We start from the raw sequence: 53638 nt of genomic DNA on the forward strand, positions 1-53638 counted from the left end.
ATTCCGCGTCCGACCGTGGCCGGGATCGAGGGCCGGACCGCATTCCGCGTCCGACCGTGGGCGGGATCGAGGGCCGGGCCGCATTCCGCGTCCGACCGTGGGCGGGATCGAGGGCCGGGCCGCATTTCGCGTCCGACCGTGGGTGGGCGCCTGGTGGAGGTGAGCTAGGTGGTGGAGCCGGTTAGGCCTCGGGATTTTAGGACGGAGTTTTCGAGGGGGCGGAAGATGGCTAGTTCTATGCCGACGCCGACGATGAAGATGAGTAGGACGCCGGTGAAGACGAGGGAGATGTCGGAGAGGGACATCGCGTTGTGCAGGTATTGGCCGAGTCCTTCACCCAATTCCGGTGAGGTCGCGATCAGTTCGGCCGCCATCAGCGAGCGCCACGAGAACGCCCAGCCCTGTTTGAGTCCACCTAGGAATCCCGGTAGGGCCGCGGGCAGCAGGATGTGCCGGATGCCGCTGATCCGACCAGCGCCGAGGACTTTGCCGACGCGCGGCAGGATCGGGGGTACTTGGTCCAGCCCGGAGACCAGGCCGTTGGCGATTGACGGGACCGCGCCGAGTAGCACCACCCAGTAGATGGCCCGGTCGTTCAGGCCGAACCACAGCACCGCGGCCGGGACCCACGCCACCGACGGCAGGCTTTGCAGGCCCGAGACGAGCGGTCCGACTCCGCGTCGTACCAGTTGGATGTTGGCGATGGCCAGGCCGAGCGGGATCGCGATCAGCAGGGAGATCGCGAAGCCGATGACCGCTCGATGCACCGATACCCAGAACAGCCCGAGGATCTCCCCCGAGGTGATCAGCTGCCAGATCTCGGCGCCAACCGCCGACGGCGCCGGCAGTTTGAACTCGGGCCAGAACGCGGCCGCCCAAAGTCCCTGCCAAACGAGGATCAGCAGCACGATCACCAGCACCGGCGGCAACACCTTGCCGGCGATGCGGACCCAGCGGTCGCGCGCCGACTGGTCCTGCTCGCCGGTCGGCGCATCGAGCGCGTCCAGCCCCGCCTCAACCGCTGCAGAGTCCGAATATGCGGAGGAATACGCGGAATCCAGTGTGAGGTCAGGCCGCGGCATGGCTGCTGATCACCTTTCGCAGGGCGGTGTTGATCTCGTCGACCGCGGCGGCCTCGCCCGGCCCCGACAGGCCATCGACGAACCACTCCCGTACGACGCGACCAGGCCGGGACGAGAGCAGTACGACCCGCTGGCCGAGCCGTACTGCCTCGCGCACGTCATGCGTCACGAACAAGATCGCCGTACCCGTGGCCTGCCAGATCCGCAGCAACTCGGACTGCAGTACGTCGCGAGTGATCGCGTCCAGCGCAGAAAACGGCTCATCCATCAGCAACAGCGAAGGTCGTTCCAGCGCAGAACCGAGGTTGTCCGCGGTCGAGGCCAGCGCCCGCGCGAGAGCCACCCGTTGCCGCATGCCACCTGACAGTTCGTGCGGCCGCTTATCGCCCACCCCCGTCAGGCGAACCAGCTCCAGCAGTTCGAGCGCCTTCGCCCGGCGATCCGCCCTGGACTGGCCGGCCAGCCGCAACGGCAGTTCGACGTTGCCCGCGGCGGTCAGCCACGGCATCAGCGCGGGCTCCTGGAACACCACCGCCGGACGCGACGAGTTGAGCTCGATCGTGCCACTTGTCGGCTCGTCGAGGCCCGCGACCAGGTTCAGCAAGGTGGTCTTGCCGCAGCCGGAAGCCCCGAGCAGGCAGACGAACTCCCCCGCCGATACTTCCAGATCCACCTGGTCCAGCGCTGTCACCGCCCGGCGCCCCCGCCCGAACACCTTGCCCACCCGGTGAAACCGCACCGGGCTCCCCACCACATTCCGAACGACCGTCGTGGTCATCGCTCTCGCCTGCCTCTGTGTCGACGTACCGAACTGCGGAAACCGAAGGAGCTACTTCTTGTCCAGGCCCGCCGCGTCGACGGTGGGCTTACCTGCCTTGGTCAGTACGTCGTTGAGCGGGCCGAGATCCGCGAACCCGGCAACAACCGGCGCCTCCTTGGCGATCTCGGCCGTCACCTGGTCCTTGGCCAGCTGCGGGAACTGCGCGGCGACCGGATCGGCCGTCACGGTGATGTTGCCGAAGGCCCGGTCGATCACGGGCGTCTTGAGCGCCTTACCGGTGAGGTCCTTCAGCTGCTTGTTGACCGAGGTTTTCGCGGCGGCCTGATCGGCGTTGATCGCGTCGATCGAACCGACCAGCCCGGCCAGCAACGCCCGGACCGTCTGCGGGTGTTCCTGCAGGAACTGCGTGCGCACGATCAGCACGGTTGTCGGGAACTTGCCTTCCGGCCACAGGGTCTTCTCGTCCAGCAACACCTTCGCCCCGGCGTCCAGGACCAGCCGCGACGACCACGGCTCGGGCAGCCAGGCGGCGTCGACCTCACCCTTCTTGAAGGCGTCGAGCGTTTGGGCGTTCTCCAGGTTGGTGACCTTGACCTTGCCGGTCAGGCCCTTCTCGGCCAGCCACTTCTTCAACGAGACGTCCTGCGTGTTGCCGAGCTGCGGCGTCACCACGGTCTTGCCGGTCAGGTCCTCGGGCTTCGTGATGCCTTCGCGTACGACGAGTTGCGCGCCGCCGGAGGTGGCACCGGCGATCAGACGTACGGCCTCACCCTTGGACTTCGCGTAGGCGTTGATCGCCGGGCCGGAACCGATGAACGTCGCGTCGAGCGAACCACCGAGCAAGGCGCCAACCGCCTCGGGCCCGGCGTTGAACTTGGTCGGCACCAGCTTGGTATCGCCCAGTGCCTTGCTGAACAGGCCCTTGTCGAGGCCGACCAGAGCCGCGGCGTGCGTGACGTTCGGGAAATAGCCGAGGCGGAGTTCGGCGGCCGGACCTTGGTCGGACGCGGCGGCGGGCGCGTCACCGGCGTCCGCGCGGGAGCAGCCGACGGCGAGCAGGGAGACGGCGGCCAAGGCTGCGGTCAGGCGGAGTTTGCTGCGCATGAGGATCTACCTTCAGGTGAACAAAGACGTGAAATTCAGGGGATTTACTGCTATTTGAGGCCGAAAACCACACCAGGTGGCAGAACCACCTGGTGTGTGAGGTCAGCGCGGAGTCGCGGTCTCCAGTTCCTTGGCCACCGGCGTTTCGACGGCGACCGGCTCGGCCACCCGCCCGGTCCGGAAGCCACGCACGACCACTGCCGTCCAGGCCGCCAGCACTCCGGCGTACACGAGGTAGCGGAAGCCGTCGGGCGCCTCGATGCCGCTGAGCACCGTGCGGCTGTTGGTGAGGATCAGCACGCCCGCGACGCCAACGCCGAGCCAGCGCGTGGGCAGCCGCGACACCAGCCAGGCCGCCAGCGGCGCGGCGATCACGCCACCGATCAGCAAGGCGCCGACGATGCCGAAGGGAATGCTCTGATTCCGCAGGCCGATCAGGAAGCCGGCACTGGCCGCGATCGCCACCACGAACTCGGCCGCGCTGACCGAACCGACCGTCTTCCGCGGCTCGAGCTTGCCGCTACCCAGCAGGGACGACGTCGCGACCGGACCCCAGCCGCCGCCACCGGTAGCGTCGATGAACCCGGCGAACAGGCCGAGCGGACCGAGGAAGCGCCCACCGACCTTGCCTGGTACGACGGCTCGCACCTTGCCGGTCGCGAACCGGACCAGCAGGTAGACGCCGAGCAACGCGAGCAGGCACGCCACCCAGACTGAGGCCGATTCGGTGGAGAGCCCGGACAGGAAGGTGGCGCCGGCGAAGGCGCCCACGCCGCCGGGCAGGCCGATCAGCGCGACCACCCGCCAGTCGATGTTGCCGAAGCGCCAGTGCGACAGGCCGGAGGCGAGCGTGGTGCCGACCTCGGCCAGGTGCACCGAGGCGGAGGCGACGGCCGGCGTGATGCCGGTGATCAGCAAGGCGGTGGTGGCGGTGACGCCGTAGGCCATGCCGAGGGTGCCGTCGACGAGTTGGGCGATGGAGCCGAGCAAAGTGATCAGGACGAGACGACGCACGGAAGTGATCCTTCGGGCGGAGGGACGACTGGGGTCCGAGGTAAGGCGCCGAAGGTCAACAGCCTGCGGAATTGACGCGCAACAGGTCCACGTGCCGACGGCGCGTGAGCGCGTCGGCGGGACGGTTGGCGGCGATTCGCATGAGTCCATGAAAACCGACAAAGTCCACTCAGATGCTCAGGTATCGCCATCTGAGACAGAAATTCGTCATCCGAGACAGATTGACCCGAATCGGCAAGTCGGAACCACGCGCTTGTCTGCAATCTTCGCCGAAAGCTATGCGCACCCAGGGTCAACCGGGCAGCAAATGCCGAAGCCACACTGGACGGCGCTTTCCAGTGGTCGAACTGTCCGGTTGAGGCCACATTTGTTGCCCCGCGGCAGACCCCTGCGTAGCGTCGCCGGAATCACGATGACAACGTGGTCAATTCGCTGTTACCGCGCCTGCTGAGGAGTTCCAGATGACCGATGACGCCCGCCCGAGCCGCAGGCTGGTCCTGGGTTCGGTAGCCGCCACGGCCGCCTCCGCGTCGGTGGTGAGCGCGCCGGTCGAAGCCGCCGACGAGTCCGCCCAGTGGCCCGCAGGCGGCCCATTGTCGGTTGAACGGCTCACCGTCGAGTACGCCGACGAGCCGCTCGGCATCGACGTCGAGCGGCCACGCCTGGCCTGGATCGCGACGGCGCCCGGCTACGGCGCCACCCAGTCGGCGTACCAGGTCATCGTCGCGTCGAGGCCCGAGCTGCTCAAGCCGGGTCAGGCCGACGTATGGGACTCGGGCAAGGTCGAGACCTCACGGTCGATCGGCGTCCAGTACGGCGGTCCCGCACTGACGGCCCGCACGCGGTACCACTGGCGCGTGCGTCTCTGGGACGGCCGCGGCAGGGTTGGCGCCTGGAGCAAGCCCGCGTGGTTCGAAACCGGTTTGCTCGACGAGGGGTTCGGCAGCGCCTCCTGGATCGGAGCCACGCCCGCCGAGGTCTGGGACCTTGCCGGGGCATCCTGGATCTGGACCGCCACGGCGCCGGCCGGATCACGCTGGTTCCGGCATCGCGCGAGCGTGCCTGCCGGAGTGACGAGTGCGCGCCTGGTCGCGACGGCCGATGACGACTTCACCCTCTGGCTGAACGGCGAGCAGGTGTTGTCCGCGCCCCAGCGAACCGACGGCTGGCGCGTGGCCCAAACGGCCGATGTGACCCACTTGATCGGTACGGCGATCACCTTCGCGGCGGCGGCTACGAATCACCCGGGCCCATCGGTCAATCCCGCGGGGCTGTTGGTCAAGCTGGTGCTCGACACCCCCGACGGCCCGATGGTGGTTACCACGGACAACAACTGGCGTGTGTTCGAGACCGAGGTGCCAGGTTGGACCGCAGCGGACTTCGACGATTCCGGTTGGCCCGCGGCGACAGCCATCGCTCCGTACGGCCAGGGACCGTGGGGCTCAGATGTCGCCGTGAACCGGGAGCAGCCCGCGCCTTTGTTGCGCAGGGCATTCACTTTGGCGAAGCCGGTGACCCGGGCCCGGTTGTACGCCTGCGGACTCGCCTACCAGGACCTGCGGATCAACGGGAAGCGGGTGGGCAACGCCGTACTCGATCCGGGCTTCACCGACTACGACCACACCTTGCTGTACGTGACGCACGACGTGACAGGCCTGCTGCGCAAGGGCGAGAACGCGCTCGGCGCCGAACTCGGCCGCGGGTTCTTCGGCCTCACCACGCCGAACGTCTGGCGCTGGCACCAAGCGCCCTGGAACGGCGAGCCCCGGCTGATCGCACGGCTGGTGGTTGACCACCCGGACGGGACCACCACCGAGATCCGGTCCGACCAGCAATGGCGGGTGACAAACGGCCCGACCGTCTCGAACTCCCTGTTCTCCGGCGAGACGTACGACGCGAGGTTGTTGCCGAAGGCATGGGATACGGCGGGCTTCGACGATGCGGCCTGGACGACGGTGGCGTCACTGCCGGCTCCGCGAGGCACGTTGACCGCCCAGCAGCACGAGCCGATTCGCGTGATCGAGACTGTTGCCCAGAGCAAGATTTCGGCCTTGCGACCGGGTGTGTGGGTGGTCGACTTCGGGCGGACCACGGCCGGTTGGACCCGGCTGCGGGTCGCCGTACCGGCTGGAACGAAGGTAAGCCTGCGGTATGGCGAAACCCTGCGCGAAGACGGCACCGTCGCGGCCGAGAACCCGCACGTGCAGGTGGCACGATTCCAGCTCGACGAGTTCATTGCCGCGGGCAACGGCGTCGAGGAGTGGGAGCCGCGCTTCTCCTACAAGGGATTCCGGTATGTCCAGGTCGAGGGCGTGACCGAACAACCCGGCCTGGTGATGCGAGTGGCGCACTCGGATGTTCGGGAGGTGACGTCGTTCAGCGCGAGCCGGCCGCGGTACGAGCTGCTCGAGAAGACGATGCGCCGGACCGTGCTGAACAACCTGCACGGCATTCCGACCGACACCCCGACGTACGAGAAGAACGGCTGGACCGGCGATGCCCAGGTTGGTGCGCCGACGATGGCAGCCACGCTCGACATGGCCCGGTTCTTCACCAAATGGCTGAGCGATCTACGCGACAGCCAGGTGGAATCCGGCCAGCTGCCGGTGATCGTGCCGAGCGGCGGCTGGGGCTATCGCGAACTCGCCCCGGCCACCGAGTGGACCACCGTGTATCCGTTCGTGCTGCGCGAGATGCACCGCTGGTACGGCGACGAGCGGTTGCTCGCGGAGCACTGGGAGCCGGTCCTGCGGTACCTCGACTGGGAACTGGGCCGGGTCACGGACGGGTTGTCCCCGACCGTGCTCGGCGACTGGATTCCGCCCGGCTCCGACGGTCCGCCGCCGGAGGACCCGCGGATCACGGCCACGTCGTACCTGCATCGCGCGTTGATCGCGATCGCCGAGGTGGGCGAGCTGACTGGGCGCGGAGATGACGCCTCGCGCCTTCGGCAGGCCGCCGCGGGGTTGAAGGCCGGACTCAACGCGGCCTTCCTCGACACCACGCGCGGGTTGTACCGGACCGCTCGGGATCCCGGCTACCGGCAGACCTCGAACGCCGTACCGCTCGCCTTTGGGTTGGTGCCGGACGAGTTCGTACCGCGAGTGGTGGAGAACCTGGTCGCCGACATCACCGCGCGCGGTGACCACCTGAACACCGGGTGCCTCGGCGTCGTGACCTTGCTGCCGGTGCTGACGCGGTACGGGCATGCGGACGTGGCGGCGAAGCTCGCGCTGCAGCGGACGTACCCGAGCTGGGGGTACTGGCTGGACAGCGGCGCCGACACGATGTGGGAGATGTGGGAGACCACCACCCGGTCGCGGAACCACTACTTCCACGGCACGGTCGCGCAGTGGCTGCTGGAGAACGTCGCGGGCGTGCGGAACGCCGCAGGCGGTTGGCAACGCCTGGTGATCCGGCCGGACGCGCGGAGCCAGGTGACCTGGGCCGCGCTCAAGACGGACACGGTTCGCGGGCGGGTGGCGGCGTCGTGGCGTCAGACCGGACGGGTCTTGCACCTGGAGGCGCAGATCCCGGTTGGCGCGACGGCCGAAATCCACGTCCCGGCCGCGCGGGCCGCCGACGTCTCGGTGGTCCCAGCGCCGTACGCGGGTCCGCCGCGCTACGAGGCCGGTTACGCCATCTACACGGTTGGCTCGGGCCACTGGCATTTCGTCACCCGCTCAGCCTGATACCAAGGTGCCGTCGGGCGGTACTTTCGTCGGTACCTTGCGCGCGAAGCCAGCCCTAGGCTCGGGGACATGCTTGACGTCAGGGGTATCTCGTACGTGCTGTGCGACGAACCGGCCGACGTCGTCCGGCGCGACCTGCGGGCCATTTCCGGCGACCTGCACTGTACGACGGTGATGCTGCTCGGCGCGGACGCCAACCGGCTGGCGGAAGCGGCCGAGGTGGCACTGGGGATCGGCCTCGACGTGTACGTGCGGCCATACCTGGAGAACGCGCGGGCCTCGGAGGTGCTGGCGCATCTTGGTGGGGTGGCCTTGGTGGCGGAGCGCCTCCGGGTGGCGTATCCGGGTCAGGTCACTCTGCTGGTGGGTAGCGAGTTCTCCCTTACCAGCAAGGGGATGCTTCCCGGGCCGGCGTTGTTCCTGCGCTTGCAGGTGCTGATCCGGCCGCGGCTGCGGCGGCTGTACGACCGGCGGATCACGCGCAAGCTCAATCGCCTGCTGGGTGCGGCTCTGACCGTGGCGAGGCAGCACTTCACCGGGCCGATCACCTACGCGTCGGGGTACTGGGAGAACGTGGATTGGTCGGGGTTCGACCTGGTCGGCGTGAACCTCTACCGGATGGGTGACGACCACACGGCGTACGAGGATCGTCTGCGCCGGTTGGTCAAGGAGTCGGAGCGGCCTGTCGTGGTGACCGAGTTCGGTTGTGGGGCCTTTGTGGGGGCGGATCGCCGTGGGCCGGGGTCGTTCCTGATCGTGAACTGGTTCAGCGATCCGCCGCGGATCAAGGACGGCTTTGTCCGGGACGAGCAGACCCAGGCCGGCTACCTGGGCGAGCTGATCGAGTTGTACGCGCGCTCCGGCGTGCACGGGTGCTTCGTTTACACCTTCGCCTCGCCGGGATTCCCGCATCGCGTCAATCCGGCCGTCGACCTGGACATGGCGGGATTCGGCGTGGTCAAGACTTCTCCGGACGATCCGGGCCAGTGGCAGCCCAAGGCCGCCTTCCACGAAGTCGCCAACCGCTACGCCCGTCCCCTCACCCGCCAACTGCCTGGACCGGCCTCGGCGCGGGCGGATTCGGAGGGAGGGCGGAGTACGAAATACGCTGGGGTGGTGGAGACGAAGGAGCGGCGGCGGCTTGACGTCGTGAGTCATGTCCAGCGCAGCACCCGGATGACCGCTGGGCAGCAACGGGCGTGGACCGAGATCTGGCCGCGCATCGGCCGCCGGCTGACCGATATCCCGCCCGGTCCGGTGGACTTCGACTCCTGGTTCGGCCGTTCCGCGCCGGTTGTGCTGGAGATCGGCTCGGGCATGGGCGATTCCACCGCCAAGCTCGCGGCCGCGGCGCCGGAGCTCAACCACCTCGCGGCCGAGGTCTACCAGGCGGGCCACGGTCAGCTGATGCTCTGGGCCGAACGAGCCGAGATCTCCAACCTGCGCCTGCTGCTCGGTGACGCCGTCATCTTCTTGATGGACCACGTCCCGGCCGGCACGTTGCACGGCGTGCGCATCTACTTCCCCGACCCGTGGCCGAAAAAGCGCCACCACAAGCGCAGGCTGATCCAGCCCGACTTCGTGGCGCTGGTGGCGTCGAAGCTCGCGCCGGGTGGCACGTTGCACCTGGCCACCGACTGGGCCGAGTACGCCGACCAGATGCTCGCCGTCTGCACGGCCGAACCGCTGCTCGAGAACCAGTACGACACCTGGGCCCCGCGGCCGAAATGGCGCCCGATCACCAAGTTCGAAACTCGCGCCCACCGCGAATCCCGCCCCACCCAGGACCTCATCTTCACCCGCCGGGCCTAGGGTCGTATTGCCTTCCCGCGGGTCACCAGGCCGCCGCGGGTAAGCGGACTGGGAGTGAGGTGGTCTCGGCGATCACCTGGGTGAGGCGGCGGGCGGCTCGTACATGGCCGACTACCAGCGGGTGGGTGCCGTCTTCGAAGTCGGTTGGCTCAAGCCAGTCGGTGGTGTCGACGTACACCGTGCGGTCGTGTTCCTTCGCCGCGGCCTCGATCTCATCCGCGAGGTATCCGCCGAACGGACGCATCGCGAACAACCAGGCCTCCGGATACGCCTCCCGGACCTGGGCGAGATACGTGCGGTACGCCGGGCGGAAGGCCTCGGCGCCGAAGCGGTTGTCGTTCGTACCGAGGTTGATGACGATGACGTGCGGGTCCTCGCGACGCGCCTCGGAGCCGTGGAAGTTCCAGCCGAAGGTCTCCCCTGCGGGGGGTACGCCGCCTGACCCCGGGCGAATCACGCCCTGGCTGCCAAAACCGAGCTGGTCCGCGTCGGCGCCGAAGGCCCGGGCGGTCAGCGCCGCGAAGGTCATCCGGCCGTCCGCGCCGTACGGGCCCATGGCGAGGTTCAACGCGCGTACGCCCTGGGTGATCGAGTCGCCGAAGAACATCATCCGGACGTCACTCGGCGCCGGGCCCTCGACAACCTGACCTCCTCGCGCCAACTCGAACCCGCTGAGGATGATGGCGGACTCCAGCGGCGGCGTCCATCGGTTGGCGTATTCGTGCACGTCCTTCACGGTGAGCTCGACCGTATGCGGACCGGGCCCGAGCCGCCGGGGAGCCAGCCGAACGCGCGTCCGGTCCACGGTGCGCAGAACCGGCCGGGCGCCGTCGACCGACACCCAGATCTGCCCGGGCCGGCTGATCGTGCTGACGTCGAAGCAGCCGGTCAACGTCCGCCCAGTGAAGCGAAACACCACCCGGCTGCCGGAGTTCACAGTCGCTCGGGCGTTGCCCTTGGCCGTGGAGTAGTCGCCCCAGGAGCCGACGTACCGGATCCGTTCGTCCGCCGCCGCCACCCACACCGCACCCGATCGTGCCCGCACTCGCCGCACGCCATCCCCTCCCAGAAGTCCCCCGGCAGTCTCCCCCCTTCTAACGCTGAGCGCCCACCACATGACCGCCTTCGGCCACCCAGGCCCAAAAGGAGAGAGAACTCAGTCGTCCCAGAAGAGGCGGTTGACGACGGCGCGGGCGCGGCGGGTTCGGCGGCGGTAGTCGTCGGAGAAGCGGCTCGACTCCCCCGGCGGATAACCACAGATCTGCGCGACCGCCGCCAGATCGCGCGGATCCTGCGGCAGCGAATCCCCCGGCCGGGCCCGAACCAGCATGTTGGCGTTGCGAACCCGCGTCGCCAGACACCACGCCGTCCGAAGCACATCCGCATCACGCCGTACGACGAGACCGGCGTCGACCGCGGCCTCGAGCGCCCCCAGCGTGCGGGTAGTGCGCAGCCCCGGAACCTCCCGGGCCTCCCGCAACTGCAGGAGTTGCACGGTCCACTCGATATCGGCCAATCCCCCCGGCCCGAGCTTGGTATGGGTCGCGGGATCGGCACCACGCGGCAACCGTTCGGCATCCACCCGGGCCTTGATCCGGCGGATCTCCACCACATCGCTTTCCGGTATGCGTTCGGCCGGATAGCGTAGGCCGTCGATCAACTCGCGGAAGGCCTTGCGCAGTTCGGCATCACCCACGAGCGGATCCGCCCGGAGCAAGGCCTGGGCCTCCCACACGGCCGACCAGCGCGCGTAGTACGACGCGTAGGAGGCGAGCGTCCGGACCAACGGACCCTGGCGCCCCTCCGGGCGGAGATCCGCGTCGATGGCGACGGCCGGATCCGACCCGGGAATCGCGAGCAGGCGCCGGAGCTCGGTCGCCACCTGGGTCGCGAAATCGGTCGCGCGCCTTTCGTCGGCTCCCGGCAGCGGGTCGTGCACGAACATCACGTCGGCGTCGCTGCCGTAACCGAGCTCGTGTCCGCCGAACCGGCCCATCGCGACTATCGCCATCCGGGTCGGCTCATCCCCGTTGAAGACCGGGCCGGACGCTACTGCCCGGCGCGCGATCTCCAAGGCCGCACTAAGCGTCGCGGCGGTAATGACAGTCAAGGCCTCGCCAACCGCCTCAACCTCGATCAACCCGGATAAATCGGCCGCAGCCACCCGGAACAACTCCCGACGCCGTACGGCGCGCACGGCCGCCGCAGCCATCTCGGGAGCCTCGTGGCGGCGACCAGCCGCAAGCATCTCGTTGAGCAGAGCATCCGCCGTACGTGGCATTAGCTCCCGCTCGTCCGCAAGCATCGCCGTAGCCTCGGGAGCGCGCTTAAGCAGGTCGACGGCGTACCGCCCGCTCGCGAGCAGGTGGGCTAGGCGCTCGGCCGAAGCACCTTCATCCCGGAGCTGGCGCAGGTACCACGGGGTGGAGCCGAGCGAGTCGGAGATCGTCCGGAAGGCAAGCAGACCCGCGTCAGGGTCAGGCGACTCCGCGAACCACCCGAGCATCGCCGGCAACAGCGCCCGCTGGATCGACGCCCGCCGCGAAACGCCGTCCGACAAGGCCTGGATATGCCGCAACGCCGAGGCCGGGTCGTTGTACCCAAGAGCACCTAGACGTTGCTTAGCTGCCTCAGGCGTCAGCCGCACTTCCTCGCCGGGGATACGCGCAACAGCCGCCAGAAGCGGTCGGTAGAACAACTTCTCGTGCAGCCGCCGGACCTCCAGCGCGTGCTTCTTCCAGGCACTAGTCAGATCCGCCACCGGAGCCTTGGTGAACCCTAGTGAGCGTCCGAGGCGGCGCAAGTCGGCTTCGTCGTCTGGAACCTGGTGAGTACGCCGCAGCCGGTAAAGCTGGATCCGGTGCTCCATAGACCGCAAGAACCGGTACGCGTCCGCAAGCACTGCGCCGTCGGTTCGGCCGACATAACCCGAGTTAGTGAGCTGCTCCAGCGCGATCAAGGTAGTGCCGCTCCGGACGGCCGAGTCGCTCCGACCGTGCACAAGCTGCAGCAGCTGTACGGCGAACTCGACGTCGCGTAGGCCACCCGGACCAAGCTTGAGCTGGCGATCCGCGTCCGCCGCGGGGATGTGGTCGACCACGCGGCGGCGCATCGCCTGTACGTCGTCCACAAACCCATCCCGGTCGGCGGCTGACCACACGAACTCGGCCGTCTGGTGGACGTACTGCTGGCCGAGTTCGAGATCGCCTGCTACCGGCCTGGCCTTCAGCAGCGCCTGGAACTCCCAGGTCTTGGCCCAGCGCTTGTAGTACGCGAGGTGGCTGTCCAGCGTCCGCACGAGCGGACCCGCCTTGCCTTCGGGTCGCAGCGCCGCGTCGACCGGCCAGAGCGTGCCTTCGGCGGTGTGGTCGGAGCAGATCCGCATGACCGCCGCCGCGAGTTGGGTCGCGGCCTTGATCGCCGGGGCCTCGGGCTGTCCCTCGACCGGCTCGGCCACGAACAGCACGTCCACGTCGCTCACGTAGTTCAGCTCGCGCCCACCGCATTTGCCCATGGCGATGATCGCCAGCCGGCAATCGGCCGCCTTCGGATGCATGGCCCGGGCGATCTTCAGCGCGGCGTCCAGCGCGCCACCCGCAAGATCCGCGAGTACGACGGCCACCTCGTCGACCAGCAGGCCCTCGGCCAGATCGCGAGCCGCCAACCGCAACAACAACCGCCGATACTCGATCCGCAAAGCGTCGACCGGGTTCTCGGCCTCGACGGCCGTCGCCAGACAGGCGGCAACGTCGTCCGGCGTCGGGTGGTTCGCGGCGAGCGCGGGATCGGCCAGGTCGTACCAATGCCGGGGATGAACCGTGAGATGCCGGCCCAGCGCCTCACTCGCGCCGAGTACGACGGTGAGGCGGTGCCGGAAGTCCGGGTCCACCTCCAGGCAGCGCGCGAACGCGGCGACATCGTGGCCGCCGTCGGCCAACGCCTCGGCCATTCCGGTCAGGCTCTGCAGGGCCAGATCAGGGTCCGCCGTCGCGGCCAAGGCCGCCAGCAGGTCCTCGGTAGCCATCGGACTATGCCGATCGAGCGAGTCCAGCCGGTCGAACAACCGGGCCGCCCGCTCGGGATCCGCGAAGCCGAGCCGGACCAGTCGCCCGGCATTGCTGATGAGCCGCGATTCCGCCACGCCGCTCAGGCTATCCAGTGCCGCACTATCGGGGCATCATTCCCTGCATGGTCGAGTTCACGGGATCGCTTTCGTTGCGCGGGACGATCGTCTGGTTCACGCCCGACCAAGGCGGCCGCGTCTCCGGACCGCCCGTGCCGGACTACGACTACGACTACGTCGCGACCGCCTACGTACCGCCGCGGACCGCGGACGCGAACCAGGCCGGCATCGCGCTGAGCCGGTTCGCCCCGGGCGCCTGGCGCTCCCCCGCCGAAGGCCTGCTCGCCGCCGCCCCCGACGCCCGCGCCCAGCACATCTCGCCCGGCTCGATCGTGGTCATCACCGAGGGGACCCGCCCGGTCGGCCTGTTCACCATCGCCGAGGTCGAGCAGATCACACCAGTCACCGTGTCCGCCGAGGCCCTGTCCGTCTGAATCGACCTTGGGTCAGAAAGCGACGGTCACGGCGCGGTGGAAGGTAGTAAGTTGCCGAGCATGCGCATCTTCCGTCGTACGCAGACCCTGTCCGTCGCCGGCGCTCTGTTGCTCACCGGCCTGATCGCCCCGACCGCCTCCGCCACCTCGGCCGCGCCCGCGCCCGCCGACGCCGCGGCGAAGCGGATCATCCAGCACTGCGTCTACACCCCGACGCCGGAGAACCCGGCGGCCCGGCCGGTCCAGCGCCCATTCCCGTACGCGCTGGCCGTCGGCCACGTGCCCGCCACGATCCGGACCAACCACGGCACGATCAAGCTGCTGCTCGATCGCCGCAATGCGCCCTGCGCCGTGCACAACCTGATCCACCTGGCCCAGAGCCGGTTCTACGACAAGACCGAGTGCTTCCGGCTGACGAACTCGGCCCGGCTCGGCGTACTGCAGTGTGGTGACCTGATCCGCCAGGAGGTCGGTGGACCCGGCTACAAGTTCGACGACGAGGTGACCGGCAAGGAGAAATACCCGCGCGGCACGATTGCCATGGGCAACCAGGGCCCGGGCACCAACGGCAGCGAGTTCTTCATCGTGCACAGCTTCGCCAACATCTCGCCGAACTACACCGTGATGGGCCGCGTCATCACCGGTATGCACGTGCTCGACAAGATCGTTGCCGGCGGCATCATCGACGTGAACGGCCCGAACGACGGCCTGCCGAAGCTGCCCGTGCACATCCTCTCGATCCGCCTCGGCTGATCCTCAAGTAGTCAGCCCTTTTAGACGCCACGCCGCCTCCACCAGCTCGGCGCGGTCCACCGCCTCGGCGAAACTCAGCCGCAGGTACGCCGCGGGTGGTTCCGCCGCGAAGTACCGGCGGCCCGCGCTGACCGCCACACCCTGAGCGCGAGCGGTACCGGCGATCACTTGATCGTCGGTACCGCCCGGCAGGCGGATCCACAGATGCAGCCCACCCACCGGCAGCCGATCGAGCTGCCAGTCGGGCCGTTCGCGCTCGATCGCGCCGGCGAGTTCACGGCATCGCTCGCGCAACGCCACCGACAGCGCCCGCAGGTGCCGGTCCCAGGCCGGCGCCGAGAGCAACTCCAGCGCCGCCTCCTGCAACGGGCGGCTCACGAAGAAGTCATCCACCTGGCGCACCGCGCGCATCCGCTCCAGCACGGGCCCGCGAGCGATCACCGCGCCGATGCGCAGACTGGGCGCGGCCGGTTTGGTCAACGAGGTGACCTGTACGACCGTGCCGTCGCGATCCTCTGCGAGCAAAGACCGCGGCGCCGGACCACCATGGCCGAGATGCCTGGCGAAGTCGTCCTCGACCACGAAGGCGCCCGCGGCCCGGGCCACTTCGACAACCTGACGCCGTCGTTCGGGCGCAAGTACGGCACCGGTCGGGTTGTGGGAATTCGGCTGGCAGTAGAACACCCGCGCACCGGTCATCGCGAACGCCTCGGCGAGCAGTTCTGGCCGTACGCCATCGGCATCCAGCGGTACCGGCACCGGGCTCAACCCGGCCGCCCGAGCCGCCGCGAGGGCTCCTGGATACGTCGGCGACTCCACCAGCACGGGACTACCCGGACCCGCGATCGCCCGGAAGGCCATCGACAACGCGCTCTGACCGCCGGCCGTGATCAGGACGTCGTCCGCTGTGACGTCCGCGCCCGCCGCGGTGGCGAAGACGGCTCGCAACGGCGCAAGTCCGGCCACCGGCGCCCGGTCCCACGCATCTGGCCGGCGAGCAGCTCGAGCCAGCGCGGCGCTCAACGCCCGTACGGGCTGTAGCGATCGGTGCAGGTAGCCGCCGTTCAGCAGAATGGTCCCGGGCGCGGGCGGCCCGAACGTGTCGGTGATCGCCCGGACATCAACCATGCGATCGGTCAGCGCCACCGTTTGCCACGCGGTATCCGCGACCTCGTCGGCGCTACGGGACCGGGCGGCAACGAACGTACCGCTACCGGGCCGAGTCAGTACGACGCCCTCGGCGGTCAGCTGGGCGATCGCCCGCGACACCGTGCCCGGGCCAACGCGGTAGCGCTGCATCAACTCCCGGCTGCTGGGAAGCCGGTCGCCCGCGGCCAGCTCCGCGATCAGCTTGCGCAGACCGCTCACCAGCTCCGCCGTAGTGCTACTGTCTGACATGAGAGCCAACAATAGCGCTACTGAGCGTACGACGGCACCGCTACTGGACATCGAGGCACTGCGAGCCGATACCCCGGGCGTCGCCGAGGTCATTCACCTGAACAACTCGGGTTGCGGCCTGCTGGCCACGCCGGTGCTGGAGACGATGCTCGAGCACCTCCGGCTGGAGGCGCGGATCGGTGGTTACGAGGCCTCGGCGGCCCGGAGCGCGGAGGTCCAGGGGTTCTATGCGGAACTGGCCGCGCTGATCAACGCCCAACCCCGCAACATCGCCTTCGCAAGCAGTGCGACGCACGCCTACTCCACCGCCTTGTCGGCGATCGCGTTCGAACCGGGCGACGTCATTCTGACCACCCGGAACGACTTCATCTCCAACCAGATCGCGTTCCTCTCGCTGCGGAAGCGGTTCGGCGTCCGCGTCGTACACGCGCCGGACCTGCCCGAAGGCGGCGTGGACGTCGACGCGATGGCCGCGCTGATGCGGTCGGAGCGGCCACGGCTGGTCGCGGCCACGCATATTCCGACCAACTCGGGACTGGTCCAGCCGATCGCCGAGATCGGACGGCACTGCCGCGAGCTCGACCTGCTCTACCTGGTCGACGCGTGCCAGTCGGTTGGGCTCTACCCGATCGATGTGGAGGAGATCGGCTGCGACCTGCTCACCTCCACCTGCCGCAAGTTCCTCCGCGGACCGCGCGGCTCGGGCTTCCTGTACGTCTCGGACCGGGTACTCGAAGCCGGCCACGAGCCGTTGTTCGTCGACATGCGTGGCGCCCGGTGGACCGGCCCGGACACCTATCAGGCCGTCGAAACCGCCGGCCGCTTCGAGGAATGGGAGTTTCCTTACGCCACGGTCCTCGGTTGCGCCGCCGCCGCGAGGTACGCCCGCCAGGTAGGCGTGGAGGTCGTTGCGCAACGATCCCCCGCGCTAGGCGCCGAACTGCGCGAACTACTCGCGGAAATCCCCGGCGTCGCCGTACTGGATAGAGGCCGAGTCCTCGGTGCCATGGTCACGTTCAGCATTGAAGGCTGGCAGGCCGAACCGTTCAAAGCCGCGATGGACGCCCGCCGGATCAACTCGGCACTCAGCTTCCGCGAATTCGCCCAGTTCGACTTCGCCGACAAAAACGTCACCTGGTGCTTGCGCTTGTCGCCGCATTACTACAACACCTCCGACGAACTCGCGGAAGTCGCCGCAGCCGTCGCGGAATTGGCCCGCGTCAGACCATGACGACTACCACCGACACCTCGCCGGGGCTTTGGCGGAACGGCGATTTCCTGCGGTTCTGGTTCGGTGAGACCTTGTCGTTGCTGGGCAGCCAGGTGACGAATCTGGCTTTGCCGCTCACCGCCATTCACGCCTTCGACGCCAGCGACGAACAGGTGGGCCTACTGCGCTTCCTCCAGTTGGTGCCGTACCTCGGTCTCGCCTTGCTCTTCGGCGTCTGGATCGACCGGGTGCGGCGCCGCCCGGTGATGCTCGGCGCGAATCTGACCCGGATGGTGCTGCTCGCGTTGATCCCGGCGCTGTACTGGCTGGACGCGCTGAACCTGACCACGCTGCTGCTGATCGCCTGCACGGTCGGCATCGCCTCGGTGCTGTTCGACGTGAGCTGGATGTCGTACGTCCCAGCCCTGGTCGGCGATCCCCGCCACTACGTGGAGGCCAGCGCCAAGCTCGGCATCAGCTCCTCGGCGGCCGACGTGGCCGGGCCGGGACTGGCCGGTGCGCTGGTCAGCGCGCTCACCGCGCCAGTTGCTCTGGTGGTAGACGCGTTCTCCTATTTGGTTTCCACGGTGTCGCTGTTGCTCATCCGCGCCCGCGAACCACGCCCTGAACCGGCCGAACGCCATCTGCGGACCGAGTTCCGCGATGGCGTGCGCTGGGTCTTCGGAAACTCCATCCTGCGGGCGCTCGCGCTGATCGGGTTCTGCTGCAACTTCTCGATGGTGACGGTGTGGACGATGTTCCTGCTGTACGGCACGAACGACCTCCAGCTCAGCGCCCGTACCCTCGGCTTCATCTTCGCGGCAGCCTCCCTCGGCGGCCTGATCGGCGCAACCACCTCGCGCCGCATCATCGCGCGCTTCCCACTGGGCCGCGTCTACCTCGTGGCCCAAAGCGCGTTGCTGCTCGGCCCGTCCCTGATCCCGCTGGCCGGTGGACCGCGTCCGGTAATGGTGTCGCTGTTCGTACTCTCGTTCTTCACGACCTACCTGGGCCTCGGCGTGGCCGGGGTCATCATCGTCAGCCTGCGGCAAACGGTCACACCTCAGTCGATGATGGCCCGCATGACCGCAGTGTTCCGCACCCTGCTCTTCGGCGGCGGGGCCCTCGGCGGCCTAACCGCCGGCCTCCTAGCAGGCGCCCTAGGCCCCCACACCGCCCTAACCCTCGCCGCCCTAGCCTCCGCCGCAGTAATCCTCCCCCTAGCCCTCTCCCCCATCCCCCGCCTAACCCGCCTACCGACCCCATAGCGCCTCCTCCGACGAGCTGACTGGCAGCGCCCGCGAGAGACCCCAACGAGACAGTGGCTGGCCACGCGCAAGGTGGGTTACCACCTGGGATTCCGAGGTGGTAACCCACCGGCCCAATGGCCAGCCACGCGCACGACACCCACGACCGAGGTACGAACAGCCGTACTTCGGGTGTCCCGGCCGGCCCGCTACCGCGGTTTGGCACGACTGCCCGGTTTTGGGCTGCCCACTGCCGAGTTGTTTGACGGCTACCCGGTTGCAGCCAGGTACTCGTACAAAAACTCGGCAGCCGACCCAAAAGCCGGTACCCGCCAACGTCAACCACCGTATTCCGCGTCCGACCGTCGGAAAAGATCCACCCGCGCCACCCATCAACGGCGCCACCCACCAACGAACCCGGCCCCCTACCGACCGGCACGACCGGCGCTACGTGCGGACCGCCGGCGCTCCAGCATGCGGAACATCCGGAGCCCGGGCAGACCTCACCCGTCCCCCTGATAGCTGCCGACCTGACAATTCGAAAGACCTCAGGGGGACGGGTGCCAACCGAAGTCCGCCGAGGTCCAGCGGTGTCCACCCGCTTCGACGGATCGAGCCCCACCCCCAACCGCTCGGGCATAAAGCGGCGGGACGGCGGGACGTTGCAAAAAGGCTGGCTAAAGAACAGGAAGGAGCTTGTTGAGTTCGAAAGGGGTGACTTGTTTGCGGTAGTCGGCCCATTCGGCGCGCTTGTTGCGGAGGAAGAAGTCGAAGACGTGCTCGCCCAGCGTCTCCGGGACCAGCTCGGACTCCTCCATCGCGTTGATCGCCTCGGCGAGGCTGCTCGGCAAGGGCTTGATCCCAAGCGCGCGGCGTTCGCGATCGGTGAGGGACCAGACGTCGTCCTCGGCCTCTCGCGGCAGGTCGTAGCCTTCCTCAATACCCTTCAGCCCAGCCGCGAGCATCAACGCGAACGCCAGATACGGATTAGCCGCCGAATCCAGCGAGCGGAACTCCACCCGGCTGGACTGGCCCTTCTGCGGCTTGTACATCGGCACGCGTACGAGGGCCGAGCGGTTGTTGTGCCCCCAGCAGACGTACGACGGGGCCTCGCCGCCACCGGCCAGCCGCTTGTACGAGTTGACCCACTGGTTCGTGACCGCGGTGATCTCGGCCGCGTGCCGGAGCAACCCCGCGATGAACGCGCGCCCCGTCTTCGACAGCTGGTACTGCGCGCCGCCTTCGAAGAACGCGTTCCGGTCGCCCTCGAACAGCGACATGTGCGTGTGCATACCCGAGCCCGGGTGGTCGCTCAGCGGCTTCGGCATGAACGAGGCGTAGATGCCCTGCGACAGCGCGACCTCCTTCACGACGACCCGGAACGTCATGATGTTGTCCGCGGTGGACAGCGCGTCCGCGTAGCGCAGGTCGATCTCCTGCTGACCCGGACCGCCCTCGTGGTGGCTGAACTCGACCGAGATGCCCATCGACTCGAGCATCGTGATCGCCTCGCGGCGGAAGTCGTTGCCGATGCCCTGAGGGGTGTGGTCGAAGTACCCGGACGAGTCGACCGGCTCCGGCGTCGTACCGGGCGCACCCATCAGCGACTTGAACAGGTAGAACTCGATCTCGGGATGCGTGTAGAAGGTGAAGCCCAGATCGGCGGCCTTGGCCAGCGTCCGCTTCAGCACGTACCGGGGATCGGCGTACGACGCGGAGCCGTCCGGCATGTTGATGTCGCAGAACATCCGGGCCGTGCCCATCGTCTCGCCACGCCACGGCAGGATCTGGAACGTCGAGGGGTCCGGCTTGGCCAGCATGTCCGCCTCGGTCACCCGGGCGAATCCCTCGATCGCGGAACCGTCGAACCCGATGCCCTCGGCGAAGGCGCCTTCCAGCTCGGCCGGGGCCACCGCCACCGACTTGAGGAACCCGAGCACGTCGGTGAACCAGAGCCGGACGAACCGTACGTCGCGCTCCTCGAGCGCGCGCAGCACGAATTCCTGCTGCTTGTCCATCGGCGTGGTCCGCCTTCCTGTCCGGTACCGCTGCGAGGTACAACAAAGTGCGTCAGGCGCGATCATGCCATTAGCGCCTCACACAGTCTGCCGCGACCGTGTTAACTCGACGTTACGTCGGCTAAGCACGGCAACGGGGAGCCGTAAACTGGCGACGTGCCCGAGCCCGTGGAGACGAAGAGCCTGCCGATTCTCATCTTCGACGGCGACTGCGGATTCTGTACGACGAGCGCTCGCTGGCTGCAACGCCGGCTCCGGTCCGACGTGGCCGTCGAGCCCTGGCAGTTCACCGACCTCGTGGCGTACGGGACCACGCCGCAGCGAGCGACGTACGAGGTGATCTGGGCGGACGCCGACGGCGAGCTGTACGGCGGCGCGCAGGCCTTCGCGCGCTGGCTGATCCACACCGGCGGGCTCTGGTCGGTCCCGGGTGCCGCGCTGACGTTGCCGCCGATCCGCTGGCTGGCGGCGGGCGTTTACCGGCTGATCGCGAACAACCGCCAGCGCATGCCCGGCGGTACGCCCGCGTGCGCGTTACCACAGCCACCAAAACCCTAGGTTCCCTTGCGGGCAACGGAATTCGACTCCGCCGGGTGTCGTTTCAGAGGGCGCAACGGGTCTGGGGAAGAGATACCGAAGCCTGGCCGGATCGCAACCGCATAGTGACCACTTACCCCTAGTGTCGGCACGTGCAGATGATCTTCCAGACCGCCCTCGGCCTCGCGGCGATGATCTGCGTCTGGCATCTCGCCCGCACGATCAAGCAGTCCAGCCACCATCGGCGAACCGGTCAGCCCGTGGCCGTGCCCGACGCGCTCGGGCGCCGGTGGGTGCCGATCCCGGAACTGGGGTTCGGCATGTTCGCGTTCTGCTTCACCGGGCTGGTGACGCTCGGCCTGCGCGCTGACGGCGGAACCACGCTGCCGATGAAGCAGGTGCTGTTCGCCGCCGTCATCTTCGGGTACGCCGGCGCCGCCCTGTCCCGCGTCGTCCGCACCCCCGGCCCAGCCGGCCGCCGCGTCCCCCTCCGCGCCGGCCTGCTCCTCGGCCTCCCCGCCCTCTTCGGCGTAGTCTTCGGCCTCTCCAGCGTCACCTGACGCAGGTCCGGAAGGCCATCGTGGCGTCGGCTGGGACGCCGGCACCCCGCGCCCTGCTGGCGTCTCGCGAGTGCGGCCGTTTTTGCGCGGCTTGGTTGTTAGGCGGTGGCTGGGGTCTTCGTGGAGCGGCGGCGGGCGGCTAGGCGGCGGCAGTTGGGGACGATGCGCTCCAGCGGGGCGAAGGCGAGCCAGCAGACCACCGTGGGCAGGAAGTGAATCAGCAGGATGGCCGTGTTCGCGAGGTGGAAGCCGATGAAGAAGAGCGCGCCGATCAACTGCCAGCGGCCCTTCAGCCACAGGATCACCGGCGACAGCAGTTCCGCGATGAACCCGATGTGCTGCATCACCGTCAGCATCCACGGGTAGTTCAGCAGCCACTCGCCCACCGGATGCGGCCGCCGCACGATCGCCCAGGTGAGGGTGGCACTGCCCGGCCAGGCGAAGGTCCAGTGCGCGCTGCGCATCTTCGCGACGGCCGAGAGGAAGTACGTCGCGATCACGGAGATCTGCACGAACCGGATCACCCAGCCGGCCGACTCGCTGCGCCGCTGGTCGTCGTACGGCGAACCCGAGCGCCAGCCGCGCACGGCGCCAACCGTCGGCAGCAGCCAGAGCGCCATCACCAGCGCCAGGTGGTCGTGATCGACCTTGCCGTCACTCATCCCGATCAGCACCCACCAGGTGAACGCCGGCGCGATGATCCAGCCGGCGATCCGCGGCAGCACGTTCGCCGCGCCGATCAGGCACGCCACGATCAGTACGACGTACAAGGTGGTGGTGATCGGTACGGACGGCTTCGGCAGTTCGAAGACGCGCGCGAGCCAAAGCGGCTGGTACAGCCCGGGTGATTCACCCTTCAACCGGGTGTCCCGCACAAACGCGTGCATGTCGAGAATGACGAACAAGTAGAGGATCGTGCGCAACCAGGCGATCCGCGCCAACGCGATCGGCGCGGTGAACCAGCCCGCGATCCGGCCCGTGAGTTTCGTCGGGGCAGCGGTCAGGTCGCTCATCGCCGCACCTGCCAGGTCGCGAGAATCTCGGACGTCGGCGGACCGGCCACGCGGCCGCCGACGAGAGTGGTGGTGTCGCGGATCAGCTCGAGCCGAACGTACTTGGGCTTGTCCGGGTGCTTGCGCGCCCATCCGTCGGCGACGGCCTGCAGCAAGGACGGATCGGCCTGGATGTTGCCCGTACGGGCCTCGATCTCGGCTCGCGCGATGCCGGCGCCTTCGATGTTGAGCGGTACGTCGACCGTGGTGCCGGCGTCGGTCACGGCTGAGATGCGGGTGAAGGTGACCGACTCGTCGTCCGCGACGACCATCGCGTACTGCGACATCGGGCCGAACGGCCAAAGATCGTCACTACCGCGCACCGAACCGTGTACCAGCGCCACGATGCCGATCAGCGCGAGCACGACCCGTACCGCCTTGCCCTTGGTCCCCAGCCGGATCGTCTCCGGTTCAGCCCGCTTCTCCACGCCGGTCATTACACACCAGCGAAGGTTTCAGCCGGATCTCGGTAGGGGATTTTCCAATACATGACGCCCTCCGAAAGAAACTTCCGCCTGACTCGTCGCGGCGTGCTCGGCCTTGGCGGCGGACTGATGCTCGGAGCACTCGCCGGCACCGAGGCGTACGCCGCGCCTCGCGTTCACACCCGGGCGGAGTGGTCGGCCCGGCCACCACGTTCGGCCACCCAGGTGATCGCGAAGCCCGATCACATCGTCATCCACCACACCGCCAGCAGCAACGTCACCGACTACTCGCTGGCCGCGGCCTATCGGGTCTCGCACTGGATCCAGGACCTGCACATGGATCGCAACGGCTGGATCGACGCGGGCCAGCAACTCACCATCAGCCGCGGCGGCTATCTACTGGAGGGACGCAGCAAGAGCCTGTCGTCGATCAACAACCGGCAGAACGTGCTCGGCGCGCAAACCGCGAACCACAACAGCCACACCATCGGCATCGAGCACGAGGGCATCTACGTCACCGCGAGCGTGCCGACGGCCTTGTTCGAGAAGTCCGTACTGACCTGCGCGTGGCTGTGTCAGCAATATGGACTGGACCCGCATGCGGCGATCGTCGGGCATCGCGATTACAACGCGACCCAATGTCCCGGCGACGTCTTCTACGCGCGGCTGCCGGAGTTACGTGACCGGGTCGCAACCGCCTTAAACGCCTGACAAGGCTGGTCGTTCGGCCTCATCCCAGTAGGGTGCTGCCGTGCCTCAGTTACGGCTTGCCCTCGCCCAGCTCAATGTCACCGTCGGTGACCTCGACGGCAACACCGAAAAGATCGTCGCGTGGACCCGCAACGCGGTCGATCGGGGAGCCCAGGTGGTCGCCTTTCCGGAGCTTGCGCTGACCGGTTATCCGGTCGAGGACCTGGCGCTGCGCGGCTCGTTCGTGGACGCCTCGCAGGCCAAACTGGCCAAGCTCGCGGGCCGCCTCGCCGATGAGGGCATGGGCGAGATCGTGGTCGTCGTCGGCTATCTCGATCGTGCCGTTGGTACGGCGATGGGCGTCGACCGCCTCGGCCGGCCGAAGGGTTCGCCGACGAACTGCGCGGCGGTTCTGCACGGCGGCAAGATCGTCACCAGCGCGGTGAAACACCACCTGCCGAACTACGGCGTCTTCGACGAGTTCCGGCACTTCGTGCCCGGTGACAGCCTGCAGGTCGTTCGCATCCACGGCATCGACGTCGCGATCGCGATCTGCGAGGACCTCTGGCAGGACGGCGGTCCGGTCGCGGCCACCCGTGACGCCGGCGCGGGTCTGCTGCTGGTCGTGAACAGCTCACCGTACGAGGCGAACAAGGACGACGTCCGCGGCGAGCTCGTCAGTCGCCGGGCCCGTGAGGCCGGTTGCCCGCTCGCGTACGTGAACCTGGTCGGCGGTCAGGACGAACTCGTCTTCGACGGTGACTCGCTGGTCGCCGACGCGAAGGGCTCGGTGATCGCGCGCGCGCCGCAGTTCGCCGAAGGCGCGATGGTCGTCGACCTCGAGCTGGCCGCGCCGTCCGGGACCCCGTCGGGCACGAGCGCGGACGGCATTCGTATCGAGCACCACGTCATCCACGACGAGCCCCTCGCGCCGTACGAGCCGATCGCGGCCGCGCAGGCGCCGCGGCTTTCGGACGAGGCCGAGATGTACCACGCGATCGTCACCGGGTTGCGCGACTACGTGCGCAAGAACGGGTTCAAGAGCGTGCTGCTCGGACTGTCCGGCGGTATCGACTCATCACTGGTCGCCGCCATCGCCTGCGACGCGATCGGCGCCGAGCACGTGCACGGGGTGTCCAACCCGAGCGTCTATTCCAGCGAACACTCCAAGGACGACGCCGCCGATCTGGCCGCGCATACCGGTTTGAACTACCGGGTGGTGCCGATCCAGCCGATGGTGCAGCCGTTCCTGGACACGCTCGGGCTGACCGGCCTGGCCGAGGAGAACCTGCAGGCCCGGGTCCGCGCCGTGATCTGGATGGGCCTGTCGAACGCGGACGGCCACCTGGTACTTGCCTGCGGCAACAAATCGGAACTGGCCGTCGGCTATTCCACCATTTACGGCGACGCGGTCGGTGGTTACGCGCCGCTCAAGGACGTACCGAAGACGGCGGTCTGGCGGCTGGCGAAATGGCGGAATGAGGACGCCATCGCCAAGGGCCAGACGCCGCCGATTCCGGCGAACGCGATCAGCAAGCCGCCGTCGGCGGAGCTGCGCCCCGGCCAGGTGGACACCGACTCGTTGCCGGAATACCACCTGCTCGACGACATGCTCGACGACTATGTCGAGCAGGATCGCGGTTCGGCCGAACTGGTCGCGGCCGGGTTCGATCCGGATCTGGTCAGCAAGGTGATCCAGCTCGTGGACCACGCGGAGTACAAGCGCCGCCAGTATCCGCCGGGCCCGAAGATCACCCGCAAGGCCTTCGGGCGGGACCGCCGTTTGCCGATCACCAGCGCGTGGCGGGAAGACGCCAGGAAGGCGACTGAGACCTGACCTCAGCCTGGCGCCACCGCCGCGCCCCGCAGCGCCCCGTTCCGCCGACGGGTGTTCCGAAAGCACCTCCGGCTCGCCCTGCCGTGCCCAGCCAAGGTGTCATCGCACCGGCGGACAGCGCGCTGCCGGCAGCACCCCAACCAGCCCCACCCCCCGAGACGAAGGAGCCGGCCGTGAGCGATGCCTCACAACCAGGCGGTCTCGATCCTGCCTGGCAACGGTGGGACGATGAACAGATGGTTGACAACTTCCTGTCGGCCGGTACCCAGAGCGAAGAGGACGAACTGCCCTCGCCGTACGGGACCGGACCATCGAACAGGGCTTCCGAGCAACGCCCGGATCCCGTCGCCGATTACGGCAGCGAGTACGGCGGTTCCTACGAGTACTCCGAGCGATCCCGCGAGCCTTCCGGCGATCGGCCGCGCGAGTCTGAGCGGTCGCGGGAGTTGGCGGAGCGGTCCCGGGAGCTGGCCGAACAAGCCCGCGCGCTGTCGGAGCGCCGTCCCGAACCGGAGCACGGCGGAGACAGCGGACGGCCGTCGTACCTGCCGAAGCTGCCGTCACCACCCGGTCCTCCCCCACTGCCACGCTCCGGCGGTCCGTACGGCGAAGGGTCCGCGCTCGGCGACGGCAGCCCGTTCGCCCCGGCCCCGCCGTCGTACGGGCCCCAAGGCGGACCGCCGTACGGCAAGCCCAACGGTCCTTCCGCCCGCATGCAGCCCGCGCCAACCGGCACCCCGAACGGCCCTGGCTCGGCTGGTCCCGGCCCGGCTGGTCCTGCGCCGGGTGGTCCCGGTGCGTCGGGTAACACGTCGCGGGCTGGGGCTGCTGGTCCTGGTGGTGGCGCGCCTGGGCAGGGGCCTGGCGGTGCGGGCGTACCGGGCCAGGGCATGGCTGGTCCGCGTCCGGGTGGCGGGTCCACGGCTCAGGGACCGGCGTTCGCGCCCGCGGCACCAGGCGGTACGCCGTACAACCCGGCGCAGAACGGCTTACGCGAAGGCACACCACCGCCGAACGGCTTGACCGGCCCGGCTGGTGCGAACGGGCCTGGCGCCATACAGCCCGGCGGCGGATCCGGTTCGGCCGGTTCTGCCGGTATGTCGGGTGGCGCGTTTATGTCGGGTGGCGCGTCGGGACCGGCTGTACCGCCAGGCGCCGAGGATGTGCCGGTCGTCAGCCAGGCCCGTCGCGCCGCGGGCCGACGAGCCGCGCCGCAGGCCGTCGGGCCGGAAACACCTTCAGCCAACGAGCCGACCATCGCCGTACCGTCCACAGGTCGTCCGAACTACGGCGGCCACGCGGCTCCGGGTCCGGTCGACCAGGCCTCGCGAATGCCCGAGTCTGCCCCTGCCGCTACACCTTCGGCGCCTGGGCAGGTTTCGGGCGAACCGGCCAGGTCGGGTACGCCTGCCGGATTCCCCGGGCCGGCCGAGGGCGAGTCGCTCCCGGCCGCGCAGGCCGGCGGCCCCGCCCCGGCGACTGCTAGTACCTCCTCGGCTGGTTCGGCAGCGGCCTCGGGCAGTGCGACCGCTGGCAGCGCTTCGGGCACCGCGGCGCCGCGGTCTCGGGCTGCGCGGCGGACGCGGGTACATCACCTGCGCGAGATGAAGCACCGCGGCGAGAAGTGGGCGATGCTCACGGCGTACGACCAGTACACGGCGGAGATCTTCGACCAGGCGGGCATTCCGGTGCTGCTGGTCGGTGACTCCGCGGCGAACAACGTCTACGGCTACGAGTCGACCCTGCGGGTGACCGTGGACGAGCTGATCCCGTTGTCCCGGGCCGTCGCGACCGCGGCACAGCGCGCGCTGGTGGTCGCGGATCTGCCGTTCGGCTCGTACCAGGCGACGCCCGAGCAGGCGTTCCACACCGCCGTACGGTTCATGAAGGAGGCCGGGGTCCACGCGGTCAAACTCGAAGGCGGGCGCAGCGTCGTACCGCAGGTGCAACTGCTGACCCAGTCGGGCATTCCGGTGATGGCGCACATCGGCTTCACCCCGCAGAGCGAACACGGGCTCGGCGGTTACCGGGTACAGGGTCGCGGCGAGCAGGCGGCCGCCCTGATCGAGGACGCGGAGGCGCTGGCCGAGGCCGGGGCGTTCGCGGTGGTACTCGAGATGGTGCCGGGTGATGTCGCGGCGGAGGTGACCAAGCGGATCCCGATTCCCACCATCGGTATCGGAGCGGGCAGGGACTGCGACGCGCAGGTGCTGGTCTGGCAGGACATGGCCGGCTTTCGCTCCGGACCGATGCCCCGATTCGTGAAGCAGTACGCGGATCTGCGCGGGGTGCTGACCGGCGCGGCAGCGGCCTTCGCGGCCGATGTCGCCGCGGGATCGTTCCCCGCCGACGAGCACACCTTTTGACATCATCGCCCGCGCGAACGGCGCGCGGGCGGCGGCCGGGCGTGTCGGCCTGAGACGCCCGGTCTGTTGAGTGAGACGCGCCGCATTGCCGGACGAACAGTGGCCTGGATCAACTAAATTCTCTGTCTGTGAGCGATCCTCGACTGCCTCCGCCCGGCACCTTGATCCGGCGTACGACGGCCCGCGTGCTGCCCGTCCGCCCGGACAACAAGGTGTTGCTGCTGCACGGCTGGGATCCGGTCAAGCCCGAGACGCCGTACTGGTTCACCATCGGCGGTGCGGTCGAGGCGGGTGAAACGTTGCCCGAGGCAGCCAGCCGCGAACTGCGCGAGGAAGTCGGCATCACCCTGCCGCCGGAGTTGCTCGGCGACCCGGTCGCGACCAACGTGATCGAGTTCGAATGGGGTGGCTGCCCGATCATCCAGACCCAGACGTTCTTCGCCGTCGACGTGGACACCGTCGAGGTCAGCTTCGCCAACCAGGAACAACTCGAACTCGAGACCATCAGCGCCCACGGCTGGTGGTACGCCGACGACCTCGAGGCCACCGGCCAAGCCGCCCACGTGACCATCCCCAACCTCCTCCGCACCGCCGTAACCGCCATCACCCACCGCCGCTACCCCACCACCGGCCAAGCCGTATAACCCCCGCCCCCCGGCGCGCCGGTATCCCGCTCATCGGACGCTTGTGACGCGGCGTGTCGGGGTTCATCGGACCCTTCTGACCAAGTTCCGGCGTGTCATCGGACGCTTGTAACCGGGTGTGTCGCCGTTCATCGGACGCTTCCTCCCCTGTCGCCAGCGGGATGCCGTGGTGATGGGATGGGGTCATGCGTGATGACGTGGGTGGAGTGTTCGACGGCGGGCCCGTACGGCGAGTGGTGAGCCTGGTGCCCTCGTTGACCGAGGCGATCGCGGCGACGGATGCCGAGCTGCTCGTCGGCGCGACCGACTGGTGCACGCATCCCGCGGACCTCGACGTCATCCGCATCAAAGGCACGAAGAACCCGAACGTCGCGGCCATCGTCGACCTCGCGCCCGACCTCGTCATCGCGAACGCCGAGGAGAACCGCGCCGAAGACCTCGACCTTCTCCGCGCCTCCGGCCTGGCCGTCTGGGTGACGGCGCCCACCACCGTGCCGCAGGCCATCGAATCCCTCTCGCGCCTGCTGACCGCCCTCGGCCATTCCGAAGAGCCCGACTGGCTGCAACAGGCCCGGGCGGTTTGGGAGACGCCGTACGTCGGTCCGCGCCGGCGCGTGGTGGTTCCGATCTGGCGGCGGCCGTGGATGGCCTTGGGGCGGGACACGTTCGCCGGGGACATGCTCGGGCGGTTGGGCTTCGACAACGTCCTGGCCAACAACCCGGAACGCTATCCGCGGATCGACCTCGACGCCCTGCCGCCGTACGACGTGGTGGTCCTGCCGGACGAGCCGTACGCGTTTTCGCCGGCCGACGGCCCGGAGGCCTTTCCCGGCGCGGAGGCGTGCTGCGTGTCCGGGCGGCACCTCACCTGGTACGGCCCGTCGCTCGCCGAAGCGCGGGAAATCCTGACGGCGCAACTGTGAAACCTGCCGCCTCAGTGAGAGGGGACACATCACGACAGGTGGATTGTTAGGTGAGGCTCACCTACACTCCAGGCGTGCCGACGATATCCGCGAAGAAAAAGTGCTGCAAGGACAAGCCGCGCTGCAAGAAGTGCCCGGTCGTCCTCAAGCGCATTGCGGACGCCGGATGCGCCGAGCGCTTGGACCGGACCACGTACAAGGTCGACAAGAAGGTCCCCAAGAAGATCGTGAAGGCCGCCCGCGCCCGCTAGCCCCGTTCCGCCGTCTGCTCAGCCCGAGCGGTGGACGCGGAACCGGTCGAGGTCGGCCGGGTCGCGATCTACGACTTGGATCGGCGCCCAGGTCCATTGCCGGACGTTGATACCAGGTGTGCGGGAGAAGTCGATCTGCCCGCGAGTGCCTTCGATCGCCACGTGCGACCAGGATTCGGCGATGCGCGTCCGGTCGGTTCCGCAGGTACGGAACACCTCAGCCAGTACGGCGATCGCGTCGTACCCCTCGAAGGCGACAAAGGATGGCGGATCGGCCCGCCGTTCGCGCAGTGCGGCGTCGACCCGTGCGCCGAGCGGCGTGAAGGTCTCGGGTAGGTAGCGCAGGAACGGAACCCCTGCACCATCGTCACCCAGTGATTCGGCCCAGCCGGCGAACTCCGGTTGCCCCGCCGGCGCCCCGATCATGACCTCGGCGAGGCGCTTGTCCTGGCGAACCGCCCGCACGATCGGCACAGCCGGCTCTGGATAACCGGCCAGAAGCAGAAGAGCCGTTGCCCCATCGGTAGCCAGTTCGTCGCATACAGCAGGCGGCGTGAGCGCCTGGAGATCGAGCTGTACGACGGTGCCGCCTTCGGGCGCGAGATGGTTCCGCAGAATGCGAATGCCGGATTCCCAGTAGATGCTCGGCTGAACCGCCACGGCGATGCGGCGATGACCCGCAGCGAGCAGGAAGTCGGCGTACAACTTCCAGCCACGCGACTGCGGCGGTGCGAGTCGTGCGACCCACTCCGTGGGCTCTTCGGTCAACGCGTCCAGAACGGCCGACGTGCAAAGGAACGGAAGACCGAGCGCATCGGCTCTCGGCGCGACCGCACGAGCGACAACGCTGTGGTACTCCCCCACCAACGCGACCACACCAAGTCCGGCCAGTTCGTCGACAGCCGCGGCGGCCCTCTGAGGATCAGCCGCGGTGTCCCGAACCGCCAGCTCCAGCGGTCTGCCAGCAACACCGCCGGCCCCGTTGATCTCGGCAACCGCCAGCTCGATCCCGGCCAGCAGATGCTCCCCCGCCTCAGCCCAACCAGGCGGGCTCAACGGCACAACCACACCAACCCGAACCACTGCATCCGGCAACGATGGCGCTGGCGTACTCATACGTTTGGCATCTCCCAACTGACGACCCGACCGTGCCCAGCACAATCCTACGAACAAGGTCCATGACATCCCTTGGACGGAAGGTGTTCACAGGCCGCGGACCGACCTCATCGAAGGCTGACTGGATCGCAACTCTTTGATCGCCACCGACGGCCTGAAAAGTAGTTGCCTTGGGCTCGTAAACAGGGTCGGTGGAAACCTTCACGGGTTGGCGTGGCGGTCGGAGCTGACCTTCCGAGTAGAGGTTGCCGGGGACAACTTGGTGCGATGGAGGTGCCGAATCGGCGGAAATTGGCGAGTTTCGTGCGCGTGTCGCGAACTAGTTCTTGGGGTGGCTTGGCGTAGTTAACGCGCGCGGAAACACCTTGTGCAGAAGGGTTTTTCGTTCCGCGGCGGGAAATCGTCGGCGTGGCGCCTTGTGTTCTGGGGGTTTCGGGTGCTTTACGTCGGCACCTTTGGTTGTCATCATCGAGAAGACGAGGAATCCACCGTGGTTTTCCTCAGCCGCACCAAGGAGGCAGAGTGCCAGCCAAGAAGGCAGCCGCAACGAAGGCGACAGCCACAAAGGCCGCGAAGAAGGCGCCGGCGAAAAAGGCTCCGGCCAAGAAGGCCAGCGCCGCCAAGGCAACTCCGGCCCGGAAGACCGCTGTCGCCAAGAAGGCCGGTGCCGCGAAGACCACCACCGCGCGCAAGGTCACCCCGGCGAAGGCGTCGGCCACCAAGGCCACCGCCAAGAAAACAGTGGTGAAGAAGGCCACCCCGGCAAAGAAGGCGCCGGCCAAGGTCGCGGCGAAGAAAGCCCCGGCGAAGAAGGTCGTCGCCAAGAAGGTGACCGCCAAGAAGGCACCGGCGAAGAAGGCCACCGCGACAAAGTCCGCGGCCAAGAAGACAACGGCCACGAAGTCGGTCGCGAAGAAGGCCCCGGCGAAGAAGTCGACGGCCAAGAAGGCAACGGTGAAGAAGACCGCTGCCAAGAAGGCCACGACGGCAAAGACGGTCGCGAAGAAGGCGCCGGCCAAAAAGGCCACCGCCACCAAGTCGGCGGCCAAGAAGGCCCCGGCGAAAAAGGTGACCGCCAAGAAGGTGACCGCCAAGAAGACAACGGCCAAGACGGCAACGGTTCGCAAGACCGTGGCCAAGAAGGCACCGGCCAAGAAGGCCACCGCGAAGAAGGCGCCGGCTCGCAAGACCGCCGCCAAAAAGACGACCGCACGCAAGGTCGCCGCGAAGTAGTTCCACCCTGGTTGGATCAGTAAAATGAGAAGGGCGCCACCAAGCGGTGGCGCCCTTCTCGCGTCCTGCTCACATCCGTCGAACGAGGGGCTGAGCCTCAGTCCTCGTCGTTCCAGCGCGGATCCTTGTCCCAGGCCTCGTTCCGCTCTTCGACCTTCTCCAGCGCCCGGGCCGCTTCCTCCTTGGAGGTGTAGGGGCCGAGACGGTCACCGGCCGAACATCCTTGGTAGGGCTCGACGGTGTTGTGCTTGGTGCAGTAGAACCACTCGTTGCTGTGATCCTCAGCCATGGCCGATGATCACCTCCGATCTGTGTGCGGCAGTCCGTGGATGTCCCGCGTGGTACTGAATTTACCGTCGTCCCGCCCTCCACGCCGGGACCTTGGCGCGGTCTCATTACACTGGTGCCACCATGTCGCTTCTCACTCCTGGCACTTTGTCGCCGCGCCGCCCCGTGCCCGCCTCCATCCCCCGCCCGGAGTACGTCGGCAAGCCCGCCCCGACGCCGTACGACGGGTCGTATGTCACCGACCCGGAAACGGTCGAGCGGATGCGCGTGGCGGGCCGCCTCGCGGCGCAGGCCCTGGAGGCCGTCGGTAAGGCCGTCGCCCCGGGTGTCACCACCGACGAGCTCGACGCGGTTGGTCACGACTTCCTGGTGGAGCGCAACGCCTACCCGTCGACGCTCGGCTACCGCGGTTATCCCAAGTCGCTGTGCACGTCGGTCAACGAGGTGATCTGCCACGGCATTCCGGACGACCGCCCGCTCGAGGATGGCGACATCGTGAACGTCGACATCACCGCGTTCCTCGACGGAGTGCACGGTGATACCAACGCCACGTTCCTCGTCGGCGACGTCGACGAGGAGAGCCGCCTGCTGGTGGAGCGCACCCGCGAGGCGCTGAACCGCGCGATCAAGGCGGTCCGGCCGGGCCGGCAGGTCAACATCATCGGCCGCGTCATCGAGTCGTACGCCAAGCGCTTCGGCTACGGCGTGGTGCGGGACTTCACCGGCCACGGCATCTCGACGTCGTTCCACTCCGGGCTGATCATTCCGCACTACGACGACGAGCGGTTCGACACCGTGATCGAGGCGGGGATGACGTTCACCATCGAGCCGATGCTGACGCTGGGCACGTTCGACTACGACCTGTGGGACGACGACTGGACGGCCGTCACCAAGGACGGCTCGCGCACCGCCCAGTTCGAGCACACCCTGCTCGTCACCGACACCGGCGCCGAGGTCCTCACCCTGCCGTAGGTCCTCACGCTGCCGTAGGCCTCAGCGGTTCGAGGCCTTCTGGACGAACGCGGCCAGGTCCTTCGACTGCTGCAGGCGGCTCGGCTCGTGCACGTACATCATGTGCCCGGCCGGGTAGTAGGCCGTTTCGATGTTGTCGCGCAGGTCCGCCGGGATCTGCAGCCGGGCCAACGTGTACTCGGTGGCGAAGTACGGCGTGGCGCCGTCGTAGTGCCCCGAGGCGACATGGACCTTGAGGTACGGGTTGGCCCGCATCGCCGACGCGAGTTTGTCCGCCACGGTGATCTGCCGCGCCTCGAAATCCTTGAACGACCAGGCCTCGTTCGCGCTGTAGCTCACGATCTCGTACGGCAGGTCGTTGTGGTACTCCAGTTCAGCGTGCACGTAATGGTTCAGCGCGGCCGTGTACGGACCGATGATGGCCGACATCGACGGGTCCGCCTCGAAGTGTTCGCGCCCCGAGTCCGCGTCCCAGCCAACGAATCGCCCGTCGAGCCGTCCGACCACCCGGCGCGTTTCGCGGAGCAGCTCGGTCGAGAAGCGGACATGCTCGATGCGCAGGTCCACCCGGTCGACGTACTCCCGCGACAGCCCGGTCAGCGCCGCAGTCCGGGCCACGACGTCGGCCCGTTCCTCGGCGGACAACCGGCTGTCGCTGGCCAGCGCCGCGGGGTACGTCGTCGAGGCGAACTCCTCGGCCTCGGCAAGGACCTCCGCGAGCGGGCGATCGCCGTGTTTGCCGTGGTAGTGCGCGATCGCGGCGTACGACGGGAGGAACATCGCGTACGGCAGATCGTTGCCTGGGCTGAAGTCCAGCGTGCCGAATTCCAGCACGCTCGAGATCAGCATCAGCCCGTTGAGGTACATCCCGTACCGCTCCTGCAGGTGGCCCGCCAGCCCGGCCGCGCGGGTCGTGCCGTACGACTCCCCCGCCAGGAACTTCGGCGACATCCAGCGGCCGTTCCGCGAAGTCCACAGGCGGATCACCTCGCCAACGGACTCCAGGTCGGGCGTGAAGCCGTGGTAATCGCCGGCCTTCACCCCGGTCAGCGGCCGGGAGTAACCGGTCGAGACCGGGTCGATGAACACCAGATCGCTGTGGGCCAGCAGGGATTCCGGGTTGTCGACCAGCCGGTACGGCGGCGGGACGAGTTCTCCCACGTCGCCGGACACGACCCGGCGCGGGCCGAGTACGCCGAGGTGCAGCCAGATACTCGACGAACCAGGCCCGCCGTTGAACGCGAAGGTCACCGGCCGCTCGGTCACATCCGCGCCGTCCAGCGTGTACGCGGTGAGGAAGACCTCGGCCTTCGGCTGGTGGCCGTCGAACGTGCCGTCGGTGACCACCTCCTTGCGCAGCACGATGCGCCCGGTGGTCGCGGTGTACTTCAGCTTGCGACGGCCAACCGCCAGCACGTGCGAGGTGGTGACCAGGTCATCCGTCGGCTTCTCCGCCTCAGGCTTCGCTGCGTCCTTCGGCTTGTCCGGGCTGGCGGGCGTTTCGTCGGTCTTGTTCGTCGGCATGGCCCCGAGGCTAGTTCAGGACCAAGTCAACCCGGCCTAGAGCCGGTGTGCCCCCGGTCGTCCGTCCTGCACCACGAACGAGGCGTACGTGTAGTCCGGCGCGTCGCGACGGCTGACCGTTCGCACCATCCGCAGGTCGGCACGGAACTCGTCCCGGTCGACGGTGCAGCGAACGTAGCCCCGCCGGTCGCCGTCGAAGAACTTGATGTGCGGGTTGAACGGGATCATCGGCCCGTAGTACGGCCCGTACACCTCGCGATCACCGTTGCTCGACAGCGACGTCCCGACGAACTCGGTCGCCACCACCGGCGTACCCTCGCGGTCGAAGTCCGCATGGATGTCGTTGACGAACGTCGAGTGCCAGTCGCCTGTGACCACTACAGGGTTCCGCGTCTTCGCTTCGCGCCAAGCCTGGATCAACCGCTGCCGCGCCGCAGGGAAGCCGTCCCACGCGTCATGCCACAACAAGTCCCCGGCCTTGCCGTCGTGGTCTAGGCGGCCCACCATCACGTTGCTCGCCAGAACGTCCCACTGGGCCCTAGAGCGCTTCAGACCGTCGTACAGCCACCGCTCCTGCCGTTGGCCCAGCATTGTCACAGAGGGGTCGTACGCCGCCTCGCATGCGTCGGCCTCACCCCAGCCGCACGGGGGCACGCTGCGGTACTGACGGCCGTCAACCACGTCAAACTGTGCGAGGTCTCCCCACTGCAGCCGACGGTAGATCCGCGGTCCCTCGCCTGTAGGCCGCGAAGGCCGTCGCACCGGCTGGTGCTCGTACCAAGCCTGGTACGCCGCTGCGCGCAGTTCCGTGATGTCGCCTTCGTACTGCGACTGGTGGTTCGCGTAGTCGTTCTGGACCTCGTGGTCGTCCCAGGTCACCATCCACGGGAAGCGAGCGTGTGCCGCCTGTAGGTCCGGGTCACTCTTGTAAAGCGCGTACTGCATCCGCCAGCGGGCCAAATCACGTGGAGCCTTGCGAAGTACCTCCGGCACCGAGGTCTTCCGGTAGCCACCGTCAGCGGGGATACCGCCTTCGTAGACGTAGTCGCCGAGGTGGAGAACTAGATCCACGTCTTCCTCGGCAAGGTGCTTTAAGGCCGAGTAGTAGCCGCTAACCCAGTCCTGGCACGACGCGAAGGCGAAGCTCATCGAGGCGTTCCGACCGGTCCATAGCGGCGTAGTGCGCGTTCTACCAACTGGAGAGATGTCCGAGCGGTAGCGGAACCGGTAGAACCATTCGCGGTCCGGAGCGAGCCCTTCGACCTCTACGTGCACCGAGTGGGCCAGGGACGGCAGAGCCCACGAGACGCCCTCCTTCACCACCTGGCGGAATCTGGCGTCGCGGGCGATCTGCCACTGCACGGGCACCTTCACCTGCGGCATACCGCCATCAGGTACGAAGAGGTCCGGGACGAGCCGGGTCCACAGCACGACCCCAGTGGGCGTTGGATCGCCACTGGCGACGCCGAGGGTGAACGGATAGCCGGAGCCGGCCGGGCGGGCGTTCGCGGGACCCACCGGCAACTGGGCCATGAAGGCGAGACCGGCGACACCGCCGGTTACACCGAGAAAGCGGCGGCGGTCGAGAGAGCTAGGCGGAGTCACCTCGCGAAAGTACCGCCATCAGCTGAAGTGCGGGTGTCCGGCGAGTGTCGAAAACCAGATGCGTAGCGCAACCAGGGCGACCTATCGTCGTGGTACGCGCCCGGTGCGACGCAGGCGGTTACTTCTCTCCAAAACGACCCGCACGCAAACCGGTCTCGGGCGCGCTCAGGTCGAGTACCCGGTGCGCAGGCAACGGCTACTTCTCATCCATGGGTCGGGGGTTCGAGTCCCTCCCAGGCGAATTCTCGTCCGGTAGCTCAGTTGGCTAGAGCAATGGCGCCGTCACCGACACAGGTCTGGGGTACTTCGGCCTGACCAGTTATCGACAAGGGGGAAGCAGTGTCCAAGTTCAACCGTGACAGCGTGCGCGCTGCCACCGTCCCGAGTGTCGTCCGCAGCGAGCAGACGCCCAGCCTCCGTACGGCCGAAGGCGCGCCCGGCTACCGGCGCGAGCCCACCTCGGAGCTGTTCCTGCTCGCGATCTCCAACCTGGTCGGCGAACAGACGGCCTACGAGTCCGCGACCGAACGCGACCGCCGCTTCGTCGAGCTGGTCCACCACGTGGCCGTCGCGGACATGGACTGGTTGAACCGCTTCCTACCTTGGCTACGCGGCACGGCGAACCTGCGCTCGGCTCCGCTCGTCGCAGCGCTCGAAGCCACCAAGGCCCGTCTAGACGCGGGCCTGCCTGGCGAATCCCGTCAACTCATCACTCGCGTTCTGCAGCGGGCGGACGAGCCCGGAGAGGCCTTGGCCTATTGGACGTCCCAGTACGGCCGGGCCATCCCTAAGCCGGTCAAGCGCGGTATTGCCGATGCAGTCACCGGCTTGTACGACGAACGCGCTTTGCTGAAGTACGACTCCCCCGCGAAGCCCTACCGCTTTGGCGACGTTATCGATCTCGTGCATCCTCGAGCCGCTAGTAAGCGCCAGGGCGACTTGTTCCGGCATGCGCTGGATCGACGGCACGGACGCCGCAACGCGATCCCCGAAACGCTGCAGCTGCTGCAACGGCGAGCAGACCTTGGCGTCGTACCGCTGGAGTATCGGCGGTTTCTGCTCGAAGACCACGCCGTACTGGCTGCTGCCGGGATGACGTGGGAATCGCTGGCAGGCTGGTTGCAGGCGCCTCTGGACGCTGCAGCCTGGGAGGGCATCATGCCTTCGATGGGCTACATGGCCCTGCTCCGGAACCTCCGGAACTTCGACGAGGCAGGTGTGTCCGATGAGGTGGCTGCGGCCGTTGCAGCGCGTCTAGCCGACCCGGCACAGGTTGCACGCTCGCGGCAGCTGCCGATGCGATTCCTGTCGGCGTACCGAGCTACTAGCCCTTCTAGCCGGTTCGGGACGTCTCGATGGGCTCTGGCGCTGGAACGGGCCTTGTCGCTGTCTCTAGCGGCTGTACCGGCTCTGCCCGGGCGGACGCTGGTACTGGTCGATCGGTCGGGCTCGATGTTCCACGATCAGCTGTCGCGGAAGTCGGAGCTGACGCGGGCCGACGCCGCTGCGGTCTTCGGAACGGCCTTGGCGGCTCGTGCCGAGTCGGCGGACCTAGTCGAGTTCGGGACCAAGAGCGCGCTCGTACGGCTTCCACGCGGCGAATCCGTACTCAAGTCGCTCAACCGGTTCCACGAGCTCGGCGGGACGAACACCGCCGACGCGGTTCGCCGCTGGTACAAGGGCCACGACCGAGTGGTCATCGTCACCGACGAACAAGCCTGGGCAGGACGTGGAGCCGAGCCAACCCGGGATATTCCGTGCCGGACGCCGGTGTACACCTGGAACCTCGCGGGCTACCAGGCCGGCCACGGCCCTTCCGGCGTACCAGGTCGTCATACCTTCGGAGGCCTCTCCGACGCCGCATTCGGCCTTATCCCACTAATCGAAGCAGCCCACCACACCGACTGGCCCTTCTAGCCGAGCAAAGGCCGGACCGCGTTCCTGGTGGCGGGTGGGTTCCCATCTCGAGTTCGGGGTGGGAGCCCGCCGCCGCAGCGGCTGACCACGGCGCGGCGCGAGGCGGGTAGACTGCGGAGGGTGAACGGGTCGGCCGGGCGGCCGCGTTGCTCGCTGGTTCGCCGGTGAGCACCGAGGAAAGTCCGGACTCCACAGGGCAGCGTGGTGGGTAACGCCCACCCGGGGCAACCCGCGGGACAGTGCCACAGAAAACAGACCGCCAGCGGCTTTGATGAACCCCGTGGTTCATCGGAGTGCGGGTGAGGGTGAAACGGTGGTGTAAGAGACCACCAGCCCCGTAGGTGACTACGGGGGCTCGGTAAACCCCACGTGGAGCAAGGCCAAGAGGACGGCGGGAGACCACCGTCTGTGCGAACGTTCGAGGGCTGCCCGCCCGATGTTCGCAGGTAGGCCGCTAGAGGCGATCGGCAACGGTCGTCGTAGATGGATGGCCGCCGCCGCCGCGCCGCAAGGCACGACGCGCACAGGATCCGGCTTAAAGGCCGGCCCGTTCATCTGCCGCCGCTGGCTGAAGGCGATGTGGCGCTGACCTGCGGAAACACCAGCAGACCTGAACAGCCGTGAGCGAGATCAAATGAGACCTCACAGACGGAACGTGAGCGGAACCAGCCAGGGCAGACGGAACCAAAACGGAACAGATCCCGCCCACCCTGGCCACCACTACGCCGCCTGCCCGAACGCAAGCTCAGCCATCGCCATGTCCGTCGCGATGACCGCACGCTCCGAGTCATCCGGCCACAAATGCAGGTACGTCTCGTACGTCTCCTTCTGATCAGAGTGCCCGAGCCGGTCCGCGATCGCCGTCACCGACAACCCCAACCTGATCAGCTTCGACGCGTGGTAGTGCCGCAGGTCATGCCACCCAGAGCGCTCCCACAAACCAAGCCCGTCCGCAGCATCACGCCACAGGTCACCGGCCAGCGTGCGGCTCACACTGCTCCCCCGAGCCGTCGCGAACACATGCCCGTACCGCGACTCCCCATAGGCATTCAGCTGCCGCCAGATCGCCCGCGACCCGTGCAACCCAAGACGCACCTTCCGATCCCCGGCCTTCGTCTTCGGCGGCTTCCACGTCGACGCCTCGTCCCGCTGCCGGTCGATAACCAGCGTCAGGTCGTCACACGCCCCATCCAAGCGATCAACCGTCAACCCGAACAGCTCGCCCTGCCGCAGCCCAGACGCTGCCGCTACCTCCACAGCGTTCTTGTACCGGCCCGGCATGTGGTCGTAGATCGCGGTGACCTGCTCCAACAGCAGCGGAGTCACCTTCTTCTTCACGACCTCCGGCAGATTGATCCTCACGCACGGGGACCTCTCGATCACCCGGTCAAGCACCGCGGATCGAAACACCGTGGCCATATAGCCGTAGGTCACCTCGCACGTCGTGGGCGCGAGCACCTTCGAGAAGGTATTGACCACCAGCTGCACCTGGCCGCGCGTGATACTGCCAATCGGCACCCCGCCAATGACGGGGTAAACATGGACCCGCAATGCCAGCTCGGCACCCACGGCTGACGCCTTGCGATGGTGCAGCTGGTCGGCGCGCCACCTCTCGGCGTACTCCTGGAACGTCTGGCGCGCGACCCGGGGATCAATGTAGGTACCGGCCGCTTTGGAAGTCTCCATTGCCGAGATGTGCAGCAGCGCCTCGTCTTTCAACGCGAAGGCCTGCGTGTCTTCTTCGCCGTTGGGCGCGATCCACCGGGCGAGCCACCGTTTCCCGCGCCCGTACCTGGCCGATCGAACCTTCTTGCCCGTCTCAGGGTCCCGTTTCATCCACAGATCTTTGACGTGCCCCACTAGGGCACCCGCCCGCGGCACGTGGCGATCTTGTACCCGCCGCTGGAGGTGACCTTGTCGATCTCGACGCCGTTGACCGCGATGCGGCACGTCACCGCGCCGTACCCGTTGGAGTTCTGCACCGACAGGTAGAGCGTGGCACCGGAGCGGAAGGCGTGTGAGGTGACGCCCTGCTCCCCCGTGCTGCCGTTCCTCAGCGGCAACCCCACGTCCTTCTGCAGCGTGCCGCCCGACTCAGTGATCATGGTCAGGCTGCCCGAATCAGTCCCATCCCCCTCCGCGAAGAAGGTGACTGTCGGCGCAGTTGCCGATGTGACCGGCGCGGCCGGTGCCGGCGGGGGGTCCTCCTGCGCGCCGCAGCCGGCGAGTGCGCCGACCAGGGCGGCGACGATAGCTAGGCGTTTCATCAGTTCCCCCTGCGATGCCTCGGCCGCAGATCTTGAACCAGCGCGAGCTGGCTGCGGCTGCTCTGGTCTTCTTCCTGGTGTCGGCGTCGTTCGGCACGGCGCCCCATCTCCCATGCCCCGCCTTGGTACTCGTCGAACGCTTCCTTCAGCTCCGCGGCCCGCCGCTCGAAGGCCACTTCGACCTCGCGAGCGACGGACCGGTGATGCTGGTGGCTGTAGCTCACCGCCGCGATGATCACGAACGCGAGCCCTAGCCGGCCAGCGAATCCGCATGACGGGATCAGCAGATCGCAGGCGAATGATGTGATGGCTGCCGCCACCGCCGCTCCGGTGACGACACTGTGGACATTCCAAATGCTTGACATGCTCCAACCCACCTCGTACTTCCAATTGGGCGTCTTGTGGAACCTGCCAGCACCGGGCTCGTGAACGGGTAGCGGCCGTAAGCGAGTGGCCGGTGTCTGGTAGTGACCGTTGTATCGGTCAGAACCGTTCAGCCGTTAGGTAGTTGAACGTCACAAACTGGACTCGGTACCAGGCGAATCGGAACCGTTACGTTCCGTTTGGCTAGTGGCCAGTTGAGCTTCCAGTTCGGACACCTTGCGACGTAGGTTCTCCCGTAACCTGCGCCCGCCTGGGGTGTCCCGTTTGCTGGCTTCCCAGTCTTCAAGGTCAGCCTGTGCGTGCTCGAGTTCGCGGCGCAGTGCCGCTTCGTTCATGGGGGTGGAACTTCGTGGTGCATCTTGTCCCCCACCTCCTTCGTGGTAGCCGGTGTCGTATAGAGCTGCCTCCAGGACCACTGCGTAGCGGACGCCGACCAGGTCCGCGATTGCTTCGAGGTTGTCCCGGCTGGGGAGCCTTTTCAGCTCCTTCCATTTGCGGAGGAGCGTGGGGGGCACGCCGAGCTTGAGGGCTACCTGTCGTTCGGATGGCGGATAGGGCGACGAGTCGATGTGGTGCTGGATGAGGTCCCACAAACGCCCCATGGTCGATGGACACCTTCCTGGTGACTCTCTGGCAACAATCGTGCACGGCTCGGAGGCGGCGCGCTAGTCCGGTTGGACACCGGCCGCACCGCGATAGGTGGGCACCAATGTAGCCACCTGTCGTAAACCGAGAATACGCAGGTCAAGCGCTGATCAGGGGAAACACAGCGCTGTGATTGCTTGACGACCGGGCACCGTTCAGGCATGCTTTGTGCACCGACAGTGGACACTATGAACATCAGGGGGTTACAGTGAGGCGAACCACTCGGGCACCAGTCCTTCCGGAGCTCTACATGAAGCTGATCGATCGCAGGAAACTGGCGAGGCTCCTGGTCATCCAGGAGATTTCCCAGCGCCAGCTCGCATCTGACATCGGCTGGAAGTCGCACTCCTACCTCGGCCGGCTACTGCGCGGCGAGGTGGACACGCTTGAACCCGAGGCTGCGCTGCGTATCGCGGAGCGTCTGAAGGTCGGCGTCGATGATCTTTTCGTGCCGCGCGTGTCCACTCACAGTGCGCAACCTGCGCGCCGCCGGAGTGCAGCATGATCACGCTGCTGACCGTTGAGGACGTCGCGGCGCACCTTCAGCTGACCCCGACGCACGTCCGCAGGCTGATCCGTCGCCGTGAGCTTCCGGCGATCAACGTCGGCGCCGAGCGTCGGCCGACGTACCGGGTCGAGCCCAGCGCCTTGCAGGAGTTCCTCGACAGCAGGCGCCGCGCGGCCTGAGGCCGCCCCCATCAGTAATGCCGAAGGGCCCCGACTCCACCGTCAAGCAGCGTCAGGGCCCATCAGACAACAAGGAGATCGTACCAATGAACACCGTCACGGCAGTCGACTACACCGCGCACCCCGGCGAAGCGACCGAGGACTACGCGGTCCGCGTCGCCACCCTCCTCACTCCCACCGTGCTTGCCGAGGTCAAGAAGGCGTACGACGACCTGACCAACGCGGTGCCGCTGATGATCCTGCTGACCGTCGCCGAGAAAGTTTCCGATCTCGCCGAGGCCAGCAACATCAAGCTCGGCGTGTACGAGGTCGAGGTCTACGACCTGATCTACCGCACCTCCAACGGTTCCGTCGTCGTCAACAACGACCAGATGAGCTACCAGGGCGGGCACGTGTCGGTCGGCTTCTACAGCGGCACCGACTGGCGCGACCTCGGCGAAGCGACCGGCGAGGTCCGCGAGTTCTCCGATCTGGATGCTGCCGCGCGCGCCGTCTCGACCCTGATCGCGGGTCTCTCATGAAGATGGCGCTTGCGATCGCAGTCCCCATCGCCACGCTGCTCGCCATCGTGATCACGCTCTGCGTGTCGGACGCCCGCGCCCGCTGCGATCGCCTCGAGACCGAGGCAGGCGCCGCTCCCGCTCCCGCTCCCGCTCCGGCGAAGGCGATCCCGGTGGAGACGACGCCGCCCGTCATGTTCGGCGACCCGTGGGCCAACGACGCACTCGACTGGGCCGACCCGGTCGACCTGTTGTTCAGCCCGGACTGCGGGACCCCGGACCCGAACCAGCCGGCACCGCACCTGTGCTACCGGTGCCACAAGACCAACGTCCCCGCGTGGCAGCTGTGGTGCGTCCACTGCCGCCCGCTGGTTGTCCGCACTGACGTGATGGACGAGACCCGGACGGCTGAGCTGTGAGCGGGCCGAGTGTTTCCTTCGTCCCCAGGGCCGAAGACATGCCGTCTTCCCGTATGGGCGGTACCGCCGGGGACATTCCGGTCGTCGTGCTTCACGAGGGCATGGAGGTCTACTTCAGCTCGAGCCAGCCCGAGCTTGCGATCCGGTATTTGAACAAGCTGGCTGATGAGGCGCGTCGTTTGGCTCAGGCCGTGGCGCAGCGGGTTCACGAGGCCGAGGTTGCGGATCGTCCGGTGGAGGCGCGTGGCCCGTACGACGTGGGTTACCTGCCGGGCCGTGAAGCTAACGCGGTCGCGATCCGTGAGGCGGCCCGGTCATGACCGTCACCGAGCTGGTCGCCCTCGCCGCCGCCATCACGTACGCCGATGGCCGCCATGAATGTACCGACCTCGACAACTTCGACCCGGTCGAGTGCCCGCCCTGTATCGGGTGCGGCCACGGCGACTGCATGCACGACAAGTCCAGCCCTTCGGTTCGCCACACGCCCTGCACTGTCGCGACGTGTGACTGCGCCCGGTTCATGTGCGGCGACGAATGCACCTGGTGCGACGGAGAAGGCCACGTCGAGCACGAGCGCACCGGCCAGACCATCACCTGCACGAAGTGCTACGGCAACGGAGTGATCGCATGACTGCCCAGTTGGAACTGGACCTGTGGGAGACCCGGGAAATCGCCGAACAGCTACCCACGCTGCCCGGCAAGGTCGAAGGCATCGTCGGCTGGGACCCGATGGTTCTCCAGTGCCGGGATTGCGGCGTGACCTACAAAGGCACCCGCCGCCCCGCCACCGACATCATCCTCTCCGGCTTCCACTTCCACGTCTGTGAAGGCCGCGACGGGAAGCGGCGCTGCCCTGACTGCCTGGCCGCTGTGAAGGCTGCCTGCCCGAGGGGTCACTCATGACCGGGTTCCCCGTGACCGACGAGGCCGTGGATGCGGCAGCGGAGTCGCTCTACAACGGCCTGACGGCTCCCAACTTCCCCGGCGACTACCGCCAGCAGTCCGAGACGATTCGAGGACATTGGCGCGCCGACGCCCGCGCTGCGCTGGAGGCTGCTGCCCGGACAGCGCAACCCGCGCCCGCACTGGCCGCACTGGACCGGGAAGCCCTGCTTGCGATCCATCGTGACCACCACCTCGCCGACACCCGCTGGCTAGGCCAGTCTCGGACGGAGATCGAGTGCGTGTGCGGAACGAAGATCATCGCCGAAGGCGGAGTGATCACACCAGTCGATCACATCGAAGCTCATCGGGTTGACGCCATCCTCGCGTTGGTGCCGCAACCGATCTGCATTTGTCGCCCGCACTGGGTTGCGGTCGATGAGATGGACGGGCGCGACCCTAACCCGAACTGTCCGGTTCACCCGCAGCTTGTTGCCACCAGGGAGAAGCTGACCGAGGCGTTGACGGGTGTGCAGATCGACGGGGAGAACGGCTCGGCGATCATCGAAGAGTCCGAGGCGGCGCAACTCGCTGACCGCGTACTGGCTTCTGGTGTCGTGCAGGAAGCGCCCGCGCAACACGTATCCGAGGCTGCGCGTTCGGATACTCCCTCCACCCCAGTAGTGGACCGCAAGATGGCTCGCAGTGTCATCGAGCGGGCCCTGACCGCCCGTCACGAGGAACTCAGCGGAGAGGCCAGTCCGCGCGACTTCGACGGGGCGAGCCAGATCCTGAACGCTCTCCTCGCTGCTGGTGTGTTCCAGTCCGAAGCCGACGTACGAGCAGGCGAGCTGGAGAAGACGGCAGACGAGTTCGGCGTGGACATCAGCGCGAACGACGACGAGTGGTTCAAGGGCTACCGCCAGGCGCAACGGGACATCCTCATTCGCCTGGCCGACCGCGCTGCCGCTATCCGGGCAGGTGGGACCAATGGCTGACATCGCGGCATGGAACACAGCCAACCCGATCGGCACCCGAGTGCTGTTCTGGCCTGCGTTCAAAGACGAACCGGGTCGCGAGTCAGTGACGCGGTCGGCTGCATGGGTGCTGTCCTCCGGCGCCGCCGTAGTCCTCGTGGACGGGTACGCCGGGGGCATCGCTCTCACCCATGTGGAGCCGGTTCAGGCAGGTGCACAGTGACCGCCCGGGTCGGCACCGCCGAACTGGTCGGCACGTTCAAGCCGGGCAGCGACGAGTGGCACGCCGCCCGCGCTAAGGGGCTCGGCGGCAGCGAGATCGCCGCCGTGCTCGGCCTGTCGCCGTTCGAATCCCGGTACTCGCTGTGGCACCGCAAAGCCGGACTCATCGGCCCTGTCGCTGAGTCGCCCGAAATGGAATGGGGCACCCGCCTCGAAAACGCCGTCTGCGACAAGCACCGCGAGGTCCACAACCTCGGCAGCCTACTCCAACCATCCGGCACCTACCGGCACTCCGAACGGCCCTGGCAAATCGCCAACCCCGACCGGCTCCGCTCCGACTTCGACGGCCACATCGTCAGCCTGCTCGAAGCCAAAACCTCACCGTTCGGTGACCGCTGGGGCGCCACCGACACCGACGAAATCCCCGTCCACGTCCGCGCCCAGGTCATGTGGTACCTCGACACCCTCGGCCTCGACACTGGCCACGTCGCGGTCCTCATCTCCGGCCTCGACTACCGCGAATACGTCCTCGAATACGACGCCGACGAAGCCCAACTGCTCCGTGACGCCGCCGTCGAGTTCCTCGCCACCCTGGCCGCCGGTACACCGCCACCGATCGACGACCACGAGGCCACCTACAAGGCGGTGCAGGAGATGCACCCCGACATCGACCCCGTCTCCCACGAACTGTCCACCCCCGTAGCGCGCGCGTTCATCGCGGCCCGCGCTGGACTGGACGCCGCCAAAGCGGTCGAACGGCAAGCCAAGTCCGCCGTCGCAGCCGAGATGGGCAACGCCCACACCGCCACCTGGAACGGCTACACGATCGCGAACCGGCAAGCCCGCGGCGACGGCACCCCGTACGTCGTGACCGCCAAGAACCTCCCCGACCTCACCACCGAAACGGAAGCAGCAGCATGACCGAGACAGTCAGCAACGCCGTCGCGACCCGCGACAACTCGCCGGGCGCAATGGTTCAGCGGTACAGCAAAGACTTCGCCGACGTCCTGCCCTCCCACGTGAAGGCAGAGACCTGGGTCCGGCTCGCCGTCGGCGCCTTACGTCGCGACCCGAAGGTCGCCGAAGCCGCCGCGAACAACACCGGCGCATTCATGTCCGCCCTGCTCACCGCCGCCCGGCTCGGCCTCGAACCCGGCACCGAGCAGTTCTACCTAGTGCCGCAGTCACCCCGTAAGGGCGCACCGAAAGAGATCCTCGGCATCACCGGCTACCAGGGCCTGGTCGAGCTCATGTATCGGGCCGGCGCGGTCGCTTCGGTGATCGTGGAGGCGGTCCGGGAGCACGACAACTTCATCTACGCGCCGGGTCGTGACGAACGTCCGATCCACGAGATCGACTGGGACGCTGAGGACCGCGGGAAGCTGAAGCTGGTTTACGCCTACGCGATCATGAAGGGCGGCGCGACCTCGAAGGTCGTGGTGCTGAACCGGTCGAAGATCAACGAGATCAAGGCCAAGTCCGCGTCGGCCCGGTCGGACTACTCGCCGTGGAACACCAACGAAGAGGCGATGTGGCTGAAGTCGGCCGCCCGCCAGTTGTCGAAGTGGGTGCCGACGAGCGCGGAGTACATCCGTGAGCAGCTCCGCGCGGTGCGGGATGTTGCCGCCGAGCGGCCTTCTGTTGCTGCGGCTACGGCTGTGCATCAGACCGAGGCCGGGCCTACGGACACAGGCACTGGTGAGGTTTTTCAGGCCGAGTTCGTGGACGAAGAAGCTCAGGCGTCGGATGCGGCGTGGCTGGCGGGTGAGCCCGCATGACCTGGGCTGCTGGGCCGTACGTCGCGTTCGACGTCGAGACCACTGGGGTCGATGTCGAGGCTGACCGGATCGTCACGGCCGCGCTGGTCTTCGTTGAAGGTAAGACGCCGCTGGTCCGGACCTGGCTGATCGACCCTGGTGTCGAGATCCCCGAGGGTGCGACCGCTGTGCATGGTGTCTCGACCGCGCAGGCACGCGCTGAAGGTGTGGCGCCAGCGACAGCTTTGGCGCAGATGGCCACGGCTTTGTGCGCGGACCTGCGTGCCGGGGTCCCCGTTGTGGCGATGAATGCCAGCTTCGACCTGACGATCCTTGATCGTGAGTTGCTGCGGTACGGGCTGGGTGGGCTTGGCGAGCGGCTTGGGGGTTACGGCGCGGTCCGGCCGGTGTTGGACCCGTTCGTGCTGGACCGGGAGGTCGACAAGTACCGGCGCGGGAAGCGGACCTTGACGGCGCTGTGTGAGTTCTACGGCGTAGACCTGGGCGACGACGCCCACAACGCAGCCGCTGATGCGCTGGCCGCGTGCCGCCTGATGTGGAAGCTCGCGACCCGGTACCCCCGCGAGATCGGTGCCCGGCCGGTCGATGTTTTGCATGACCTGCAGGTGAAGTGGCATGCCGCCCGGCAGGCCGACTTTGCCGATTACCTGCGCCGGAAGGGCGAGGACGCCAGCGACGTGGACGGCTCTTGGCCGATCCGTGTCCCGAAGAACGGGCAGGAGGCCGTCGCATGAGCAGCACGGAGTTGGTTGGCCCGCTGCCGAAGGTCACGTTCGGCGGAGGCCCGGACCGCGAGTTTCCGCGGTTGCTGCCTGCGGTGGCGTACGTGCCGCCGACGAACACTCTCGACCCGCGGTATGTCGCATGCACAAAGCATCACGTCGCCTGCGACTGCCGGGAAGCCGAATGGGCTGAATACCGCGCAGAGCACAGCTACGCGCGCCGCGAGATGCAGGCCGCGTTCGACCAGATCCTCGCGGGCCACCAAACGTGGCAGTGGTCCGACGAGGGCGACACCTTCACGGGCTGCATGTGCACCGGCTGCCAGCTCGCCCGCGCGTGCCACATCTGGCCCACCACCATCGACTCGAACAGCGAGGCCACTGCATGACCGCGAAGAAGCCGTCGGCGTTCCTGAACTACAGCGGGAACCTGACCCACACGGTCGGTCGCCTGATGGGCCCGACGGACGTGAACTGGCGCGAGTACCTGCTCGTGGTCGCCGCCGAGCACGACCCGGCCACGAACCGGACCCGGCTTGGCCTGGTGTACGTGACCGACCCGGCCAAGCACGACATCCACACCGACGTTCACCGGCAGCGCTGGATGCCCACGGCGGTCGCCGCATGAACGACCAGCCGCGTTACCCGCGCCGTAACCGCCCGATCTTCGCTGGTGCTGAGGGCGTGAAACGTGTCCGCGCCAAGTTTGCCGAGGCCGGGGTGCGACGCCAGGCCGATCAGTTGATCTTCGAAACCGAGCAGTACCTCGCCGCCCAGACCTGACCCCTGAAGGAACCGAGCCGATGCCGATCACCAGCACGCTGACCATCTCGGCGGACAACCCGCCGAGCGCCTACGACCGCGAATTCAACGACGCAACCTGGACCACCTGCTCGCTGGACGTCTACCGCGACACCGAGCACGCCGACAAGGGCGCCGTCCAGATCGACGACCGGGCACATCGCGTCCTGCTCACGCCTGCTGAGCTGCGCGAGGTAGCCCAGTTCGCCTCCATGCTCGCCGACCAGATCGAGCGCGAATCGTGAACGGCAAGAAAGCCGCCGCCCTGATCACCGCGGCCCTGTTTATCGGGTCCCGCGCCGACGAAGCCGCCTCCTGGGTCGCCGCCCACGCGTTCAGCTTGGCGTGGCTGGTACCGGCCTGGACGTTCCTCGCCGTCGCCGCGTACCGCGCGGGCCGGCGCCGCTCGAAGCGCCTGTTCGTAGACCTTCCCGACGCGCGGGTCCGGAGCCTCACCCAGACCCACAGCACCACACACCACATGGACGCATTGTGAACGCGGGGTTGTACGCGCGTTGGTACTGCCGCGGCTGCGCGAAGAAACCCCGCACCGGCTTTGGCCCGTGCTCGCAGTGCTGCGGCTGGACCGACCGGACGGACAAGCAAGGCCCCGACCTGCGCACACGGCAAGTCAGGCAGGCAACGTCATGAGGCGCTTCCAACTTATCCGCCACACCGACATCTCCGGCGTCTCCGGCACCGGCGTAGTCGCAGAAGGCGTGAAATTCACCGACGGCACGGTCGCACTCCGCTGGCACGGCCAATGGCCCGCCACCGCCACATGGAACTCCCTCAACGGAGTGATCGCCGTCCACGGCCACCAAGGCGCCACCGAAATCTACTGGCTCGACGGCGCCGGCATCGAAACATCCGTATCTACAGAGGGGAAGCAGTGATGGAGGAGTTGAGGGCGCATCTGAGCGATCTGCTCGACGATGCGCGGCATGGGAAGGGTTGCCGGGCGGGTTGGTCTCGGCCGCGGCGGTGCACGTGTCTGTTGGGTCAGTTGCAGGTGGTGCTGGCTGGTGTGCCGGTGGTTCCGGCGTCTGCGGTGTGGTCGCTGGCGGATGAGTGGTTTGCGAAGGCTGGTACGGAGCCGGTGGCGACTGCTGGTGAGGTGTATCGGAAGTGTGCGTCGGGGTTGGTGTGGGTGGCTGCTGATCACAATGCTGTTCGGCCTGAGCTGGAAGCGGCGGTGGCGTGATGTGCCCGTACAGCATCACTCGTGAGGACGCAGCCAAGGACCACGCGGCGATCGCGTATGCACTGTCCGCCATCTCCGACTTCGGCGGCTCCAAGGAACGGCTGCGGGAGTTGGCCGACTCCATTGCGGAGCAGTTGCCTGGCCCGATCCCGGAAGAACCAACCGGTGACGTGCTGGTCCGGGTCTACGACCTGACGTACAAGCGGCAGAAGAACGGCGAGTGGTGGCCGCTGGACAGGCCCGGTTCGGGGTACGAGTGGGAAGACCTTGTGGTGGCCGCTGGCATCGACGACCGCGAGATCGTCATCTACGACCGTCGCCAAGCAGGACTCGCCACCCCTCCCACTGAGGAAGTAGCCGATCCGGTCCGGCGTGAAATCGTCTGGGACAAGTCGTCAGGTCATTGCATCCCGAAGTTCGCCGATGCCGAACCGCTGACCGCTGCTCGCTTGAGTCGGATCAGCGTGGAGACCCATCAGGCGAAGATCGCCGCCGAGGCTGACCCGCTGGAAGCTCGGCTGGACGAGCTTGTGCAGGAGTATGCCGGTATTGCTGAGGAGTGGAGGGACTCATCTGCTCGGTATGGCGGCCTGTTCGGCGAGTTCGCTCATAAGGTGCGTGCCCTCGCCACCGAAGACACCGTACCCGCCTGTCAGTCCGCAAAAGGGTGGGGTGAGTGCGTGCTGGCCGACGGCCACGAGACGCGGCAGTCGCAGGTGGTCGGCGGTCAGCCCACCACCACGCACGTTGACCGGTGGGGTCAGCACTGGGGTGTCGGCACTACGAAAGCGGGGCAGTGATGGCCACCACCCTGCGCGAGGACCTGGAGGCGCTAGTTGAGCGCTGGCGCTCCAAGAACGTGCGCGCATACAACTTCAGCAAGAGCGCCTATCACACTGGCCGCACCGCGGCGCGCACAACGGACATCGGTGATCTGAGCGCCCTGCTCGCTGCTCATCCCGTAGAACCCCGACAGCCGTACGACTGGCAAATCGCCCGCGATGTCCTGGACAGCCCGAAAGACGAAGGGCCCGGCTGGCAGGAGATGACCCCAGCGCAGTCGGCTGCTCTTGCTGCAAAGCGCATCCGTGAGGCCCTGGCTGATCCGGATCACCTTGGGCCGCTTCTGGATGAAGCGCTGACCTTGCTGCGCTGCTTTGAGGCGGTGCAGTCATGACCGGGTTCACCGTGACCGACGAGATCAAGCGGCAGATGGGCAAGGCGGTTCAGTACGTCATGGGCGGGTCACTGGACCTCGTCAACGGAGACGCCGCGTTGCAGTATGGCCAGGCTGCGTATGCCGCTCTGGAGGCTGCTGCCCGAACAGCGCAACCTGAACAGACGCCGGTCACGCGGAATGCCCTGATCTCTGCCTACACGGAGCGCCTAGCGGGCGGCTCGCGGCAAGTGATTGCCGACAACCTCCGCGAGTTCGCCTCAAAGCTCGATCGTCGCCAGCTCACTGCCACCAGGGAGAAGCTGACCGAGGCGTTGACGGGTGTGCAGATCGACGGGGAGAACGGCTCGGCGATCATCGAAGAGTCCGAGGCGGCGCAACTCGCTGACGTGCTGCTGGCCTCTGGTGTCGCGCAGGAAGCGCCCGCGCATGCCCGTCCCGCTGTCGCTGCTGGCTGCCCAGGACGCTGCTACTCGCTGACCGAGAGCGGCGCCGGGCACATCGACCCCGAATGCCCGGTGCACGCGGCAAAGCAGTCCGTTCCCGTGGTGGACATAGAGAAGCTGACTCATCGTCTTGCGGATGTATTCAGCGCCGACGATCGGCCGCCGACGTGGGCGCAAGCCGCCCGTGCGTTGATCGCAGATGGTGACCTGTTCCAGTCCGAAGCCGACGTACGAGCCGACGAGCTGGAACGCGCGGCCCACTTCCGCAACGGCATCACCAGCACGCAAGGCGACGCAGTGGACAAGTTCCTCCGGATGCGCGCTGCCGCTCACCGGGGGGATAGGCGGCCATGTCGACACGAGGAGTCTCTCTACGGTCGGTGCACCGCTTGCGGCATGACCTGGGAACAGCAGGCCGCTACCCGGGCAGGTGAACAGGCATGAGCCTCGAACCGAAGGACAGCGGCGACCTGACCGGCTGGACCGAGATCACCTGCTGGCAAGCCGAACTGGTACGCCGCAGAGACCTCCAAGTCGTCTCATCCCGCACCGACATGGAAACCCCTGACGTGTTCACCGAGTGGTGGATACCCAAGACCGACAACGTGAAGCGCGCCGCTCCGGTGCTCCGCGAATACCGGGACCGCGATGGCTGCCGCCACTACCTCGCCGGATGGCCCGAAGACGCTGGCCGGGCAGGTGGACAGGATGGCTGACACCGAGACCTACACCGAGTACGGCGTGTTCCTCAACCACGGCTCCGCGCAGATCCTCTACACGACGTTCCGCAAGGCGGAGACCGTGGGCATCTGGCGCCGCACACAGCCCGCCGATGTGCTCGCCCGCATCACCAGCATCCGCACCCGTGAGGTCACGATCCAGCGCGGAGCCTGGTCAGTCGTGGAAGGCAGCGAGTGATGAAGCTCCTGATCTGGTTCATGTCCCTGAAGCGCCAGAAGCCCCGTGACGCCGGCTGGTACACCGACGGCCAACCGCTGTGGACCCCGCAGCAAGCCGCCCAGGCACGCACCGACTACATCACCAAACGCCGCAACGAACGCCTCAACCCCGCCAACGGCGCCACCGACGAGCTCTGGGGCGATCTGCACCCCGACCTCCGCGCCCTGGCCATCACCGAACAACAAGACGACCACACCCACCAGACGCAAACACACAAGGACCCAGCATGACCACGCACCCGGCTTTCCCGGAGCAGCTCGAAGACGAGGACTGGATCGACTGGTACTTGCGCAGCCACGCCGAGATCAGCGACAACCCACCAGCCGCGCCCGCAGGTTTCGTCCTCATCCCATGCACGGCCACGCCTCGACACTGGCCAACCTACACGCTGGACGACGGCGACACCGGCGGCGACAGCGCGGCCTGTGGGGACTGCTCCTACGCCGATCTGTCGTCTCGCCATCAAACCTGCAACCACGACATCAACCATCGAGCCTGGCGCCAGTGGAGAGCGGTCTCGTGGGTACTCGGAAAGCTCTACTCGTTCGGTGTCGTCAGCAGCTACGGCCACCAGTGGGGTGGTGGATGTAACCGCTGCATCAGCGGCCCGATCAAGTGGACGCTCTTCCGCGGCCCGTACGTCCTATTCGCCCAGCGCGAGACCTGGCGCTGCTGGCTCGCCGGTCACCGCCGCGGCGTCGAGGTCGGCTTCGGGTACTGCGGCAAATGCGTGCCCTGGCCCTGCTGCGGATCCACGACGTGGGACCACGCTGATGGCTGCCCGGACCAGACAGCGAGTTCCTGCGAGAGGCAGGACCACTGATGACGCTCCCATGGGACACCTGGAATGGCTTCTGCTGGGGCCCGCTTGAGGTGAAGCGGATCGCGCGCTTTAACCCTCGCGCCGACCGGGAGTGTTACGTCGTTCAGGTCGTGACTGACACCGGTCAAGCAGTCGA

62 protein-coding genes and 1 other RNA gene (1 of these 63 cut by a window edge) are annotated in these 53638 nt (G+C 67.5%); 44 read left to right on the forward strand and 19 right to left on the reverse strand.

The genetic code is table 11. The annotated features are described in order from the left end of the window. Positions 1-164 precede the first annotated feature (164 nt). The 5 genes from ACFFGN_RS18525 to ACFFGN_RS18545 form a co-directional block, all read right to left on the reverse strand. The gene (locus ACFFGN_RS18525) at positions 165-1082 is read right to left on the reverse strand and encodes an ABC transporter permease (protein WP_380049174.1); all 918 of its coding nucleotides are present in this window, start codon (positions 1080-1082) and stop codon (positions 165-167) included. Further along, positions 1069-1860 carry an ABC transporter ATP-binding protein gene (locus ACFFGN_RS18530; RefSeq protein WP_380049176.1) on the reverse strand — a complete coding sequence of 264 codons (792 nt, stop codon included), beginning with the start codon at positions 1858-1860 and terminating at the stop codon, positions 1069-1071. The genes ACFFGN_RS18525 and ACFFGN_RS18530 overlap by 14 nt, the downstream gene beginning before the upstream one ends. Before the next feature lie 51 nt (positions 1861-1911). Continuing rightward, complete coding sequence (locus ACFFGN_RS18535; RefSeq protein WP_380049178.1) at positions 1912-2967, reverse strand: ABC transporter substrate-binding protein; 1056 nt, start codon at positions 2965-2967, stop codon at positions 1912-1914. Positions 2968-3069: 102 nt separating this feature from the next. Next, positions 3070-3981, reverse strand: coding sequence for a sulfite exporter TauE/SafE family protein (locus tag ACFFGN_RS18540; protein ID WP_380049180.1), 912 nt, complete (start codon positions 3979-3981; stop codon positions 3070-3072). 55 nt (positions 3982-4036) lie between these two features. Further along, complete coding sequence (locus ACFFGN_RS18545) at positions 4037-4123, reverse strand: putative leader peptide (protein ID WP_380049364.1); 87 nt, start codon at positions 4121-4123, stop codon at positions 4037-4039. Between the two features lie 319 nt (positions 4124-4442). Between ACFFGN_RS18545 and ACFFGN_RS18550 the strand changes: the two genes are divergently transcribed. Both ACFFGN_RS18550 and trmB read left to right on the forward strand, forming a co-directional pair. Next, entirely contained in the window at positions 4443-7673 is a 3231-nt protein-coding gene (locus tag ACFFGN_RS18550; protein WP_380049182.1) for a family 78 glycoside hydrolase catalytic domain, read from the forward strand. Positions 7674-7742: 69 nt separating this feature from the next. After that, complete coding sequence (gene trmB / locus ACFFGN_RS18555; RefSeq protein ID WP_380049184.1) at positions 7743-9485, forward strand: tRNA (guanosine(46)-N7)-methyltransferase TrmB; 1743 nt, start codon at positions 7743-7745, stop codon at positions 9483-9485. 22 nt (positions 9486-9507) lie between these two features. On the opposite strand, the gene ACFFGN_RS18560 is transcribed toward trmB, so the two are convergent. Then, complete coding sequence (locus ACFFGN_RS18560) at positions 9508-10539, reverse strand: SGNH/GDSL hydrolase family protein (RefSeq protein WP_380049186.1); 1032 nt, start codon at positions 10537-10539, stop codon at positions 9508-9510. 102 nt (positions 10540-10641) lie between these two features. Next, complete coding sequence (locus ACFFGN_RS18565; protein ID WP_380049188.1) at positions 10642-13626, reverse strand: bifunctional [glutamine synthetase] adenylyltransferase/[glutamine synthetase]-adenylyl-L-tyrosine phosphorylase; 2985 nt, start codon at positions 13624-13626, stop codon at positions 10642-10644. Between the two features lie 47 nt (positions 13627-13673). On the opposite strand from ACFFGN_RS18565, the gene ACFFGN_RS18570 reads away from it, so the two are divergent. Both ACFFGN_RS18570 and ACFFGN_RS18575 read left to right on the forward strand, forming a co-directional pair. Next, positions 13674-14042: a hypothetical protein gene (locus ACFFGN_RS18570; protein ID WP_380049190.1), complete on the forward strand. Its 369-nt coding sequence runs from the start codon at positions 13674-13676 to the stop codon at positions 14040-14042. Positions 14043-14102: 60 nt separating this feature from the next. Further along, positions 14103-14795 carry a peptidylprolyl isomerase gene (locus ACFFGN_RS18575; protein WP_380049192.1) on the forward strand — a complete coding sequence of 231 codons (693 nt, stop codon included), beginning with the start codon at positions 14103-14105 and terminating at the stop codon, positions 14793-14795. A 3-nt stretch (positions 14796-14798) separates the two neighbouring features. Here ACFFGN_RS18575 and ACFFGN_RS18580 read toward each other — a convergent pair whose 3' ends face one another. Then, positions 14799-16193 carry an aminotransferase-like domain-containing protein gene (locus tag ACFFGN_RS18580; protein WP_380049194.1) on the reverse strand — a complete coding sequence of 465 codons (1395 nt, stop codon included), beginning with the start codon at positions 16191-16193 and terminating at the stop codon, positions 14799-14801. Between ACFFGN_RS18580 and ACFFGN_RS18585 the strand changes: the two genes are divergently transcribed. Next, positions 16192-17424: an aminotransferase class V-fold PLP-dependent enzyme gene (locus ACFFGN_RS18585; RefSeq protein WP_380049196.1), complete on the forward strand. Its 1233-nt coding sequence runs from the start codon at positions 16192-16194 to the stop codon at positions 17422-17424. The genes ACFFGN_RS18580 and ACFFGN_RS18585 overlap by 2 nt on opposite strands. Then, positions 17421-18671 (forward strand): MFS transporter, encoded by a 1251-nt coding sequence (locus ACFFGN_RS18590; RefSeq protein WP_380049198.1) that lies wholly within the window; start codon positions 17421-17423, stop codon positions 18669-18671. The genes ACFFGN_RS18585 and ACFFGN_RS18590 overlap by 4 nt, the downstream gene beginning before the upstream one ends. A gap of 656 nt (positions 18672-19327) precedes the next feature. On the opposite strand, the gene glnA is transcribed toward ACFFGN_RS18590, so the two are convergent. After that, positions 19328-20668, reverse strand: coding sequence for a type I glutamate--ammonia ligase (gene glnA, locus ACFFGN_RS18595; RefSeq protein WP_380049200.1), 1341 nt, complete (start codon positions 20666-20668; stop codon positions 19328-19330). Between the two features lie 156 nt (positions 20669-20824). Here glnA and ACFFGN_RS18600 point away from each other — a divergent pair, with 156 nt between their 5' ends. Beyond that, positions 20825-21226 (forward strand): thiol-disulfide oxidoreductase DCC family protein, encoded by a 402-nt coding sequence (locus ACFFGN_RS18600; RefSeq protein WP_380049202.1) that lies wholly within the window; start codon positions 20825-20827, stop codon positions 21224-21226. Positions 21227-21363: 137 nt separating this feature from the next. Beyond that, complete coding sequence (locus ACFFGN_RS18605; RefSeq protein WP_380049366.1) at positions 21364-21765, forward strand: hypothetical protein; 402 nt, start codon at positions 21364-21366, stop codon at positions 21763-21765. Between the two features lie 98 nt (positions 21766-21863). Here the strand turns inward: ACFFGN_RS18605 and ACFFGN_RS18610 are convergent, their stop codons facing one another. Beyond that, positions 21864-22778, reverse strand: a complete 915-nt coding sequence (locus ACFFGN_RS18610) for an HTTM domain-containing protein (RefSeq protein WP_380049204.1) — start codon at positions 22776-22778, stop codon at positions 21864-21866. After that, the gene (locus tag ACFFGN_RS18615) at positions 22775-23254 is read right to left on the reverse strand and encodes a hypothetical protein (protein ID WP_380049206.1); all 480 of its coding nucleotides are present in this window, start codon (positions 23252-23254) and stop codon (positions 22775-22777) included. Before ACFFGN_RS18615 ends, ACFFGN_RS18610 begins: the two co-directional genes overlap by 4 nt. A gap of 51 nt (positions 23255-23305) precedes the next feature. Here ACFFGN_RS18615 and ACFFGN_RS18620 point away from each other — a divergent pair, with 51 nt between their 5' ends. From ACFFGN_RS18620 to ACFFGN_RS18645, 6 genes are all read left to right on the forward strand, one after another. Further along, positions 23306-23953, forward strand: coding sequence for a peptidoglycan recognition protein family protein (locus tag ACFFGN_RS18620; protein WP_380049208.1), 648 nt, complete (start codon positions 23306-23308; stop codon positions 23951-23953). Positions 23954-23993: 40 nt separating this feature from the next. Further along, the gene (locus tag ACFFGN_RS18625) at positions 23994-25769 is read left to right on the forward strand and encodes an NAD+ synthase (RefSeq protein WP_380049210.1); all 1776 of its coding nucleotides are present in this window, start codon (positions 23994-23996) and stop codon (positions 25767-25769) included. A 236-nt stretch (positions 25770-26005) separates the two neighbouring features. Then, a complete protein-coding gene (gene panB, locus ACFFGN_RS36080; protein WP_446685207.1) occupies positions 26006-28135 on the forward strand; it encodes a 3-methyl-2-oxobutanoate hydroxymethyltransferase in 2130 nt (709 codons plus the stop codon). Between the two features lie 128 nt (positions 28136-28263). Beyond that, the gene (locus ACFFGN_RS18635; RefSeq protein WP_380049212.1) at positions 28264-28779 is read left to right on the forward strand and encodes an NUDIX hydrolase; all 516 of its coding nucleotides are present in this window, start codon (positions 28264-28266) and stop codon (positions 28777-28779) included. Between the two features lie 185 nt (positions 28780-28964). After that, a complete protein-coding gene (locus ACFFGN_RS18640; protein WP_380049214.1) occupies positions 28965-29702 on the forward strand; it encodes a helical backbone metal receptor in 738 nt (245 codons plus the stop codon). Positions 29703-29776: 74 nt separating this feature from the next. Next, positions 29777-29953: a hypothetical protein gene (locus tag ACFFGN_RS18645; protein WP_328995381.1), complete on the forward strand. Its 177-nt coding sequence runs from the start codon at positions 29777-29779 to the stop codon at positions 29951-29953. Positions 29954-29971: 18 nt separating this feature from the next. Here ACFFGN_RS18645 and ACFFGN_RS18650 read toward each other — a convergent pair whose 3' ends face one another. Next, the gene (locus tag ACFFGN_RS18650) at positions 29972-31069 is read right to left on the reverse strand and encodes an ABC transporter substrate-binding protein (RefSeq protein WP_380049216.1); all 1098 of its coding nucleotides are present in this window, start codon (positions 31067-31069) and stop codon (positions 29972-29974) included. A 522-nt stretch (positions 31070-31591) separates the two neighbouring features. On the opposite strand from ACFFGN_RS18650, the gene ACFFGN_RS18655 reads away from it, so the two are divergent. Further along, on the forward strand, positions 31592-32302 hold the full coding sequence (locus tag ACFFGN_RS18655; protein WP_380049218.1) for a histone H1-like repetitive region-containing protein: 711 nt from the start codon (positions 31592-31594) through the stop codon (positions 32300-32302). 97 nt (positions 32303-32399) lie between these two features. On the opposite strand, the gene ACFFGN_RS18660 is transcribed toward ACFFGN_RS18655, so the two are convergent. Continuing rightward, entirely contained in the window at positions 32400-32591 is a 192-nt protein-coding gene (locus ACFFGN_RS18660; protein ID WP_380049220.1) for a hypothetical protein, read from the reverse strand. Positions 32592-32713: 122 nt separating this feature from the next. Between ACFFGN_RS18660 and map the strand changes: the two genes are divergently transcribed. Beyond that, a complete protein-coding gene (gene map, locus ACFFGN_RS18665) occupies positions 32714-33562 on the forward strand; it encodes a type I methionyl aminopeptidase (protein WP_380049222.1) in 849 nt (282 codons plus the stop codon). A 21-nt stretch (positions 33563-33583) separates the two neighbouring features. Here the strand turns inward: map and ACFFGN_RS18670 are convergent, their stop codons facing one another. Then, a complete protein-coding gene (locus ACFFGN_RS18670) occupies positions 33584-35086 on the reverse strand; it encodes a S10 family peptidase (protein WP_380049224.1) in 1503 nt (500 codons plus the stop codon). Positions 35087-35122: 36 nt separating this feature from the next. Then, on the reverse strand, positions 35123-36691 hold the full coding sequence (locus ACFFGN_RS18675; protein ID WP_380049226.1) for an alkaline phosphatase D family protein: 1569 nt from the start codon (positions 36689-36691) through the stop codon (positions 35123-35125). Positions 36692-37030: 339 nt separating this feature from the next. Here ACFFGN_RS18675 and ACFFGN_RS18680 point away from each other — a divergent pair, with 339 nt between their 5' ends. Beyond that, a complete protein-coding gene (locus ACFFGN_RS18680; protein WP_380049228.1) occupies positions 37031-38608 on the forward strand; it encodes a TROVE domain-containing protein in 1578 nt (525 codons plus the stop codon). A 125-nt stretch (positions 38609-38733) separates the two neighbouring features. Beyond that, an RNA gene (gene rnpB, locus ACFFGN_RS18685) (RNase P RNA component class A) lies at positions 38734-39162 on the forward strand. 166 nt (positions 39163-39328) lie between these two features. On the opposite strand, the gene ACFFGN_RS18690 is transcribed toward rnpB, so the two are convergent. The 4 genes from ACFFGN_RS18690 to ACFFGN_RS18705 form a co-directional block, all read right to left on the reverse strand. Continuing rightward, on the reverse strand, positions 39329-40468 hold the full coding sequence (locus ACFFGN_RS18690; protein WP_380049230.1) for a tyrosine-type recombinase/integrase: 1140 nt from the start codon (positions 40466-40468) through the stop codon (positions 39329-39331). Next, entirely contained in the window at positions 40468-40875 is a 408-nt protein-coding gene (locus ACFFGN_RS18695; protein ID WP_380049232.1) for a hypothetical protein, read from the reverse strand. The genes ACFFGN_RS18690 and ACFFGN_RS18695 overlap by 1 nt, the downstream gene beginning before the upstream one ends. After that, positions 40875-41195, reverse strand: coding sequence for a hypothetical protein (locus ACFFGN_RS18700; protein WP_380049234.1), 321 nt, complete (start codon positions 41193-41195; stop codon positions 40875-40877). Before ACFFGN_RS18700 ends, ACFFGN_RS18695 begins: the two co-directional genes overlap by 1 nt. 195 nt (positions 41196-41390) lie before the next feature. Continuing rightward, a complete protein-coding gene (locus ACFFGN_RS18705) occupies positions 41391-41861 on the reverse strand; it encodes a helix-turn-helix domain-containing protein (RefSeq protein WP_380049236.1) in 471 nt (156 codons plus the stop codon). Between the two features lie 293 nt (positions 41862-42154). Between ACFFGN_RS18705 and ACFFGN_RS18710 the strand changes: the two genes are divergently transcribed. From ACFFGN_RS18710 to ACFFGN_RS18835, 26 genes are all read left to right on the forward strand, one after another. Next, positions 42155-42409: a helix-turn-helix domain-containing protein gene (locus ACFFGN_RS18710; RefSeq protein ID WP_380049238.1), complete on the forward strand. Its 255-nt coding sequence runs from the start codon at positions 42155-42157 to the stop codon at positions 42407-42409. Then, positions 42406-42591 carry a helix-turn-helix domain-containing protein gene (locus ACFFGN_RS18715; RefSeq protein WP_380049240.1) on the forward strand — a complete coding sequence of 62 codons (186 nt, stop codon included), beginning with the start codon at positions 42406-42408 and terminating at the stop codon, positions 42589-42591. The genes ACFFGN_RS18710 and ACFFGN_RS18715 overlap by 4 nt, the downstream gene beginning before the upstream one ends. A gap of 86 nt (positions 42592-42677) precedes the next feature. Further along, positions 42678-43112, forward strand: a complete 435-nt coding sequence (locus ACFFGN_RS18720) for a hypothetical protein (RefSeq protein WP_380049242.1) — start codon at positions 42678-42680, stop codon at positions 43110-43112. Beyond that, the gene (locus ACFFGN_RS18725; RefSeq protein ID WP_380049244.1) at positions 43109-43510 is read left to right on the forward strand and encodes a hypothetical protein; all 402 of its coding nucleotides are present in this window, start codon (positions 43109-43111) and stop codon (positions 43508-43510) included. The genes ACFFGN_RS18720 and ACFFGN_RS18725 overlap by 4 nt, the downstream gene beginning before the upstream one ends. A 38-nt stretch (positions 43511-43548) precedes the next feature. Next, positions 43549-43830: a hypothetical protein gene (locus ACFFGN_RS18730; protein WP_380049246.1), complete on the forward strand. Its 282-nt coding sequence runs from the start codon at positions 43549-43551 to the stop codon at positions 43828-43830. Beyond that, entirely contained in the window at positions 43827-44141 is a 315-nt protein-coding gene (locus ACFFGN_RS18735; RefSeq protein ID WP_380049248.1) for a hypothetical protein, read from the forward strand. Before ACFFGN_RS18730 ends, ACFFGN_RS18735 begins: the two co-directional genes overlap by 4 nt. Continuing rightward, positions 44138-44413, forward strand: a complete 276-nt coding sequence (locus tag ACFFGN_RS18740; protein WP_380049250.1) for a hypothetical protein — start codon at positions 44138-44140, stop codon at positions 44411-44413. Before ACFFGN_RS18735 ends, ACFFGN_RS18740 begins: the two co-directional genes overlap by 4 nt. Next, a complete protein-coding gene (locus tag ACFFGN_RS18745; protein ID WP_380049252.1) occupies positions 44410-45390 on the forward strand; it encodes a hypothetical protein in 981 nt (326 codons plus the stop codon). The genes ACFFGN_RS18740 and ACFFGN_RS18745 overlap by 4 nt, the downstream gene beginning before the upstream one ends. Continuing rightward, positions 45383-45592 carry a hypothetical protein gene (locus ACFFGN_RS18750; protein WP_380049254.1) on the forward strand — a complete coding sequence of 70 codons (210 nt, stop codon included), beginning with the start codon at positions 45383-45385 and terminating at the stop codon, positions 45590-45592. Before ACFFGN_RS18745 ends, ACFFGN_RS18750 begins: the two co-directional genes overlap by 8 nt. Continuing rightward, on the forward strand, positions 45589-46512 hold the full coding sequence (locus ACFFGN_RS18755; protein ID WP_380049256.1) for a YqaJ viral recombinase family nuclease: 924 nt from the start codon (positions 45589-45591) through the stop codon (positions 46510-46512). Before ACFFGN_RS18750 ends, ACFFGN_RS18755 begins: the two co-directional genes overlap by 4 nt. After that, complete coding sequence (locus ACFFGN_RS18760; RefSeq protein ID WP_380049258.1) at positions 46509-47369, forward strand: recombinase RecT; 861 nt, start codon at positions 46509-46511, stop codon at positions 47367-47369. Before ACFFGN_RS18755 ends, ACFFGN_RS18760 begins: the two co-directional genes overlap by 4 nt. After that, positions 47366-48103 carry an exonuclease domain-containing protein gene (locus ACFFGN_RS18765; RefSeq protein ID WP_380049260.1) on the forward strand — a complete coding sequence of 246 codons (738 nt, stop codon included), beginning with the start codon at positions 47366-47368 and terminating at the stop codon, positions 48101-48103. Before ACFFGN_RS18760 ends, ACFFGN_RS18765 begins: the two co-directional genes overlap by 4 nt. Further along, positions 48100-48480, forward strand: coding sequence for a hypothetical protein (locus ACFFGN_RS18770; protein WP_380049262.1), 381 nt, complete (start codon positions 48100-48102; stop codon positions 48478-48480). Before ACFFGN_RS18765 ends, ACFFGN_RS18770 begins: the two co-directional genes overlap by 4 nt. Further along, positions 48477-48719: a hypothetical protein gene (locus ACFFGN_RS18775; RefSeq protein ID WP_380049264.1), complete on the forward strand. Its 243-nt coding sequence runs from the start codon at positions 48477-48479 to the stop codon at positions 48717-48719. Before ACFFGN_RS18770 ends, ACFFGN_RS18775 begins: the two co-directional genes overlap by 4 nt. Beyond that, positions 48716-48874 (forward strand): hypothetical protein, encoded by a 159-nt coding sequence (locus ACFFGN_RS18780; RefSeq protein WP_380049266.1) that lies wholly within the window; start codon positions 48716-48718, stop codon positions 48872-48874. Before ACFFGN_RS18775 ends, ACFFGN_RS18780 begins: the two co-directional genes overlap by 4 nt. Before the next feature lie 20 nt (positions 48875-48894). Next, positions 48895-49137, forward strand: coding sequence for a hypothetical protein (locus ACFFGN_RS18785; RefSeq protein ID WP_380049268.1), 243 nt, complete (start codon positions 48895-48897; stop codon positions 49135-49137). Then, positions 49134-49388 carry a hypothetical protein gene (locus ACFFGN_RS18790; protein ID WP_380049270.1) on the forward strand — a complete coding sequence of 85 codons (255 nt, stop codon included), beginning with the start codon at positions 49134-49136 and terminating at the stop codon, positions 49386-49388. Before ACFFGN_RS18785 ends, ACFFGN_RS18790 begins: the two co-directional genes overlap by 4 nt. A gap of 151 nt (positions 49389-49539) precedes the next feature. Next, positions 49540-49788, forward strand: coding sequence for a hypothetical protein (locus ACFFGN_RS18795; RefSeq protein ID WP_380049272.1), 249 nt, complete (start codon positions 49540-49542; stop codon positions 49786-49788). 307 nt (positions 49789-50095) lie between these two features. Then, positions 50096-50896 carry a hypothetical protein gene (locus tag ACFFGN_RS18800; protein ID WP_380049274.1) on the forward strand — a complete coding sequence of 267 codons (801 nt, stop codon included), beginning with the start codon at positions 50096-50098 and terminating at the stop codon, positions 50894-50896. Further along, positions 50896-51273, forward strand: coding sequence for a hypothetical protein (locus ACFFGN_RS18805; RefSeq protein WP_380049276.1), 378 nt, complete (start codon positions 50896-50898; stop codon positions 51271-51273). The genes ACFFGN_RS18800 and ACFFGN_RS18805 overlap by 1 nt, the downstream gene beginning before the upstream one ends. Next, positions 51270-52163 (forward strand): hypothetical protein, encoded by an 894-nt coding sequence (locus ACFFGN_RS18810; protein ID WP_380049278.1) that lies wholly within the window; start codon positions 51270-51272, stop codon positions 52161-52163. Before ACFFGN_RS18805 ends, ACFFGN_RS18810 begins: the two co-directional genes overlap by 4 nt. Continuing rightward, positions 52160-52435 carry a hypothetical protein gene (locus tag ACFFGN_RS18815; protein WP_380049280.1) on the forward strand — a complete coding sequence of 92 codons (276 nt, stop codon included), beginning with the start codon at positions 52160-52162 and terminating at the stop codon, positions 52433-52435. Before ACFFGN_RS18810 ends, ACFFGN_RS18815 begins: the two co-directional genes overlap by 4 nt. Beyond that, complete coding sequence (locus tag ACFFGN_RS18820) at positions 52428-52637, forward strand: hypothetical protein (RefSeq protein WP_380049282.1); 210 nt, start codon at positions 52428-52430, stop codon at positions 52635-52637. The genes ACFFGN_RS18815 and ACFFGN_RS18820 overlap by 8 nt, the downstream gene beginning before the upstream one ends. Next, complete coding sequence (locus ACFFGN_RS18825) at positions 52637-52909, forward strand: hypothetical protein (RefSeq protein ID WP_380049284.1); 273 nt, start codon at positions 52637-52639, stop codon at positions 52907-52909. The genes ACFFGN_RS18820 and ACFFGN_RS18825 overlap by 1 nt, the downstream gene beginning before the upstream one ends. Continuing rightward, positions 52906-53502: a hypothetical protein gene (locus ACFFGN_RS18830; protein WP_380049286.1), complete on the forward strand. Its 597-nt coding sequence runs from the start codon at positions 52906-52908 to the stop codon at positions 53500-53502. The genes ACFFGN_RS18825 and ACFFGN_RS18830 overlap by 4 nt, the downstream gene beginning before the upstream one ends. After that, positions 53502-53638 carry the 5' portion of a hypothetical protein gene (locus ACFFGN_RS18835; RefSeq protein ID WP_380049288.1) on the forward strand. It continues 64 nt past the right edge of the window, so 137 of the gene's 201 nt are visible here — the first part of the coding sequence; it begins with the start codon at positions 53502-53504; the stop codon falls past the right edge of the window. The genes ACFFGN_RS18830 and ACFFGN_RS18835 overlap by 1 nt, the downstream gene beginning before the upstream one ends.

Source organism: Kribbella deserti (genome assembly GCF_042434725.1).
Classification (GTDB): domain Bacteria; phylum Actinomycetota; class Actinomycetes; order Propionibacteriales; family Kribbellaceae; genus Kribbella; species Kribbella deserti.

Coding starts and splice junctions, on each gene's coding strand:
- ACFFGN_RS18620 (WP_380049208.1), top strand. CDS start 23,306: ATGACGCCCTCCGAAAGAAACTTCCGCCTGACTCGTCGCGGCGTGCTC.
- ACFFGN_RS18525 (WP_380049174.1), bottom strand. CDS start 1,082: ATGCCGCGGCCTGACCTCACACTGGATTCCGCGTATTCCTCCGCATAT.
- trmB (WP_380049184.1), top strand. CDS start 7,743: ATGCTTGACGTCAGGGGTATCTCGTACGTGCTGTGCGACGAACCGGCC.
- ACFFGN_RS18695 (WP_380049232.1), bottom strand. CDS start 40,875: ATGAAACGCCTAGCTATCGTCGCCGCCCTGGTCGGCGCACTCGCCGGC.
- ACFFGN_RS18800 (WP_380049274.1), top strand. CDS start 50,096: ATGTGCCCGTACAGCATCACTCGTGAGGACGCAGCCAAGGACCACGCG.
- ACFFGN_RS18615 (WP_380049206.1), bottom strand. CDS start 23,254: ATGACCGGCGTGGAGAAGCGGGCTGAACCGGAGACGATCCGGCTGGGG.
- ACFFGN_RS18735 (WP_380049248.1), top strand. CDS start 43,827: ATGACCGTCACCGAGCTGGTCGCCCTCGCCGCCGCCATCACGTACGCC.
- ACFFGN_RS18545 (WP_380049364.1), bottom strand. CDS start 4,123: ATGCGAATCGCCGCCAACCGTCCCGCCGACGCGCTCACGCGCCGTCGG.
- ACFFGN_RS18725 (WP_380049244.1), top strand. CDS start 43,109: ATGAAGATGGCGCTTGCGATCGCAGTCCCCATCGCCACGCTGCTCGCC.
- ACFFGN_RS18670 (WP_380049224.1), bottom strand. CDS start 35,086: ATGCCGACGAACAAGACCGACGAAACGCCCGCCAGCCCGGACAAGCCG.
- ACFFGN_RS18585 (WP_380049196.1), top strand. CDS start 16,192: ATGAGAGCCAACAATAGCGCTACTGAGCGTACGACGGCACCGCTACTG.
- ACFFGN_RS18795 (WP_380049272.1), top strand. CDS start 49,540: ATGAGGCGCTTCCAACTTATCCGCCACACCGACATCTCCGGCGTCTCC.
- ACFFGN_RS18765 (WP_380049260.1), top strand. CDS start 47,366: ATGACCTGGGCTGCTGGGCCGTACGTCGCGTTCGACGTCGAGACCACT.
- ACFFGN_RS18705 (WP_380049236.1), bottom strand. CDS start 41,861: ATGGGGCGTTTGTGGGACCTCATCCAGCACCACATCGACTCGTCGCCC.
- ACFFGN_RS18640 (WP_380049214.1), top strand. CDS start 28,965: ATGCGTGATGACGTGGGTGGAGTGTTCGACGGCGGGCCCGTACGGCGA.
- ACFFGN_RS18570 (WP_380049190.1), top strand. CDS start 13,674: ATGGTCGAGTTCACGGGATCGCTTTCGTTGCGCGGGACGATCGTCTGG.
- ACFFGN_RS18660 (WP_380049220.1), bottom strand. CDS start 32,591: ATGGCTGAGGATCACAGCAACGAGTGGTTCTACTGCACCAAGCACAAC.
- ACFFGN_RS18575 (WP_380049192.1), top strand. CDS start 14,103: ATGCGCATCTTCCGTCGTACGCAGACCCTGTCCGTCGCCGGCGCTCTG.
- ACFFGN_RS18650 (WP_380049216.1), bottom strand. CDS start 31,069: ATGAGTACGCCAGCGCCATCGTTGCCGGATGCAGTGGTTCGGGTTGGT.
- glnA (WP_380049200.1), bottom strand. CDS start 20,668: ATGGACAAGCAGCAGGAATTCGTGCTGCGCGCGCTCGAGGAGCGCGAC.
- ACFFGN_RS18780 (WP_380049266.1), top strand. CDS start 48,716: ATGAACGACCAGCCGCGTTACCCGCGCCGTAACCGCCCGATCTTCGCT.
- ACFFGN_RS18590 (WP_380049198.1), top strand. CDS start 17,421: ATGACGACTACCACCGACACCTCGCCGGGGCTTTGGCGGAACGGCGAT.
- ACFFGN_RS18785 (WP_380049268.1), top strand. CDS start 48,895: ATGCCGATCACCAGCACGCTGACCATCTCGGCGGACAACCCGCCGAGC.
- ACFFGN_RS18530 (WP_380049176.1), bottom strand. CDS start 1,860: ATGACCACGACGGTCGTTCGGAATGTGGTGGGGAGCCCGGTGCGGTTT.
- ACFFGN_RS18715 (WP_380049240.1), top strand. CDS start 42,406: ATGATCACGCTGCTGACCGTTGAGGACGTCGCGGCGCACCTTCAGCTG.
- ACFFGN_RS18820 (WP_380049282.1), top strand. CDS start 52,428: ATGGCTGACACCGAGACCTACACCGAGTACGGCGTGTTCCTCAACCAC.
- ACFFGN_RS18535 (WP_380049178.1), bottom strand. CDS start 2,967: ATGCGCAGCAAACTCCGCCTGACCGCAGCCTTGGCCGCCGTCTCCCTG.
- ACFFGN_RS18810 (WP_380049278.1), top strand. CDS start 51,270: ATGACCGGGTTCACCGTGACCGACGAGATCAAGCGGCAGATGGGCAAG.
- ACFFGN_RS18770 (WP_380049262.1), top strand. CDS start 48,100: ATGAGCAGCACGGAGTTGGTTGGCCCGCTGCCGAAGGTCACGTTCGGC.
- ACFFGN_RS18805 (WP_380049276.1), top strand. CDS start 50,896: ATGGCCACCACCCTGCGCGAGGACCTGGAGGCGCTAGTTGAGCGCTGG.
- ACFFGN_RS18740 (WP_380049250.1), top strand. CDS start 44,138: ATGACTGCCCAGTTGGAACTGGACCTGTGGGAGACCCGGGAAATCGCC.
- ACFFGN_RS18730 (WP_380049246.1), top strand. CDS start 43,549: ATGCCGTCTTCCCGTATGGGCGGTACCGCCGGGGACATTCCGGTCGTC.
- ACFFGN_RS18710 (WP_380049238.1), top strand. CDS start 42,155: ATGAAGCTGATCGATCGCAGGAAACTGGCGAGGCTCCTGGTCATCCAG.
- ACFFGN_RS18815 (WP_380049280.1), top strand. CDS start 52,160: ATGAGCCTCGAACCGAAGGACAGCGGCGACCTGACCGGCTGGACCGAG.
- ACFFGN_RS18745 (WP_380049252.1), top strand. CDS start 44,410: ATGACCGGGTTCCCCGTGACCGACGAGGCCGTGGATGCGGCAGCGGAG.
- ACFFGN_RS18760 (WP_380049258.1), top strand. CDS start 46,509: ATGACCGAGACAGTCAGCAACGCCGTCGCGACCCGCGACAACTCGCCG.
- ACFFGN_RS18550 (WP_380049182.1), top strand. CDS start 4,443: ATGACCGATGACGCCCGCCCGAGCCGCAGGCTGGTCCTGGGTTCGGTA.
- ACFFGN_RS18825 (WP_380049284.1), top strand. CDS start 52,637: ATGAAGCTCCTGATCTGGTTCATGTCCCTGAAGCGCCAGAAGCCCCGT.
- ACFFGN_RS18580 (WP_380049194.1), bottom strand. CDS start 16,193: ATGTCAGACAGTAGCACTACGGCGGAGCTGGTGAGCGGTCTGCGCAAG.
- map (WP_380049222.1), top strand. CDS start 32,714: ATGTCGCTTCTCACTCCTGGCACTTTGTCGCCGCGCCGCCCCGTGCCC.
- ACFFGN_RS18720 (WP_380049242.1), top strand. CDS start 42,678: ATGAACACCGTCACGGCAGTCGACTACACCGCGCACCCCGGCGAAGCG.
- panB (WP_446685207.1), top strand. CDS start 26,006: ATGGTTGACAACTTCCTGTCGGCCGGTACCCAGAGCGAAGAGGACGAA.
- ACFFGN_RS18775 (WP_380049264.1), top strand. CDS start 48,477: ATGACCGCGAAGAAGCCGTCGGCGTTCCTGAACTACAGCGGGAACCTG.
- ACFFGN_RS18605 (WP_380049366.1), top strand. CDS start 21,364: ATGATCTTCCAGACCGCCCTCGGCCTCGCGGCGATGATCTGCGTCTGG.
- ACFFGN_RS18830 (WP_380049286.1), top strand. CDS start 52,906: ATGACCACGCACCCGGCTTTCCCGGAGCAGCTCGAAGACGAGGACTGG.
- ACFFGN_RS18610 (WP_380049204.1), bottom strand. CDS start 22,778: ATGAGCGACCTGACCGCTGCCCCGACGAAACTCACGGGCCGGATCGCG.
- ACFFGN_RS18750 (WP_380049254.1), top strand. CDS start 45,383: ATGGCTGACATCGCGGCATGGAACACAGCCAACCCGATCGGCACCCGA.